Raw genomic sequence first — 57536 nt, 5'->3', positions numbered from 1 at the left:
ACCTTGCGGCGCTGGAACCTAAATCCAGTGCGTCTACCAATTTCGCCACGCCCCCGATGGCTGTGTATATTAGCGATAAGAACTTGCAGTGACAAGTGTTTTTTTTCTAAAAAAAACTGACCGTGTAATTTGTATACAGAAACTAGACCAATGATTTTTATCAGATTCAAACTGTTTTTAAGCAATTGATCGCTTCAGCAGCATTTGAGAATCGATTTTGCCGCTTTTTTTGCAATAAACCCGAAAGTAATGGATAAAAAATCATAAATTGTTTGGGTAATTGAATGGTTAAATTTTGGCAATGCAATACTGCCCACTCATAGTAACTCCATGCTTCTAAGCGAGTTTGAGTTAACCATTCATATAGAACAATACCAAATGCATATAAATCACTTTGTACATCCTTACACTCCCCTCTAAACAGCTCTGGAGCCATATATCGTGGTGTAGCATCCATTCTTGAATCTGAGCTCGATATAAGTCGGGCTTTCTCAAAATCAATTAAATAAGGATTTTGCTCAAACTTCCGAAAATGTTCTTTCTTAATATCTCCATGAATCCAACCAAATTCATAGAGTTCTGCGAGCTTATCTAGTACGGACCAAATCTTATGATATACATCAGTTAAATCCGCTTCATGAGACAATGAACCAAACCACAAATCAGTATTAGGTAAAACTAAAACCCTACCTAAAGAATGGTTTAATTGAGGAATAGCACCGATTTCGATTAAGTTATGAGGTAAAAGCCACGCGGGTTTATTATGAGTAATTTCTTCGTAAAACAATTGTTCATGAATGAAATCTTGCTCACTTTGAACATCTGTTTCAGGTAAATGATATTTTAACCAATAGTCTTTGTTATCTATGCTGCATGTCCATAGATACCGCCCTAAAGCGGCACTCGCAGGTTTTGTCACACTTTTTAAGTTTTGTATATGCGAAGCAAAATCATGCTTCAGCATAGTAAGACTCTGGCTGTTGCTGCTTTTCTTCAAAACGCAAAACTTCTAAACAATGTTGAATCGTCTTGCCAATACGAGCATGGGTCTCAATCGAAGAAATCTTTGGCCAAGTCGCACGTTCCCCTTCTCGCTGTAAGCGTTTAAACAAATGTGGACGTGGGTTTTGCAAAGTATAGGTATAGTGACTCAAGCCATATTTAGCAATGATATTCACATCACCATAATAACGCTGCCCCATTACCCCATAGCCATGATCAAGTAATCGTCTAATCGGAGAAATAGAACCAAGTCTTTGACGTGTAAAGTCCATAAGTCCCATGGATAACACTTTACCTTGACGTCTTAAAATCCGTTCAGGCCAACTTAAAACATCTTTACGAAAGCGGTCTGCATCATTTTGCATAAATGGAACAATATGTGGGTTCACCTGACTGGCAATGGTGTAATTCAAGTTATAAAGCCGCGCCATTCTTTCTTGCGGGAAATCATTTCTTACACTGCCATCTACCCATTTTGTGTTTGCCATGTAAGGCGTGTGTTCACCGTCATAACGTTTGCTGGTTAAACGCACGGGTGGAAATAACACAGGTACAGCACATGAAGCCAACACAGCACTCCACACTAAAACATTAGGAGTCATAATGGCATTCATGATTCGCGGGTTTTCTGTTGCATCATAGGGAGCAACTGCCACATTAATGTTTAAACCAGATTTTTTGAAAGCCTCTTCAAACGTAAGATCACCCAGATTTTCAACAAGAAACTTTTTCAAATAGTGCACATCGGCAATTCCACCATTTCCTTTAATGAGTTCACGAAGTTTTCTAAAATGAAAAGCATCACTAAAAAATTGTTCTCCATTTAATAAATTTTGAACATCTTCACTGGCAGAAGTTCCGAGCATACCCGTCATAATTGCCCCTGCACTTGAGCCAGACAACACTTTAGGCATTAAATCTTGTTCAATTAAAGCTTTACATACCCCAGTGTGAAAAAGGCCTAAAGTCGCTCCACCTGAGAACATAAGCGCTGGTTGTCCATATGCTTTTTCACAATTTTCAAAAAACTCAATTTTTTCTTTTCGTTGGAAAGTAATGCATTCACTTGAAGCAATATAGGCCAAGCTTTGGCTAACTTCTTCAATATAATCTTCAATTAACTTTTTTGTTCCCACATGTGTTGCAGCAAACAGCATAGGGTGACCAATATTTGCAATATCGTAAGTTAGACCTTCTTTGAGTAAATAAATAAGATCTAGCGTTCGATGTTGCTGACGATATCTTTTCAGTAAAGTGTATCTATAAGAAATGAGTTCGGCATCAAAGTAAGGCGAACTATTATCAAATTTCCACTCTTGCACCCCTGTTTCTTCATCTAGTTTTAATGCAAAAGACTTCCATTCTTCATAAGATTCAGCCATGTCTAACTGACGTTGTAATTTTTTGATACGGTAGGCCTGATGCGGATTCATATCACTGCGTATTTTTTCAAACATATTTCGTCCTCATCTTCACAGATGATTTTACTGAATAGACATAACAACACTATGCGCGGTCTGAAGATTTCAATCAATTGCAAAACCGATAAACTGTATAGACAATAACTTTTTTGTCAGCCTGTTAATTTCGGTGTTAGTATCCTAGTAAATTACTGTTTAACATGATTGACTTACCATGGCTACCATTGATTTACCAGATAATTTAGTTCAAACATTATCACTTGTATTAAATCAGTTACAGCAGGTCTTACCTGAACCTAAACAAGAAACAGATTTTAATGCCCCTGCTTTTAGATGGGAAAATCAGCAACTTAAAGCCATCTATACACCCAAAAATATTTATCTTGATGACCTAAAAGGCATTGAACGTCAAAAAGAGAAAATCATTCAAAATACTTTGCAGTTTTTAAATGGTCTACCCGCAAATGATGTGCTTTTAACTGGCTCGCGTGGTACAGGAAAGTCATCTATTGTGCGTGCTTTATTGACTGAGTATACCCCTCAAGGATTGCGTTTAATTGAAATTGAGCGTGATGACTTAGCAGATTTACCTAAAGTTCAGAAACTCATTCAAAACCGACCTGAAAAATACATCGTGTATTGTGACGACTTAGCTTTCAATGCTGAAGATGAAAATTACCGTAGTTTAAAAAGTGTATTGGATGGTTCATTGCAGTCTGGTTCAAGTAATTTTATTATTTATGCAACCAGTAACCGCCGTCATTTGTTACCAGAGTTCATGCATGAGAACACACCTGTAACCAAGGTCGATGTACCACAATATACTGAGTTACACCCACAAGAAGCGATTGAAGAAAAGATCTCTTTGTCAGATCGTTTTGGCTTGTGGTTATCTTTTTACCCAATGGACCAAAATTTATATTTAGAGATCGTGGAGCATTACATTCATAAAGCAAACATGGCTTTTAATGATGAAGTTCGTGCTGAAAGTTTGCGTTGGTGTCAAATGCGTGGTCAACGTTCAGGACGTGCTGCTTATCAGTTTTCTAAGCACTGGATTGGTTTAAATGGCTTAAAAGAGCTGTCTAACAATTAAATAAAATGTCCCGCAAAGCCTTAGCTTTGGCCTGAAAACCGCTTAGTTTTGATAGTTGTTTTTCATAACCTAAACAAAGATAGTCCTATCCTCATTTAGGTTTATATATGAAAAAACAATTGCCCAAAATTTCTATAGGCAGCAAAGTTTTAGGTCAAAGCTTATTGTTCGCGCAAAGTGTTATAGATAAAGCAGAAAAATACTCAACTCTTCCTTTCTCTCAGTCTCATATTATCCAGCCCAGAGTCGATGAAAAATATTATAGCTGGACTCATTACGGCATCTTTTTCCCACTTTTGCCAGAGCCGCATCGCTATTTAAATATTATGATTTTATTAGGCACACCTGGTGCGCTTGCATTTGATCATGATGACATAATTCATGGAAATCCTCGAAAAACAGCGACTTTCTTTTCAAGTACAGCCGCAGTAGAGAAAGCTTTGCTTAAGGCTTATATCATTCCTGAAGATACAAAAATTAATAAAGACGGAAGCTTAATCGAACTAGGTCAAGAAATCTCAATTCAAGGAAAATTCCCAAAAATTCATATTAATGGACACTACGAGGGTCTTGATTTCGACTTTGATATTGATGTTACCTCACATGTTTCGTGGTTTATAAAAACACCGATTTATGATCATTTTAGTTTGTTGGCAAAGTTTAAAGGTTTCTTAACCTACCAAGCAGAACGTATTGAAAGTGAGGGACTCTGTACTTATGAATATGCTCGAGCAGTTGGAGCTCATTCCATCGCAAATAAACTTATTCCTGAAGCCTATAAACTGCCGCTTGATTTTTTTACTTATCAAATTATTAATTTAAATGAGACCACTCAACTTCTTCTTACCAAAGCAGATATTGCAGGTCAGACAGCGGCTTATACTTTGCATATTAGGTATCTTGATCGACCCGCAGAAGTTTATACAGATGTCAGTTTTGATATTATTTCTCACCAAGTTGATGATTACATCTCACCGACTGGGCAAAAGATGCGACTTCCTAAATTCTTTTCGTGGATTGCTCGAAATGAAGCCAAACAAATTATTTTAAATATTCAGGCAGAAATTGACTGCCCACTCCGCTACGGTCATGGGCGAGGATATGCAAGTAGCTATATATTTACCGGTAATTATTTCGGTAATGAAGTTCAAGGCCGTGGTTATATCGAATATATAGATATTGAAAATCAACAAGCCTTTGAAGATGAATAGTTTTACTCAGGAATAGACAACTCAGTCATTGGCCAACGTGGTGTTGTGGTTACAGCTAAACCATCATGTTGGCCTGCTTTTAAGCGTTGATAACCTGCAAAAGCAATCATTGCCCCATTATCAGTACAAAGAGCAGGTTCTGCGTAATAAACTTGTGCCTTAATTTTAGCCAATGAAGTTTCCAACTGTTCACGTAATCGTAAATTAGCGCTTACTCCACCTGCAATAACTAGACGCTTAAGTCCAGTTTGCTTTAAGGCTTTTACTGATTTTTTTACCAAGGTATCTACAATTGCTTCTTGGAATGACGCAGCAATGTCAGCATCTCTGTTTTCACCATTCAATTTTTTCAATTGCACAGAAACAGCTGTTTTTAAACCACTAAAAGAAAAATCTAGACCTTGGTGAAGCATTGGTCGTGGAAATTCAAACGCTAATGGATTACCACTTAAAGCCAATTTCGCAATATTAGGACCACCCGGGTATGGTAAACTCATCATTTTTGCAACTTTATCAAAGGCTTCGCCAGCTGCATCATCAATAGATTCACCCAAAAGTTCATATTGACCAATACCGTGAGCTGCCATTAATTGTGTATGCCCACCTGAAACCAATAAAGCAACAAATGGAAATTCAGGCGGTTGACTTGAGAGTAAAGGCGCCAACATATGCCCTTCCATATGGTGAACACCAATGGCAGGTTTATTTAAAGAAAAAGCTAAAGTTCTTCCAAATAAAGCCCCTGTCATTAAGGCTCCCATTAACCCAGGACCACGTGTATAAGCAACAGCATCAATCTCTTGTTTTGTTACACCACTTTGCTCAAGCAATTGATTCATTAAAGGAATTAATTTTCGAACATGGTCTCGAGAAGCAAGTTCAGGTACTACTCCACCATATTCGGCATGAAGTTTAATTTGGCTATAAAGAACCTGTCCCCGCAAGCCGAGTTCGCTATCATAAAGTGCCAACCCTGTTTCATCACAAGAAGTTTCCAAGCCTAAAACAATCATCAAAACTGCCTTTTATATGAGTCAAAATATTGCAATCGCTATTATAGACTTGTGATATGAGTTGTAAATGAGTAAAATACTGACCTTCACTTGTGATCCGGCACAATAGTGTGCTTGATCTTATCCATAATCTAGAGGATTTTACATGCCACAAGTTAAGTTGAAAGAAGGCGAACCAGTTGACGTAGCTATCCGTCGTTTCAAACGTTCATGCGAAAAAGCTGGTGTTTTAGCTGACGTTCGTAAACGTGAATTCTACGAAAAACCAACTCAAGAACGTAAGCGCAAAAAAGCTGCTGCAGTTAAACGCTACCAAAAGAAATTGGCTCGCGAATCTGTACGTACTACTCGCCTTTACTAATTAATTTGTGATTGACTGCTGAATTATGACTACTTTAAAAAACCAAATTACTGATGCATTAAAAACTTCTATGCGTGCCAAAGATATGGCAACAGTGACGGTTTTGCGTAGTCTACAAGCAGCAATTAAGCAAATCGAAGTCGATGAGCGCATAGAGCTTGGCGACGCTCAGGTTCTTGCGGTCATTGAAAAGCAAATTAAACAACGTAAAGAATCGATCAAAGCCTTTGAAGGTGCTGGTCGTGATGATTTAGCTAGTAAAGAACAAGCCGAAGCTGAGATTTTATCTCAGTTTCTACCAGAAGCTATGACTGAGGAAGAGCTTGATTCTCTCATTGAGCAAACGATTTCTGCTCAAGAAGCAACTAGCATGAAAGATATGGGTAAGGTGATGAATTCTCTACGTCCGATCATAGCCGGGCGTGCCGATCCTTCTGTAGTTTCAGCAAAAATTAAAGCTAAATTAGCTTAATCTCTTCTTTTAAATTCTATATTCCCTCAAACCAAAGTTCCTTTTAGTTTGGGCGTGTTTATATATTTGAAGTTTTTGAAAGATATATTTTCAAATTTTCATTCTTCGCTCATCTTGCATTTGTTTCAATCTACTGTCTATTCTAGCCGACATTGCTTGATTCTCTTTTGCTAATCGTTGCGCATGCAACATCGATTTAATCGCATTCTCTTCACTCCCCGACCAATATTCAGCTTCTGCTCGATAGCGTAAAACATTGACTGCTCTCAATGGTCCTGTCTTGTCCAAATTAGCAGCCTGCTGCAAAAATTGCCAACCTTGGATATCTCTTGGGTTTTTATTGATAAAACGTTGAACAAGAGTTTGAACCTGTGCAAATTTACCTTGGCGTAGCAACACTTCAGCCAACTTATAACTAAAAGCCCTATTTTCAGGCATAGTCATCTGTGTAGAAGCAATTGAAGTATAAGCTTGATCCAACTTGTTTTGCCCCAGATAAATATCAGTCTGCAAGAGTGTAACAAGAGGTTTTCCACTAGATTTGACTTGATCTAAAGTAGATTGCGCCTGCGTATAATCACCTTGTTTTACATAAAAAGCTGCTAAAGCAATAAGACCCGCAAGATTTTTTTGTGAGGCTAAACTCTGTAGTTGGTTTTCGGTAGCCTGATTTGAAACTACCATTGTGTACCATTTTAAAATTTCAAAATCAGCATCATATATGCGATTTTTGACTTTAGGCATCTGGTTCGCACGAAGACGAGCTTCACTCATGCGCTCAGTCGTTAATGGATGGGTCAGCCAGAAATCTGGTAAAAAACTTACCCGACTAGTCGCGCGATGCATTGTCTCAAAATAGTCGGCCATACTTTGAGGGTTATAACCCGCTGCATACATATATTGCATGCCAATACGGTCCGCTTCACGCTCCTGATTTCGACTATATGTTAACTGGCTATCCATTAGTGCAGCCTGTGTTCCCAACATCACTGCTGCTCCCGCATCTCCACCACCCTGTGCAGCTATGGCAACACCTGCTAAAAGCCCAGCTAAACTTAATAACGTTTGACCCTTAAAGGCTTCCTCTGAACGACTAAAATGTCTTTGGGATACGTGTGCAATTTCATGCGCCATTACCCCAGCAATTTCGTCAATATTGCGAGCTGAAGCAATAAGTCCTGTATTGAGCGCGAATAGGCCACCCGGAACAGCAAATGCATTGATTTGTGGATCTTTAATAACAACTAGACCAATAGGCTGACCCAGTTGAGTCTCACTCAAAATACTTGAAAATACTTGAAAAAATTGATCTTCGAGCCAGATATCTTGGATAACAGGCATTTGTTTATGAACTTCACGGAAAACTTTTTCACCAATAAATTTTTCTTTTTGTTGATCAAGCAAACCTATTCCACTTCCAATATTCGGAATTTCCACCTGATTCGCAGATGGCTGTGGGTCGAAAGACTGTGCATACGAAGCATTTGCTATAAAAGTCGCACTTAAAATAACTGGCAAAAATCTCAAAAGTTTTTCTCTATTAAAATTAAACCATAAAAAAAGCCTATTGATGTAAACCACAAAAATTGGTTTTCAATCAATAGACTTTTACTATATCACTCGAAATCGACTAGTTTTGCAATGAAGTGTTATTAATCACTTATATAAAGTTTTGGTTTACCAAATATCTAGGTGTTTTATCTTCTAAAGCTTCAACCAAATTTCTATAGGCAAGATTTGCCATTTTTTTACGGGTTTCAGCAGTAGCCGATCCCACATGAGGCAAAGTCACTACATTCGGTAATTTAAAAAGTCCCGAATCTTGTAAAGGTTCTTTTTCATACACATCTAAGCCAGCAGCAAAGATCTGATTTTGCTGTAAAGCTTCAATTAAAGCTTGCTCATCAACTACTGAACCACGGGCAATATTAATAAAAATAGCGTGCTTTTGCATAAGCTCAAACTGCGCTTTGCCCATTAAGGCTTTCGATTCATTATTTAAATCAACTGCAGTTACTACAAAATCAGACTGCTGTAGCAATTGATCCAGACCAAGATATTCTGCATTTAATGGCTCAGCCAATTCAGGCTTTTCACGACGATTATGGTAAACAATATTCATGTTAAATCCATAAAAACCACGACGTGCAATTGCAGCACCAATATTACCAAGTCCAATAATACCTAATGTCTTTCCAAAAACATCTAAACCAAACTGCTGAGGCCCTACTGTTCTTTTCCATTCACCTTGTTTAGTCCAATGATCCAGAAAAGGTACTTTTCTAGCAGCACTTAGTAATAATGTAAAAGCAAGATCAGCTGTCGTTTCAGTTAAAACATGAGGTGTATTTGCTAACCAGATTTTTCTTTGGTTTAAATAAGCCACATCATAATTGTCATAGCCCACTGTTACAGATGAAATAATTTTTAGTTTTTGGGCAGGCGCAAGGTTCTTTTCATTCAGTACTCGTCCCGCACCAATCATCCCATCGGCATCGACAACGTGCTGTCTTATTTGTTCATTAATATCACCCAGTTTTGGGTTAAGAACTACAACATGATAATCCTGTTGTAATCGAGACAAAATTTCTTCATCAATTTGGCTAAAAACTACAACTTTTTTCATGTAAATCCCTACTACTCGTTGTTATCTTGCATTAATTTCCATAACCTTTTTTTAAGGAGTGGTTTCTCCAGCATTTCTTTTAAACTTGCCAAATGGATAATATTGGCATGTTGAATATAAGAACACTCACCAAGACATAAGATCTTTTTATCTGCAGCAACAGCATCCAAGAAGCCTTGTATATATGAACCAGCTCCCCGCTGATCTTGATACACAGCTAAAGGAAAAGGCCATTTTAGTTCAGCATACTGCCCTATTTTCGCTTTTTGTATGTTATTCCAAAGCTGTTTTTCTTCTTCAGTTAAATTTGTAACATCTAAAAAAATAACACATTTTTCAAGAGAAAAAGCCTGCAACTCAAATGATGCAATCTTAATGACAGGTGCTTGCACTTCATTACGAGGTTCTATAACGGGTTGAGCCTGTATTGAAACAGGCGCCACAATTTCAGGTTCAACTTTTGGAATATCGTTAATTTGTGGCTTTTTAGGCTGCTCAAGAACTATGGGCTCTACAGAGGGCAATATAATCGGTTCTGGTTCTTCTACAACATGATCTCGCCAAAGGCTTTGAGCATTATTTTTTTGGCACGCCTGTGTCTTAGGAATCCATACATCAATTCCTAAAGTCGCCAATATATTTCTTTGCTGCCCAATCATGTTTGAATCAATACCTCTGCTTAAGCTACATTCTAACGGGCTTGAGTTTTTTTTTCAGTTTTTTATTTCGTTCAGCTGTTTTTATAATCGTAGATGTCTTTTAAATAATCATAACACTATTTCTTTTTTGCATTTGCTCAACAATTTCTTCTGTCTCAAAGCCAAATCGCCAATAAAGCAATTCAAGTACATCTAGTTCGTCTTGTGTGATAATACGATCACTCCACAAACACATTTCTGCAATCGCAAGAATACTAAGACGGTCACGCAATAATAAACCTGCAATGTCATTTAAAATTTCAGCCAAATCTAAAGGCTCATCTGAAATCTCATCATAGACATACATTTCATCGGGATTAAGCAACGAACGTAAAATACGTTCACGTACTTCTAACTGATTTGGACTATTAATTTGCTGGACATGAAGCAAGGCATCAATTAAACGAACAATTTGAGGTTTTACTTCTTCAAATGCTGTTGGCAAATGTAACGGCATTAAATTCAATTCATATTTAACCCGCTCCAGCAAAAGTGCATCTAGCAGACCAATCTCGCCATCTTCTTGAATAATAAGCGCTAGTTTTGTTAGAAATTGCCGCGCAATACTTGCCGGCATATGCCCAATGTTTTTACAAGCATCATGAAATATCTGAATATGGATACGCCCATCAAGATTTAATAAGGCATCAATAATGGCATGGCTAACTGGTGCATCTTTAGGGATGAATTCTCGATATTGGCGAATCATCAAAATAGCAACCATTACCTCACGTGAACCCGTAGCAGTTTGTAGTGCACGCTGAATGAGCTCAGGACGCTTTTTATTACGACGTACATCACTACTAAGAGGCTTAATGGCATCATTTAATGCAAAACTAATGGGTGACAACCTTAATAAAGGCAAAGGCTGTGGAGATGACCATGGAACATAAATTTCTTTTTCAGACTCTTCTAAAAAATGAAATAAACTAAATAACGGACGATTGCGAAGCTTTTTTAAATTTTCTAATTGTAAATCTTGTAGCAAAGTCGGATTTAACTCATAAATACGTTCACGAATACTTGGGTGAATATTCATCCAACTTTGCGGACTCAGTGAGTTAGCAAAACACATATGCGCGATTGATTCAGAATAGGCACTATGGATTTGTGAGCCAGAATGGTGAACATAAATACGCAACAAAGTCTGAGTATTAGCACTATTTTTTAATAATCGTACCGTTTTTTGATCATTACGAAATGTGCGTCCACTCAAAGTTAAATATTTAATGAATCGGGTAATTAGTACACCTAAGCTTCCAGCTAGCCAAATGACACCACCCACTGCAACAAATACAGTTTCAAATTTATGTTTATAACCTGGGCTGTAGCGTTTAAAGCCTTGTTTTGCTAATTTACTGCCCCACTGACTAAATGTCGTTAATCCACTATATAAAATCTTTAATTTAGTATTCTCAACAGCTTCACCTGATAAAATCTGATTAAACTCATGACCCAACAAACCATATAGTTCAAGTTTATCCAGATTTTGCAAAGCTCCCCATGTCAAAATAATCACAATATCTTTAGGGTGAAAACCTGCCGTAAGCGCATTTACGCCTACTTCATCAGGTAAAACATATAAGGTTGGAACTTTAAGTGAAAAATTTTGCGCCAAATATTCAGTAATTTTTAACGCTTCAAGCTCTTCGGGTGTACTTTCTTCTTTTACTAAACGACGCGCTTTCAATTGTTTTGCTAAAGAATGTCCACCTTTACGCAAGATATAAAGTTCAGTAACTACCGACCAAACCATAATAAAAAGCAATAGCGCGACGAAATAAGGACTTAAGGTGTGCCACCAGATGGGCTGACTATAATCAAAAAAATGGACGAGTAAACCTAAAATTAAATTTAAGATAAAAATAGTAAGCAGCACAGCAACCAAACACATAGTGATGGACCATGCCATATTCTTATTTTCGATTAGATAGTGGCTTACTTCTTTCAATGTAAATATTCCCAATTACATTGTTAGTTTTCATCATAAAAGAAAAAAGCGGGAAACACCCGCTTTTTTCAGCTATTTCTATTCTTCTTTAATACCTGTTAAATCTACAGAAGCAGCGTCAACATTCACATCAATGTAGCCATCTTTTTTCTTTTTAGCAGAATCATTACGCTTCTGCTCCAAATTATTTAGATAAGCACCATCAATATCGCCTGTTACATAAACGCCATCAAACACAGAGCAATCAAACTCAGTTAGATCAGGTACCTTGCTAGTACGTACAGCATTTTTCAAGTCTTCCAATTCTTGGAAAACTAAACGATCAGCCCCAATAATTTCTTGGATTTCTTCTACACTGCGTTCTGAAGCAATAAGCTCAGCTTTAGCAGGCATATCAATACCATAAACGTTTGGATACATCACTTTTGGTGCTGCTGACGCAAAGTATACTTTTTTTGCACCAGAATCACGTGCCATCTGGATAATTTCGTTACAGGTTGTACCGCGTACAATTGAGTCATCAACCAGTAAAACATTCTTACCTTTAAACTCAAGTTCTACAGGGTTTAATTTCTGGCGTACTGATTTTTTTCGTTGTTGCTGACCTGGCATAATGAAGGTACGACCGATATAACGGTTTTTCATAAAACCTTCACGGAACTTCACACCTAGAATATTTGCTAGCTCTAATGCTGAAGTACGACTCGTATCCGGAATTGGAATAACCACATCAATATCATGGTCCTCACCCCAGTCACGTAAAATTTTATGGGCAAGTTTTTCACCCATTTTTAAACGAGCTTTATAAACTGAAATTCCGTCAATAATGGCATCAGGACGTGCAAAATAAACATATTCAAAAATACATGGACGGTATTTTGGATTAGCTGCACATTGTCTTGAGAACAATTCACCATCTGAATTGATGAAAATTGCTTCACCCGGTTCAATATCACGCTCAATTTTGAAACCAAGTGCTGTAATAGCAACTGATTCAGAAGCGATGATGTATTCCATCTCGCCTTTTTCAGTCATACGTGAACCATAAATCAGTGGGCGAATACCGTTTGGATCACGGAAACCAACCAAACCATGACCAGTAATCATTGCCACTACGCCATATGCACCTAGACAGCGCTCGTGTACACGAGAAACGGTGTGAAAAATATCATCTGGTGTAGGATTCAAAGTACCGTTCTTTTGCAACTCATGCGCGAATACGTTCAAAAGAACTTCTGAGTCAGAGTCGGTATTCATATGACGTAAATCTGTTTTAAACAGGTCATCATGAATATCTTCGGCATTGGTTAAGTTACCATTATGTGCAAGCGTAATACCGTAAGGTGAGTTCACATAAAATGGTTGTGCTTCAGCACTGCTAGCAGAACCAGCAGTTGGGTAACGTACATGGCCAATACCATAATTACCAAGTAATGCTCTCATATGACGAGTATGAAAAACATCACGCACCATACCGTTATCCTTACGAAGGAAAAGACGGCCTTCATGGCAGGTTACTATTCCAGCTGCATCTTGCCCACGATGTTGCAACATCGTTAAAGCATCAAACAACATTTGGTTCACTGGCGATTTACCGGCTATACCAACAACTCCACACATAGCAACCTCGCAGACAAGCTAGGAATTAATAAAAAGGATTCTTTGTCGAATGGTCGGATCGGTTTTCTAACTCTTCCGATTCGTCCATTGTTTTTGAAGGGGTGCTTGATGCACTACCTCCAGATGTTATTTGATGAAATGCCTCACTTGCAGCATCTTTAGACAATTCAGTTGCTAAAGGTGCATAAGGCAGTAAAAATTGTATAAGTACGGACTGTTTCCAATTTGGTGAACTTTCAACCCAAGGCCCAACGCCTTGCATTGTAATCAACACAACCAACAAGCCCTTTAAGGAACCAAAAGCACCACCTGCTAAACGATTTAATGGCCCCAATTTCAGACTTTTCAAGAGGCCATTTAAAAATGCAGTGACGATCCATGTTAAAACAATGATCATCAGTGCTATAAATGCAAAAGCTGCAATTTTTTGAACAACCGGATCATGACTCAAACCAGACATGGACGGCGCAAGAAGGACAGCATATTTTGCACCCATAATTAATGCAATGATCCATCCTACCAAGTTCGCAAAGGCTTTGATAAATCCTTGTCGCAAACCGTTTAGCCCCCCAATGAGCAAAAGTATCAGAATAATGATATCAATTGTGTTCATATTCACTTAAGTCATGGCTGCAACACATTGTTTTACTAATATAGGACCGGTGTAAATCAATCCGCTATAGATTTGTACTAATGTTGCTCCAGCTTGCTGTTTGACTGCTGCTTGTTCACCCGACAAAATTCCACCCACGCCAATCAACGGGATTTGTCCTTTTAACGTTTGGGCAAACAAACGTAAGCATTCGGTACTTTTTTCAAAAACAGGCGCACCTGATAATCCACCCGATTCGTTACCATTAGGAAGGTTTTCTACACCATCTCTAGATAAAGTCGTATTGGTAACGATTAAACCATCAATCTTAAATTGCAATAATTGTGCTGCAATAAACTCAACATCTTCAACTGTTAAATCAGGTGCAACTTTTAAAACTAAAGGAACATAATGGTTATATTGCTCGGCAAGCTCAAGTTGTCTTTCTTTTAATGTTTGCAATAATTCAGTTAATGCATCGCCACTTTGTAAACTTCTTAAGTTCTTAGTATTTGGAGATGAGATATTAACAGTAACATAAGAAGCGTAGTTATAAACTTTCTCAAGACAAATCAGGTAATCATCAACAGCCTTTTCTACAGGCGTATCTGCATTCTTACCAATGTTAATGCCTAGAATTCCTTTAAATTTTGAAGCTTTAACGTTCTCAACAAGCTTATCAACACCATCATTATTAAAACCCATGCGGTTAATAATGGCTTTAGCTTCAGGAATACGGAACAATCGCGGTTGTGGATTACCCGACTGAGGTCGAGGTGTAATTGTTCCAATTTCAATAAAACCGAAACCCAGTCCGGCTAAAGAATCAATATGTGCACCATTCTTATCAAGTCCAGCCGCCAAACCTACCGGATTTGGAAATTCAATTCCCATACAGGTTGTTGGTTTTGATTCTACGCTTTGACGTAGTAGGCCTAACTTATGTGCTTTATCAAGCATAGATAATGTTAATTCATGGGCACGCTCTGGTGCTAAACTAAACAACATCGGGCGAGCAAGTGAATATAACATACCAATCACAGTCTACTGATTTTAGGTAGGCATATTATAGGCACAGGCAGCACAAAACACCATGCTTAAGAACACCATATTTTAATATGTTATTGAACCGTCGCTGTTAATTTAATCTGTCCGTCACTTGAAACCATTTCCATTTTTTGAATACTTAAGCCCATTTGTGCAAGTTGGGTTAAAAAGTTCGCTAAAATTGCATAATTCTGATGAGTAACAATAATTTGTAACTGCTCACCATTTTGTTGAGAAGTGACCGTTAAGCCTTGCTGCTGAGCTACACGTTGTATTTTTTCCGATTGACCCAACTCAAGTTCATTTGCGGGTTTCATGGTAACCGCATTGCTCTGCATCCATACCATCAAATCTTTTAAATCATTTAATCGTTGCTGTTGCTGCTCTGCCAAAGAATGCATTTTCCAAAGTGATGCTCCTACAATAGCCACGACGACAAAGATTGTAGTAAAGACCACCATAATACGTTCACGTACAGTTAAGCGATCCAAATATTGAACGATCTGTTCAACCCACTGATCAAAGCGGTTTTGCAATTGAGTTATCATTTTCATTATTGTATTTTCACCACCCCGATTGCCCCACCACCATCGGCTTGAACATTACCGAGCTCTGCTTTGAATCCCTGCTGGTTAAGTTGCTGAGTTAAAGCTTGCAAATCATCTGCCGACTTTGCTTTTAATGCCATTGTTAATATTGATGCATCATAATTTAACTGCTGAGCTAAAATTTGTCTTTGCATTAAAATAGGCCCAACACGACTCAATAAAGAAAGTGCTTGTGTATCACCTTGCTTACTCATGCGTAAATGACTTTCAAATTGACTTTTTATATTCTGCTCATTCACACGACTAGAAGAACCAAACCAATATTTATATTGCTCTATTGTCTGCTCAGCGGTTTGATTAGCCACACTTTTTAACTTTACCCAGCGCAACAAATCATAGCTAAACTGAACCACTATAATTGCTAAAATAACAGCAGCACATGCTTTCCAATACCCTGAAACCGTTTGCTCTTGCCCTTTAGCTTTAGGTAAAACATTAAAAGGATGTTGTTTAGGTTTATCTAAAGCCTGAAATTGATAAATAAATTCTGAACGCTGCTCAGCACTTGATGCTGCCATCAAGCTTTCTAATTGCTCTGATGTCAAACCACTATATTGATAATGTGTTTCAACCGGCTGGAACTCTAAAAACAATCCCAGATCATCTAGTGAATTACCCACCCATTTACTTTCACGCACAAGTAATTTTTGGTCAATATTACATAAGACCACTTGCTGCTCTTGAGGTTCCGGTAAAATTAGAAAGTCTGGCAATAAAGCAACGAGTTTAATAGGTAGCAAAGCCATTGCATGCTGCCACGTTTCTACTGTTGTTTTTGCAACCCCCAATACAGTTAATTGATCAGCATAAAAATGATGAACCACTTTCATATGATCAATCGGCAAAGTCACAAATTCTTCAAGCAAATATTTAACACCATCTGCCCCTAGTTGCTTGTAATGAGACTTTGCCATGTGCTGTTGGAATACCTGAGCATGGCGACTAGGGAAAAAGATGACAGCTTCTTTTCCTTGATGTAATTGCAGGTCTTGTATTAATTGATCAAGACTTGCTGCCTGCGACCAATTTTCTCCGTTAGACCAATGCCATATTCCATTGGTTTCAGGCATCCATAAATACAGCATAATGGGCTAAATGACCTTTTTAATTATATTGTGGGTACAAAACTATTTTTTTGTGTTGATAAACCAGTAGCAATCACAGCCTGATCATAAATTCGAGCTTCGGCAAGTGCAAATGGATTAAAGTTTTCATGTGTCAATAGTTCAGCCATATGCCCTACTACATTCATATGACACACGACTACAATTGACTCATACGGAACCTGAGACAACCACTCAACCGCTTCTTTCGCATTATCGTCGGGTTTAATTTTATCGCACAACAACACGGGAACATCTTTAAAATAAGTTTGAATATGCGCTAATGTTTCTTGAGCACGCAATAATGGACTCACTACAAAAATATCTGGCTTAACAATATCTTTTAAAAATGTTGCTGTCTGTTCAGCTTGAGCATGCCCACGAGCAGTAAGTGGACGTTTAGTATCATTACCATTTACTGGAGGAGCAGCTTCCCCATGACGAACTAATGTCAGTTGCATAAATATTCCTTGTTAATAATTCTTGCATTATAACCGTAATTTATGACATTTCTTCTTCAGACTTCATGATGAGGTAAAACAAACTCAACATCACTACGGTGTCCATTTTTCATGAGAGATAAGGCAATATTCAAAGGAGGTGCCCCTTCAAAGATAACCTCATATAAAGCATTGGTAATAGGCATATATACGTCTAGCTCTTCTGCTTTACCACGCACCTGAACAATCGTGTTAATCCCTTCAGCGGTTTGCCCCAACTCTTTACTCGCCTGATCAAGTGTTTTGCCTGAACCCAAAGCATAACCTATTTGATAATTACGGCTTAATGGACTATTACAGGTTGCAAATAAATCACCAACGCCAGATAAACCTAAGAACGTTAATGGATTTGCCCCTTGTTTGACTGCAAAACGACTCATTTCGGCCAAAGCACGCGTTAAAATCATACTCTTGGTGTTTTCGCCAATTTTGTAGGCAGCGCCAATTCCCATTGCAACGGCATAAATATTTTTAAGCGCCCCACCCAGTTCAACGCCATGCACATCATCACTACCAAAAACTCGGAATAAAGCACTATGAAGAGCATGCTGTACAGCATAACGAACGAGTTCAGAATCACTGGCAATAACAGTACCAGATGGCATGCCCGCCATAATCTCCTTAGCGAGATTTGGACCAGACAACACCCCATAAGGAACTTCTGGCAATTCTTCACGAATAATATCGCTCATGAAGCTAAAAGTTTTAGCCTCGACACCCTTGGTTAGAGAGACAATCGCTTGTGCAGTAATAAAAGGAGCAATTTGTTTTAAGACATCACGAAATGAATGGCTAGGAATGGCCACTAAAATAATATCTCGATCACATACTGCTTGTTCAAGGTCAGACACAGCACGCAATGAGGACTCTAAAACAAAGTCTGGCAAATAACGTTTATTAATATGGGTTTTATTGATTTCTTCAGCTGTATCAGCATCACGAATCCAGATCATGGTATCGCAGCCATTACGTGCAGCTAAATTCGCCATAGCCGTACCAAAACTGCCTCCACCTAAAACAGTAATACGTAATGCTGTTTTTTTATCGACCGCAACAGGTTCCACTAAATCTGTAAACTTAAATTCAGTCATGCTTTATTATCCTATTTCTTACTTCTACAGACTTTCATGCCTGCCAAACTTTTACGAATTCTTTACTTTCAATATCTGCACGCGGCGCAATCGCTTTAGCTGCCGTACCCACATAAATAATACCTGAGATTAAATCGTGTGGTTGCAATCCTAAATGTTGTTTTAACCAGTTTGATTCGACAACAGCGCCACTACGCCACATGGTAGAAAAACCTTGAACTTGTAAAGACAATAAAAGGTTTTGTATGGCAGCCCCAGTACTTAAAATCTGTTCAAAATGTGGAACTTTAGGATGATCTTGAAGTTGCGTAAGCGCTAAAATGAGTAAAGGTGCGCGGAAAGGATGTTGCTTCACTCGCTCAAGCTGTGCTGAGTCGGTTTCACCTAAATCAGCCAAAGCTTTTGCTAAAACTTCACCAAAGGCACCACGTTGCTCAGCCTCGATAACGACAAAACGTGTTGGTTTAAGTCTATGGTGGTCAGGAGCAGTTAACGCAGCTTGAAAAGCCAACTCTAATTGATCTGCATTTGGAGCAGGCTCAATCAATTGACCAATAGATTGACGTTGGTGAATATTCTGATGAATTATCTGTATTGCTGAATCCGTCATTAATATTGATCTAACTCAAAAAATTCAAAATAGATTAGCATAATCTACAGATAATCCACCATTGTATCTAGAACATAAAAATAACGAGTTTGTGCTTTGACATTTTTTTAAGACAAAACATCAAAACTTATACAACGTCTTCAAAATCAATTAGAAAACTTGTGTTCAAATAGTGAGATCTTTTGACGATTAGCGATATTAGGTGAAACATGAAAAAAATAATTTTAGCGAGTGCGTTGAGTAGTGTTGTTTTATTACTAGGTGCTTGTGCCACTACGCCTAAGAACACTCTGGCAGTTCAAAAAGAAAATAATCAATTTGAAGTCACAGGTATTGGTAAAACGAATCTAATTGCAAAAAATAATGCGATTACTGCCGCTCAAAAAACTTGTTCAAAAAGCACGAGTCCTGTTGTAGTAGATGAAAAAACAACATACAACGGTGTATTAAAAGATGTTGTAAGCGAAAAAACTGGCCAAATGGTTGAAGCTGCGGCTGGTGTAATTGGCACCTTAACTGGTAAAAATGCATCACTTGCAAAAGATGATGATTATCAAACAACCCTTACCTTCTATTGTAAAATTAATTAATCAAAAAAAATCCCAATCAACTGATTGGGATTTTTTTATTAGCAATAACCGTCTAGACGGGTTAATGGCAATTTCTTACCAATTGCTTTTTCAATTTCCGGCAAGTAAAAAGCATCATCTTCAGATAAGAAACTAATACTTACACCTTGTGAGCCAGCACGACCTGTACGTCCAATGCGATGTACATAATCATCTGATTGCTCAGGTAAAGTATAGTTGATCACATGAGATACGCCATCAACATGAATACCACGGCCTGCAACATCAGTTGCGATCATGACGTTATTTTTACCTTGCTTAAACTGCTCTAACATTTTTAAACGTTTATCTTGAGCAATTTCACCTGAAAGCATACCGACCCGATATCCATCTCTCTTTAAATGATCATAAAGACGGCGTACTTGATCACGTCGATTCGCAAAAATCATAACTTTATCGATAGGCTCTTCACGCAAAATATCTTGTAGCAAACGATATTTATCTTGTTTAGCGACGACATAAACGCGCTGCTCAACATCGTTGTTAGTTTTTTGCTCAGGCTCAATCTCAACAGTGATTGGTTCAAACAACCATTGTCTTGCCAAATTAAGCACATCATAACTAAAAGTAGCAGAGAACATGAGCGTTTGACGTTGTTCCTTACGTGGGGAATAACGCACAATACGTTTTACAGAAGGAATAAAACCCATGTCCAATAAGCGGTCAGCTTCATCGATGACTAAAAATTCAATTTGATCGAGCCAAACTTCTTTTTGTTCTACAAAATCAATTAGACGCCCAGGAGTGGCAACGATGATGTCGACAAAATTAGCATCTAACTGTTTCTTTTGCTTATCGAAATCTACGCCACCCAACAGTGTCACGATGTGTAAATCTGAAAATTTTGTGAGTAACTTTGCATCGCTTTCGATTTGCAGTGCCAATTCACGAGTAGGCGCCAAAATCAAGGCACGTGGCTCACCACGAAAACGCTGCTCTTGAATCGGGTTATGTAACAAGTCATTAATTACACTAATAAGGAAAGCAGCAGTTTTACCTGTTCCTGTTTGCGCTCTACCAATCGCATCATGCCCGCCCAACGTATATTTTAAAACCTTTTGCTGAATCGGGGTCATTTGCTTAAACCCTAAAGCATCAATCGCCTTTTTAAGTTGCGGATGTAAATTCAAGGTTTCAAAACCAGATGTCATAAATACGTGCTCTAACAAACAATCTCTCTAATGAGAAGATCATTATAAACAAAAACGCCCCAATTCAAAAATTGGAGCGTCCATGATTCATCAAAAAGATGAATTAGTCTAAAGGCTGAACGTTTTCAGCTTGAAAACCTTTTTGACCTTGTACTACACTAAATTCTACGCGTTGGCCGTCACGTAAAGAACGGTGACCGTCACCAACGATTGCGCGGAAATGAACAAATACGTCATCACCACCGTTACGTTGAATAAAGCCAAAACCTTTAGTGTCGTTAAACCACTTTACTACGCCTTGTTCGCGAGCTGTCATAAGTCAATCCTCAGATGTTGAAAAAAGGACCTTCCGGTGTTGCAAACAGCAGAGCAAACAAGTGTTTAAAATATTTATAATCTTAAAGCTTGTAATCATTCTGTAAAACTATCAACAATTTCCGGTTACATCCATTTGTTATAAGATTTTTAAACCAATTTAAGTGTGTGGTAAATCTTAAAACGGTTCGAGCTTACCACGGGTTTATGACAATTAATAGAATTTTTTTCAATTATTCCCCGTATTTTTAGTCGTTTTTTTAAACAGCTTATTACAATATTTTTTATAGGTAATTGCTTGTTTCTTCTTTTATAAAATGTGCGGCATTTATAAAAAAATTTGTTAGAATAATTTTTTTAGTTGTTTTGATGATGAATGACCAACACTTCTTCTACTACAGCACCCATTGAAATTAATGCTTTGGGCCAACCCTGTCCGATGCCTTTATTAATGCTAAAACGCGAACTCAAAAAAGTATCGGGTAAACAGCTATTCTTATTAAAATCTTCTGACCCTCATAGTGAAATAGATGTAACTCGTTACTGTGGTTTACATCATTTTATGTGTCAGACAACATATATATCTGAAAGAGAATTTCACTATTTAATTGAAACTCAATGATTCTTTGATAAACTAAAAGATTAGAAATTGCATAAAATTTTACATTTCTCTACCCAATTTTCCTTAATTATGAAGCTGATTCAAATTAAGATGAATTTATTGGTTATCCCATCCGATCCTACAAGGAGAAATCATGAGTGACAGCAGCAATCAATTGATGCCCCTGTCATTGTCTGCGCCCGGTGTAAACCTTGGTGCATATATCAGTACTGTCAATCAGATTCCTATTTTAACGGCCGAGCAAGAAAAAGAACTTGCTGAACGTTATTATTATGACCAAGATCTTGATGCCGCAAAAATGCTGGTAATGTCGCATTTACGTTTCGTCGTTCACATTGCGCGCAGCTATGCAGGTTATGGCCTACCACAAGGCGACCTTATTCAAGAAGGTAATTTAGGCTTAATGAAAGCCGTGAAGCGTTTCGACCCAAATATGGGCGTGCGTCTTGTCTCTTTTGCCGTCCACTGGATTAAAGCAGAAATTCACGAATACGTTATTCGTAACTGGCGTATTGTGAAAATTGCAACGACCAAAGCACAACGTAAATTATTTTTCAATTTACGTAGTTTAAAAAAATCGAGTAAAAAATTAACGCTCGAAGAAGCTCAATCGATTGCGAATGACTTAAATGTTACTGCAGAACAAGTTCTGGAGATGGAAGGTCGTTTAACCGCTTATGATGCTGCTTTCGAAGCTCAAGGCGACGACGACGATGACACCCCGCATACTGCACCTGCATTGTATCTTGAAGATAATCGCTATGATCCAGCTCGTTTAGTTGAAAATGAAGACTGGGAAGAGCAAAGTACATCTGCTTTACATGATGCAATGGATCAGTTAGATGATCGTTCGCGTAATATTTTACAACGTCGTTGGTTAGATGATGACAAGTCTACTCTCCACGAGTTAGCAGCCGAATATAATGTATCAGCAGAACGTATTCGCCAGCTTGAAAAGAATGCAATGGAAAAAATTAAAATTGCTATGTCTGCAAGCTAAAGAATAAGTTTAAAAATAAAAGGGCGTTTAGCCCTTTTGTTTTATCTGGCTATGTTTAGCCAACCCAATCTATGATAACGTTGCCTTTCATTATTCATTTGCGTTTTTTGTTATGTGGATTGCCATTTCAGCCCTTAATCTTGCCTTTGCAGTCATGTTGGGTGCTTTTGGAGCACATGGTCTTAAAGCTCACGCGAGTCCTGAGCAACTTGTTTGGTGGCATACTGCAACCGACTACTTTTTCTACCATGCTTTAGGCTTACTAGCACTTGGTATTTTAAGCAAAGTCATCCTGACGTTCCCCATTAAATTGCCATTCATATTGATTCAGATTGGTATTTTATTTTTCTGTGGCTCACTCTATATCATGGCACTTGGATTACCGAGAATTTTAGGGGCAATTACCCCAATTGGTGGAGTATTTATGATAGCTGGATGGCTCGTTTTGGCTTGGAACGCCCTCAAATACGCAAAATAATTGGAATGTGATCATGCAAATTTATTTAAATGGCGAATTAACGGACACGCCTTGTCAAAACCTGTTGCAACTTATTCAGGAAATGGCACTTGAAGGAAAACGCTTTGCTGTCGAACACAATCAGCAAATCGTTTCTAAAAGCAAATTAGAGCAAATCACTATTGCTCAACATGACCGTATCGAAATTATTCACGCTGTTGGCGGCGGCTAAGTCGGAGTTATCCATGCAAGACACCCCTCTCATTATTGGTTCACGTTCTTTTCAATCTCGTTTATTGGTAGGAACTGGCAAATATAAAGACTTAAATGAAACGGATTTAGCTATTCAAGCCAGTGGTGCAGAAATCGTAACTGTCGCAATCCGCCGTGTGAATATTGGACAAAATCCAGATCAACCAAATTTACTGTCTGTCATTCCACCAGAAAAATATACAATTTTGCCAAATACCGCAGGTTGTTTTGATGCTGATAGCGCAGTGCGTACTTGTATGCTAGCGCGTGAGTTACTCGATGGTCATAACCTAGTAAAACTTGAAGTTCTAGGCGATGAAAAGACGTTATATCCAAATGTAACCGAAACTTTAAAAGCAGCTCGAACTTTGATTGATGACGGTTTTGAGATTATGGTCTATACCTCTGATGACCCGATCATTGCGCAAGAACTTGAAAGTATGGGCTGTGTTGCGATTATGCCTTTAGGTAGTCTAATTGGTTCAGGTTTAGGTATTTTAAATCCTCACACTATCTCAATTATTAAAGAAAATGCAAAAGTACCAGTTTTGGTAGATGCGGGCGTTGGTACAGCAAGTGATGCAGCTATTGCTATGGAACTAGGTTGTGACGGCGTGCTGATGAATACAGCAATTGCAGCTGCTCAAAACCCTATTTTGATGGCTTCTGCAATGAAAAAAGCTGTTGAAGCTGGACGTGAAGCATTTTTAGCAGGTCGTATGCCACGTAAGCGTATGGCAAATGCAAGCTCACCAGAAACAGGCTATTTCTTTAAGTAATCTATTTCTTGCAAGAACACAGCCTTTAATTACCGTTGTAACTTTAGTGCAACTTGTATAGGCATTTTACTTTTCAAAGATGAAAAGTAACAAAAATCTTTTGTTTCGCTGATATTACATCCATGTAATACAGCGAAACGGTGGCATCCATGCCACCTCACGATAGTTACCGCTTTAGTAAGGCTAAGCTACTTGCTCATCTCGCTTAAACACCAACTCTTTTGCTGATGAATTCTCAGCATCAAAGTAGTATCCATCAGTATTAAACGCTTTGATGTCTTCCGCTTTATTTAATTGATTTTCAATCATAAAACGAGCCATTAAACCGCGTGCTTTTTTCGCATAGAAACTAATAACTTTATATTTGCCATTTTTCTGGTCAAGAAAAACTGGCTTCACAATTTCAGCCTTAATTTTCTTTTCATTGACAGATTTGTAATATTCATCTGAAGCTAGATTTACCAACAATTCAGATTTAATTGCAGCCAAATCTTCATTAATCTGGTTTGTGATAATTTCACCCCAGAACTCATACAAATTATGACCACGCGTATTTTTTAATTTAGTGCCCATCTCAAGGCGATAAGGCATCATTAAATCTAAAGGACGTAATAAACCATATAGACCAGAGAGCATACGCAAATGCTGCTGTGCAAAATCAATATCTTTATCTTTTAAATGGTACGCATCTAAACCCGTATATACGTCACCTTTAAATGCATAAATTGCCTGACGAGCATTTGAAAAATCAAATTCGGGCTTCCAATCTCTAAATCGGTCTGCATTCAATGTGGCAATTTTTTCACTAACACTCATTAAACTCGCAATTTCCAAAGCAGAAAGTTTACGGCTAACATCAATTAATTGTTCTGAATATTCTAACAAGCGAGGCTGAGTAAACTCATCTGTAGGTAACGCTGTTTCATAATCCAAAGTTTTTGCAGGAGAAATTAAAGCAAGCATACATAACCTGAAAAAATTATTCTTAATACCAACTATAACAGTAGATATTTTTTAATGCTAACTCGTGTTTTCAATGACGACTATCGGTAAAATAGCATCACGTATTGTTATTTAGCGGTTCTTATATGTCTGAGCAAACTTTCATCCAGGGTCCAGTAGGTAAAATTGAACTTTTCGTTGACCGCCCTGAAGGTGAAATCAAAGGCTTTGCGGTTGTTTGTCATCCGCACCCATTGCAAGGTGGAACCCCTCAACATAAAGTCCCTGCCCTTTTAACCCAAATCTTTAATGAATATGGTTGCATTGTTTACCGCCCGAGCTTCCGCGGCCTAGGCGGTAGTGAAGGTATTCATGATGAAGGCCATGGTGAAACTGAAGATATCTTAGCTGTCATTGAACATGTTCGTAAGCTTCATGAAGGCCTACCATTTTATGCAGGTGGTTTCAGCTTCGGCTCACATGTTCTGGCAAAATGCTTTGCACAGCTTAATCCTGAATTACGACCTATACAGTTAATATTATGCGGTTTACCAACGGCTACTGTAGTAGGTTTACGCCACTATAAAACTCCTGAAATTCAAGGTGATATTCTACTCATCCATGGTGAGCAAGATGACATTACCTTACTTTCAGATGCAATTGCATGGGCAAAACCCCAAAAGCATCCAATTACGATTTTACCGGGCGCTAATCACTTCTTTACAGGCTATTTAAAACAGCTTCGTCAAATCATTACACGCTTTATTATCATGAAATAAAGTGTATTTGATGGACATAGATCGAGTCTATGTCCATCATTTCATAAGCACTATAACTACTAAAAATTATTCCAACCTAATCCAAAACGGGCCAAATATTTTTTTACTCGGTCGCTATCATTTGTTGTATTACGTTGTTGACGAGATACTGAAAAGAGTTGTCTTCCAGCTTCTGCCATTGATTTTGAATTTTCACAGACTTTGAGCACACCTCGTAATTGAATCTGATCAAATTCATCTATTTGTTCTATTTGTTCAGAAGCCAAATAGTTCAAAAGAATATCTTCATCTTTATCATTGTAAGATTCATCCTGAGTAAGCCAAAGTTGCTTTAGACGTTGAATTTCTTTTTCTACAGCTTCACGACGAATTAACTCACCGTGAGATAAAGTTGCTAAACGAGTTACGCTCGCTGCTAAATCTCTAAAATTTCCTTGCCATGATGCATCTACTGATTTAGCAAACTTTAAATATGTTTCTAAGGCATCACGTTGAAAACGTAATTGTCTTTGATGAATGGCAGCAAAACGCTGTAGCTCAAAATCAATATTGGGTGCAATATCTTCTACACGGTCTTTTAAATTGGGTAAAAAGAACGTCCACGTATTCAAACGAGCCCATAAATCTTCACGAAAACGGCCAGCTTGAACCTCATTACGCAAATCACGGTTAGTACCAGCTATTAGTTGAAAATCAGCCTGAATTTCCTTATCACTCCCAACAGGAAAAAAGCTTTTATCCTCTAGTGCTTTCAGCAACATTGCTTGTTCATCAAGCCCCAATTCACCGATTTCATCTAAAAATAAAATGCCTTGGTCAGCACTTTTTAATAAACCAGCACGAGATGCAGCTGCTCCTGTAAATGCACCTTTTATGTGACCAAATAAGGTCGACATAGCACTATCACCACGTAAGGTTGCACAGTTAACATCGATAAAACGACCGCTTAATTGAAATTTATCTTTCTTTAATTGAAAAATCTGCTTTGCCAAATGAGACTTACCAACACCTGTTGCACCCATAATTAAAATAGGCGCGCTAGAGCGAGTTGCAACTAACTCAACTTCCTCAATAAGCTGATTAAACGCTTTATTATGAGTAGAAATATTTGCTTTAAGTTGTTGCCAATTTTGCTTTTGCTCATCATCGAAGCGCTGTTTTAAAACATCGTATCGAGACAAGTCCAGATCAATAATTCTATATTCACCTTCTGGGGTCTTTGGTTGATTAGGTGAGCTTTGGATAAGCTGAGCAGGTAAATAATGTGCATCTACCAATAAGTACCAACAAATTTGGGCAACATGTGTTCCCGTTGTGATATGCAATAAATAGTTATTTTTTTCGACATCAAACGGATAGGTTTTTACAAAATCATAAAGTGCCCCATAAACTTCAGCAAAATCCCAAGGGTCTCTAATACTCACCTTGTGTCCAGAAACCTGAGTTTGTGGAGAAATTTCTTTCGCGTCTGCTGCTATAGATTTAACTAAATTATGATGTTGTCGATCATGTAACAGTACCAATTCATCTATAAGCAAATCTTCATGCATTAATAAGCTAATTGTAGGACGCCAACGTTGCCATCGATCGGGCTTTCTCCCCTGATCAAGCGTAGAACCGACAAAGCCAATAACGACTGTTTTCTTTGCATCCGCCATAATTTCTATAAAATTTTATAAGTGTCTATAATATACAATACGCATTTGACCAAAAAATTCCAAGAATATGCTTCATTTTACTTTTTTAGGCACATCTTCAGGTGTACCCACTCTGACACGTAATGTTTCAGGATTAGCAGTTCGTAATAACAAGAATAAAGACTGGATTTTAATTGATGCGGGCGAAGGAACACAGCACCGCATTCAGCAAGCTAGACTTTCTCTACAGAACTTAGTTGCCATTTGTATTACACACGTTCACGGCGACCATTGTTATGGTCTAGTTGGTTTACTAGCAAGTGCAGGCATGAATGCTCGTACTAAACAATTAATTGTGATTGCGCCAAAAGAAATTCAACAATGGTTTGAAATCAGCGCCCAACTTACAGACTTACACTTACCCTATTCACTGCAATTTATTGATGTGAATGAAGCAATGCAGCCACAACAGATCACTGATGAATTCATTATTCAAGCACATCCACTAAGCCATCGTGTTCCAAGTTTTGCTTTTAGCATTTATATCAAATCTATTCAAAAGAAGTTAGATACCCAAGCTCTAACTCAGCTTGGCATACCTCAAGGTGATATGTGGGGCCATTTAAAACGTGGCTATAATGTTGAATTTAAGGGACAAACTTTAAAAGCTCAAGACTTTGTCAAAATTCAAAATCAGCAAATTCATGCAGTTATAGGTGGCGATAATGACCAACCTGAACTATTAGCTGATGCGTGCAAAGATGCTCAACTTCTTATTCACGAATCGACTTACTTGCAAACGGTTTTAGATAAAGTCGGCAAAGGTCCAATGCATAGCTCAGCAAAAATGGTGGCTGAATTTGCAGAACAGCAATCTTTAAGTAATTTAATTCTGACGCATTTTAGCCCTAGACATCAGGATAAAGCTGGGCAGCAAGCTATTACCGAAGAAGTTCGCCAGTTTTATAAAGGTCATTTTTATTTAGCAAATGATTTTGATGAATTTACTTTAAATGAAGCTGGACAGCTTTTAAAAGTCAATAAAACCGTAAAACCAATTAATTAAATATATCCAAAAAGATATTTAAATATATTTTTAGATATATTTTTAATATTAAAAACCGCCAAGAAAATTCATCTGATATTAGATAAAATTATTTTTATTTATTATTTACAATATCTTATATTTCAATTAAATGCTTTTTTAAAAAGTTGGCACACTCAGTGCAATAGTACAAAGCACACAACATCATTGGGATGTTATGAATAACACCTGCCTGCAAACGCTTGGCAGGCAGGCTTTGAAAGGAAAAGAAAATGTCTGTCATTGAAGAAATTAACCAACAAGCTCAGTTTGAACAAAAGCAGCAACAACGTTCTTATCAAGTTCTGCAAAATGAAAAAAGTATGCCAGTCAAAATGTGGACTAAAGGCGTGCTTGTTGATGACAACTCAAAACAACAATTATTGCAAACTGCTCAAATGCCTTTTATTTATAAATGGATGGCTGTAATGCCAGATGTACACTTCGGTTTAGGAGCAACTATTGGTAGCGTGATTCCAACTAAAGGGGCAATTATTCCTGCTGCTGTGGGTGTAGATATTGGTTGTGGAATGATGGCAACCCGTACAAGCTTAACTGCTTCAGATTTACCAGATAACTTACATGCTCTACGTACTGAACTTGAACGTTTAATCCCACATGGAATGACTAAGCGCGGACGTGATCGTGGGTCATGGGAAACTCCACCAGAAATGGTAGATCAAGCTTGGACCGATCTGGTTGCAGATTTTGAATACATTTGCGCAAAACATCCACGTTTAAAAAACACCAACAACCGCAAGCATTTGGGCACTTTAGGTACTGGAAACCACTTTGTCGAAATCTGTCTAGATGAGCATGATCATGTTTGGATTATGTTGCACTCAGGTTCTCGTGGTGTAGGAAATGCTATCGGTAATCATTTTATTGAACTTGCCCGTAAAGACATGCAGAAGCATTTTATTAACTTACCGAATAAAGATTTAGCATACTTGGTTGAAGGCACTGAACACTTTGATGATTATTGGTTTGCTGTAGGTTGGGCTCAACGCTTTGCGATGAAGAACCGCGAAATCATGATGCAATCTGCGATTAAAGCCTTAGCTACGATTGTACCAAAGCCTTTTCAAGCACGTTTGGAAGCAGTGAACTGTCACCATAACTATGTGGAAAAGGAAGAGCACTACGGTGAAGAAGTCATGGTCACTCGTAAAGGTGCAGTCCGTGCGCGTTTAGGTGAATACGGAATTATTCCAGGCTCAATGGGTGCGAAGTCATTTATTGTACGTGGACTTGGAAATCAGGAATCTTTCTGTTCATGTTCGCATGGCGCAGGCCGTGTTATGAGCCGTACTGAAGCAAAACGACGCTTTACTGTTGAAGATCAAATTGCACAAACTGAAGGTGTAGAATGCCGTAAAGATGCTGCTGTTATTGATGAAATTCCATCGGCATATAAACCGATTGAAGATGTAATGAAAGCACAAAGTGATTTGGTTGAAGTTGTGTATACCTTACGACAAGTGGTGTGTATTAAGGGTTAATTTATTAGTTTTATAGGAGTTCTCCAGTGAATATTCAAATACCTAACTCAGTAATTGGAGCCGTTGCCTCTGTGATTTCCAATTATTATTACAGTCATTCAAAATTAAATTCTCTTTTTATGGAAAGTGGCGCCCCCGGTGAGGCTCCATTAGGAAACTGTGAACAAAAATGTAGTGACTGGCTTAAACGTTGTAATGAACACTCAAACATCAATGCCTTAGACGTACTTGGAAAAGTGATTCAAGATTTCATGGATAAGGAAGAAACCACATCTATTTGGGGAACGGAAACACTCTCACAAGAAATTATTGATGGTAAAAAAAGAATCTACGATGCTTTAGCAAAAAATCAGTTAAGCTACAACATGAATGGTTACATTGTTCAAGCCGGTTCTACTCCTATTACAAGAACATTAGAAGATTATCTAAAATCTGGTGACTTTTCTTCCATCGAAAAAGAGTTTAAAAGAGCTTTAGAAAACATTCAAACAGACCCGCATGCTGCTATAACAGCAGCTTGTTCAATAATCGAAGCTACGTTAAAAAACTATATAGAAAATTTTTCTTTAACCATGCCCAATAAACTTAGTGTTAAGCCTTTGTGGGATGTTGTTAAACCTAATTTAGAACTAAATAGAGATAATACATTAGCTTCAGATCAACAAAAAATCTTGCAAGGAATTTCATCTATAATTGATGGAGTTGGTTCTTTTAGATCACATATAGGATCAGCCCACGGACGTGGTTCCAATCCTCCGAATATCGTCATAGCAGAAGCACGGTTAGCTGTTAACGCTGCACATACTTTAGTTATCTTTATCATGGAAATTATCTTTAAAACTAAATTTAATTAATTAGTTTTAAAAATCAGGATTAAAAAATGAAACTCGCAGAAGCACTTTTACTGCGAAGCGATCAACAAAAAAAGCTCGCTTCGTTAAAACAACGAATCAATGCCAATGTATTGGTACAAGACGGTGATGAACCTAGTGAAGATCCAAATGAACTGATCAAACAGGTGTTTGCTTTAACCCAAGAAAGCAATCAGTTGATTTGTCGTATTCATCTAACCAATGCGCAAGCAAAGTTAGAAGATGGAAAAACGTTATTATCACTACTGAGCTTAAGAGATAGTTATGCTGAACAGCATAAGATCTTAATGGATGCGATTACCAATACACATCGTGAATCTGATCGTTATAGCTCACGTGAAATTAAGTGGAAGAAAGTCATTCCTGTTTCTAGCTTACAAAAGCAGACTGATGATATCAGTGCGAAACTCCGTGACTTAAACATCAAAATTCAAGCTGCCAACTGGCAAATTGATTTAATCGAATAAACAATAGATTTTGTGGAATCATTTTCACAATCAAAGTTTGGACATACTGGGCGAGTACAAGATCCTGCGTTACTCCGATCTGAGGGATTGAAAATAATTCAGGCGGCTATGGCAGCATGTGAGTCGTGCATCGATATTCACTTATCAGACTCAGCACTATGTACCTAGTAAACCTTTGTCGAAAACAAAGTCAAACGTTACTTCGCATTACCATGTACTGACAGTATGTTCATTAAATTAGAAAATAAGGAAAACAGAAGTGAATAAAGCTTTGGCAAATATGCCCAAAACCATCCAAATTGATGGTTCACAAGGTGAAGGTGGTGGACAGATTTTAAGAACTGCTCTTGCCCTTTCAATGATTACAGGTCAGGCATTTGAATTAATTAATATACGTGCAGGACGTAAAAAACCAGGGTTAATGCGTCAACATTTGGTTTGTGTACAAGCATCTCAACAAATTAGCCAAGCTTATGTAGAGGGTGCTGAATTACATAGCCAACGTTTATATTTCGCACCTCAGCATGTTCAAAGTGGTAAATATCAATTTCAAATCGGTTCAGCGGGTAGTACAACACTGGTTTTACAAACGCTTCTACCTGTTTTGTTATTACAAAATGAAGCTACCGAACTCACCATTTCAGGGGGTACACATAACCCACTTGCACCAACAGCAGATTTTATTGAATACTGCTTTTTACCTGCTCTAGCGAAGATTGGAATTAACGTCGATTTTAGATTAAATAAAGCAGGCTTTTTTCCAATTGGTGCAGGTGAAATTCAGATTACCGTTCAGCCATGGCAAGATCGAAACAGCTTAAATTTATTAGATCGTGGCGCTTTGCAATCCACAGAGGCTTTTGCCGCCACTCTAAACCTTTCAGAGGAAGCACAAATTGCTCAACGTGAATTAACCACATTAAGTAAAAAGCTAAACTTAAGCTCTCAGCAGCAATTTCATTTAAATGGAATTAGCCAAGGCAATACAGTCTATGTGAAAGTTACTCATCAATATCACACTCAACTGTTTACAGCTTTAGGTGAGATGCGCAAAAGTGCAGAGCAAATAGCTGATCATTTAGCAAAAGATGTAAATCTATATTTATCTTCGCAGGCTGTTGTAGATGAGTATTTGGCAGATCAATTGCTTCTACCTTTAGCTTTAGGTCAAGGTGGTGAGTTCACCGCACAATGTATTAGCGAACACACTCGTACTCAAGCAGCCATGATTGAAAAGTTTATGGATTGTGAAATCGAGTTTGCCGAGTTAAATCCAGATCATTTTCATGTAAAGGTCACAGTTTAAGAAGCTCATAACTGAGCTTCTTATTTTAAAATAATTACTCTACAGATGCCAAAGCTGTCACCAACAACTTCCAGCATTTCTCTACAGTATCTACTTTGACTCGTTCGCCTGGTGCATGTGCCCCTTGAATATCCGGTCCAAATGAAACCATCTGTAAATCTGGATAATGCTCGGCAATAATTCCACACTCCAAGCCTGCATGAATCACTTTAAGATTTGGTTCAATGTTAAACGCCTTTTTATAGGCTTGCTGTAAGCACTTTAGAGCAGCCGAGTCAGGATTTGGTGTCCAACCCGAAACTAACGGTGTGAGTGCTGAGGCTATATTAAATTGACTAAAATGTGCCTGAATTTTTTCTGCAAAATCTTGAGCTTCTTGGTTCACCATTGAGCGGACCATTAAAACAGCTTTTCCGCCTTCTCTGTTTAGTCTCACCACTCCAATATTATTTGAGGTTTCAACTACGTCTGGTAAAGCTTGACTCATACTTGCAACACCATATGGACTTGTTGCTAAAGCTTGCAACCACTCGTTTTGCTGCTGTTGAGCAATCGCTCCCGCCACTTTAGCGCTATTGGCCTGAATAGTTAATTGCAGATTGTCATCAATACCTTGTAGCTGTTGCTTCCACTCTTCCTGATATTCAGCGATTAATTTTTCTAGTTCAGGTAATTGGTTAGGCGAAATTACAATGGTTGCCACTGCTTCTCGAGGTAAAGCATTACGAGCTGTACCACCTGTAAATTCAACAAGGTGTCCACCAAGCTTTGCTAAATACTCATTTAAAAAGCGGGCCAGAATAACGTTGGCATTACCACGTCTTAAATGAATATCTACACCAGAGTGACCACCTTTAAGGCTAGCCACCTGAATATTTACAACCGTCAAATTTTCAGAAATTGTCTCATACGTGAGTGGCTGTTCTACTTCAACATCAATACTGCCAGCACATCCGAGATATAACTCACCCCACTCTTCTGTATCAATATTAAATAGCCATTTCCCTTTTAGTACACCTGCCTGTAAAAGCCGTGCACCACTCATGCCTGCTTCTTCATCAACAGTTAAAAGAACTTCAATTGGTCCATGAGCAATATCATTTGAGTCTAAAACTGCCAAGGCTAAAGCTACCCCGATGCCATTGTCTGCACCTAAAGTAGTGTCTTTAGCAATTAACCAGCCATCTTCAAGGACTGGACGAATTGGGTCTTTAAAGAAATCATGTACTGTGCCAGTGTTGGCTTGTGTGACCATATCTAAATGGCCTTGCAGAATAACGCCAGACACATGTTCTTTACCCACAGTCGCATTCTTACGGATAATTAAATTACCGACTTCATCTATGTAAGTTTCTAAATTTCGACTTTCAGCCCAGTTTTGTAAAAACTCACGAAGCTGCTGTTCATGCTTTGATGGACGAGGAATAGTGCAAAGTGTTTGAAAATGCTGCCAAACCACTTGAGGAGATAATGCTGCAATATTGACTTGTGTCATGAAAACCACACTCTAATTATGTAAATATCTTAATAATTTCAATATACACAATGCATTAAAGATAGGTAGGAATTTCAGGAAAGATTTTGTATTTTTATCTTTAATCTAAAGAAATTGTACGACTTTTCTAAAAAGTCGCACTTCATGAATAACTCTTAACAGTCGCCTGCTTAGTTTTTCCATTCAAATGCTGAAAAGCTATGATCAGCTTTCAAACTATTTTCAACTGCCTGTGCAAGCTGACGAATGATGCTTTGTGTTTCAATTTTCTCAAACCAGTCTTGCTCTTCATCTGGATTAGCAGAGATTTCACACATCAAATGCCCTTCATGGTCTGTTTTCTGACAAGTAATCGACAAGGGTAAAAGATGATTATCGATACTGACTTCTACCTTTTCATGCTCATGCACAATGTGCTGTGCATCAAAACCATAATGCCCCAATTGTTTAAACAGTAAAGCCGCTACATATTCTTGAGTGATATGGCATTCATTTGGTGGATGATCAAGCACCCCATGTTGTGGGCAACTGGCAATAAATTGTAATTTTTTCATCCTTTGTCCTAACACTTTTATCATTATCTGCGCTTAGCATAAGCAATAAACAAACAGCAGCCAAGCCTTTAGCCCGCTGCTGCCGTTGCTATTGTGTTAGCAATTATAAAATGTGTTAGGTCAAAAGTTATTGGCTAACTTCGATTGTTAAGCCTGCACGATTCGCCAACTCAGTGAAAGTTGGGAAGCTTGTCGCCACAGTTTCAGTACCCTGAATTGTAATCGGACCAGAATTACGAAGACCTGCCATACTAAAACTCATAGCAATACGGTGGTCATGATGTGATTCGATTTCACCACCAGCAAAGATTGGTGACCAATCGCCAGATTTGCCTTTACCTTCGATAATGATGCCATCATCAGTTGGTGTGCAGTCAATACCCATAATTTTTAAGCCATCTGCCATAACCTGAATACGGTCAGATTCTTTCACACGAAGTTCTGCCGCACCGGTTAGTACCGTTTGGCCTTCGGCACAAGCTGCTGCAATAAATAAAGCTGGGAATTCATCAATTGCTAAAGGTACTTGGTCTTCTGGCATATGAATGCCTTTAAGCGTGCGTGAACCTTTAATATGAATATCAGCAATAGGTTCGCCACCAGCAATACGTTCATTTTCAACAGTTAGATCAGCACCCATCTGTTTTAAAATTTCAATTACGCCAGTACGTGTTGGGTTAATACCTACAGCTTCCAGAACAACATCGGAACCCTCAGTAATTGCAGCACCCACCATAAAGAAAGCAGCAGATGAAATATCTGATGGTACTTGAATGTCAGTACCTACTAATTTTCCGCCACCAACAAGAGAAATTTTGTTGCCTTCAGTTTTAACATCATAGCCAAATGCGCGAAGCATACGCTCTGTATGGTCACGAGTTGGCTCTGGTTCTGTAACAGAGATTTCACCTTCAGCCCATAGGCCCGCAAGTAAAATACCAGACTTCACTTGAGCAGATGCCATAGGTAAATCGTATTGAATCGCTTTTAACTGTTGACCACCAGTAATGCTTACAGGTGGTGTGCCTTTCTCACCCGTAGTCTGAATTTGCGCACCCATTAAACGTAATGGCTTAGCAATACGCTCCATTGGACGTTTAGAAAGTGAAGCATCACCAGTCATCACTGAATCAAACTTTTGTGCAGATAACATGCCTGAAAGCAAACGCATGCTTGTACCAGAATTACCCATATACAATGCACTTGCTGGCGCTTTTAAGCCATGCATGCCCACGCCATGAATGGTCACTTCACCATTTTTAGGGCCTTCAATGCTTACACCCATATCACGGAAAGCTTGTAAAGTTGCTAAAGCATCTTCACCTTCGAGGAAGCCAGTGACATGGGTAGTGCCTTCGGCAATAGCACCAAACATAATGGAGCGATGTGACACAGATTTGTCACCCGGTACGGTAAATTTACCTTTAAAAGTTTTATTTCCCGGTAAGATACTGAATTGCTGTGTCACCTTATTTTTCTCCATTAAAGGTTTTTTGGCTAGCATATGATTGAAATGTTGACGTGCTGCTTGAGCATGGCCGAGTAAACCCATTAATGCATGAGAATCTTCGTTTTCAATCAATTTTCTAAGTACGGTAAGTTGCTTTTCGAAGCCATCTACAGCATTTAATATCGCTGTTTTATTGGCAAAGAAAATGTCATGCCACATTTGAGGATCACTGGCCGCAATCCGCGAAAAATCACGAAAACCACCCGCTGCATAGCGAAAAATATCGAAATTATCTTCACGGTTTGCAAGTTGCTCGACCAGATTAAATGCCATTAAATGTGGTAAATGACTCGTATGTGCTAGCACTTCATCATGCTTGGCAACATCCATACAAATGACTTCAGCTTTAGCAGCTGACCAAAGTTGAATTAGTTTATCAACAGCCCATTCTGCACTTGTCGGTAACGGCGTTAAAATTACTTTGTGATTTGCAAATAGATCAACCTTACCTGCATGAACACCCGTGTGTTCACTACCCGCAATAGGGTGCCCCGGTACAAAACCTGCTGGTAAATTTTCACCAAATACAGCTTTTGCTGCATCTACGACATTACCTTTTGTACTTCCCACATCAGTTACAATTGTGGTTTCTGACAAATAAGGTTTAATTTGCTCAAGCACTTTTTGCGTAGCACGCACTGGCAAGGCTAAAACGACTAAATCTGCCCCTCTCACGGCTTCAACAGGATCAGAAAATCCTTCTTCTATTAAGCCAAGTGATTTTGCATCTTCTAAAGTTTTCTGTGAACGTGTAGATGCAACAACAGTTGTCGCCAACTTTTCTGCAACAATAACACGAGCTAAACTCGACCCGATGAGTCCTAAACCAATAAATGCAACTTTTTTAAATAGGGGTTGTGACATAACTTCAACTTTGCTTTTGCTCAAAGATATTTAAACCATTGAACAATTTGTTTTTAAGCATAATGACATGCTTATCTTGATGCATGTCATTATTCCAACATAAGTGATTACAGAACAGCGGCAGGATAAGAACCTAAAATACGAATCTCTTTCACCATTGGGCGAATATCATTAATCGCAGCAGCAACATTCTCTTGTTCGATATGACCTTCTAAATCGATAAAGAATACATATGCCCACTTTTCAGGTAATGCTGGACGAGTCTCAATACTTGTTAAGCTAATATTATGTTTTGCAAATGGTGCTAAAATTTCTAATAAAGCACCCGCACGGTCATGTGCTGAAATCAATAACGATGTTTTATCATTACCGCTTTGTGGAATTTTTTCACGTCCAATCACTAAGAAACGAGTGGTATTTTCCGGATTATCTTCAATATTACTATGTAAGATTTCAAGGTTATACATACCTGCTGCAATATCAGATGCAATCGCTGCCGAATGCCATTCGTTGCGAATACGGCGCGCAGCTTCTGCATTTGAGTTTAAAGCAACACGTTCAACACCAGGATAATGCGCATCTAACCATTGACGGCATTGTGCCAAAGTTTGCTGATGAGCATAAATCTGCTTAATACTGTCTTTACGTGTATTTTCAGAAACAAGAAATTGATGATGAATACGTAATTCAACTTCACCAATCACATTTAAATTCGATGTTTTAAAGCAATCTAAGGTATGGTTTACAACACCTTCAGATGAGTTCTCAACTGGAACTACACCGTAATGTGCACTACCTGCTTCCACTTCACGGAAGACTTCATCAATCGTTGGAAGTGGGCGTACAACTGCATCTTTACCAAAATGCTTAAGCACAGCAGATTGAGTAAAAGTACCTTCAGGCCCTAAAAATGCAATACTTTGCGGCGCTTCTAAAGCAAGGCAAGCAGACATAATTTCACGGAACAAACGCGCCATGGTTACATCAGACAAAGGACCTTGGTTACGCTCCATAACTTTACGTAACACCTGCGCTTCACGTTCAGGACGATAAAACAAAGGATTCTCTTCGGAAGCAAATTTAGCTTTCGCAACAGCTTCAGCAAGGCTTGCGCGTCGATTTAATAATTCTTGAATCTGTTGATCCACGCTATCAATATCTTCGCGAATTTGTTCTAAACTAAGAGAAGTCGTTTTGTTTTGATCATCGTTGATCATTAGAATGCAGCCTCAGTAAAATCATCTTTTAAACGAGAGTATAACAATAGTCTGCTTTGATTTGTTAGGCAATATGGCTGTAAGAGCTTTTTTCATTAACCTTTTTACGCACATTCCTTGAATTACTTTATTTGATAATGATTTTCATTTATCATTTGTGTAATAAATTTTATTATTCCCCATTATGCATAAATCATTTTTCTTTTTACCTTGCTGTTTCCTTTTAGGCTCATTAATAAGTAGCTCTGTTTTGGCTCAAACTTCTACACAAAATCAATCCAAAATCGTCTTTCAAAATAATCAGGCACAATTTCAAATTAAATCTAAAAATACAGGCCATGATTATCTTATTCAAATTTATAAACCACCCGTTGCCCCACCCCAACAGGGTTATCCAGTACTTTATATATTAGATGGCAATGCAACATTTCCAAGTGCTGCCAATATTGCCCAGTCAATTGGTGCAGGTTCTGCAAAATTAGGCCTAGACCCGCTCATGATCGTCGCGGTTGGCTATCCGCAGCAAAAAACTTTTGATGTGCAAAAACGTGCTTATGATTACACACCAAAACCTTCTGCTGAATTTCAGGCACAAGGTAAATATAAATATGGTGGTGCTGACAAATTCATCAATTTCTTAAATGATGAACTCAAACCAGAAATTGCAAAACAGTTTCCAGTTAATAGTCAACAACAGAGTCTATATGGACATTCTTTTGGAGGCTTGTTGGTTCTTTATCATTTTTTTCAAAAGCCAGATGCATTTCAGCGTTATTTTGCTGCAAGCCCTTCTCTTTGGTTTGATCAAGGCATGTTATTTAAAAAGTTAGATCATTGGCAAAGTCAAAAACAAAGCAACTCTCCGATGCTTTTGACCACAGTCGGTACACATGAGCAAGGCGGGCCTCGTACTCAACTTGATAATAAATTTAATGAAACAGATTTCTTTAAAGCTCTGGAAAATAAACGTTCAGATCAATTTACTTATTGGCATTTTTATAACCCAGCTGAACAACACATTACAAATTTGTATGCGAGTCTACCTAAAGCCCTTATGTTTGCTTCGTGCAAAGACCTAGAAAGCTGTAAATCTTTATTTGATGGGCCATTCCAGCAGCCAGCCAAGTAAAAAATTATATTTAAAGATGATTATTTCGTTGTTCTTAAAGATAATCCTCTTAATGCATAGATTGGTTATACTGACCCAATATGTCATAACAACAGTAAAATAGAATGAATAAAATTATTGTTTTAGGCTTACTGGGTCTTACAAGTTTTAGTTTAACGGCTTGTGGCGGTTGCCCCTTAATCGCAGGGTGTAATGGTACTGATAATTCTCCGTACTATATGACAACTGTCAGTAATCAAGTTCGTGGTATTCCAATCCCACCCCAAACCAAGCTGACTTATCAGTCCCAAAATTTCAGGCAGAAATTTGAGCAAACACATGCTTTAAAAGAGAAAAATTTATCAGGCATCTATTTACAAGAAGGTACAGCAATCATTTGGGGCGGTATGCCAGTAGACATGTTTATACAGTTTTCTAATCCCGAAATGAAAGGCTTCTCGGTCTATCCAGCACGAGGATTTAAAGCAGAATTATCAAATGAGTTTTTACGTTTATGGAAAAGCTGTGAAAGCGATTTAAACATTAACTTAAAGGACCCAAATGACTGGTCATTTAATCCTGAAAATATGAAAATAACTGGTTGTGGTGTCGTCTTTCAAGAACGTAGTGAATACACCGAAGATTCATTTCATCAAGATGAAGCCGATGAGTTTTTAAGAAAGATGAATCATGCATTACAGCAATTACCGAAACAACAAGACTATCCTGCCATTCAACAGAAGACCAAATAGTTAAAAACAAAACAGCCTGTTCTAAGACAGGCTGTTTTTTCTCTGCTTAATTAGGCTTTGCCAATTAATCCACGGGCTACGATTTCTTTCATAATTTCATTTGTACCACCGTAAATACGTTGGATACGGGCATCTACAAAGAAACGTGAAATTGGATATTCAGTCATGTAACCATAACCACCAAAAAGCTGGAGTAAGTTGTCTGCGACCTTCATTTGCATATCACTACTGAAACTTTTCAATGCCGCAGCTGTTTCTACATCTAGTTTGCCTTCTTGATATAAAGCAACATTTCTTTCATAAAAAGCTGCTGTAGCAAGCTCATCAATTTTTGCTTGTGCTAAAACAAAACGTGTATTTTGGAATTGTGAAATGGGTTGACCAAATGCTTGACGCTCTTTTACATAAGCTGTTGTCAAATCAATCGCACCGCGAATTGCACCAATTGCAGTAGATGCAATTGCAGTACGTTCACGAGGTAACTCTTGCATTAAATAAGCAAAACCTTGCCCAGCTTGACCAAGTAACTGGTTTTTAGGTACTTTCACATTATCAAAAAACAACTCAGATGTATCTTGAGAATGTAGGCCGATTTTGTCTAAATTTGTGCCTTTTTTAAAGCCTTCCAAATGTGTATCTGCCAATAACAATGACACACCTTTCGCCCGTGCTTGAGGATCAGTTTTTACTGCAAGCACAACAAGATCAGCATGCTGTCCATTTGAAATAAATGTTTTTGAACCATTTAATAAATAGTGATCGTCTTGCAAAATGGCACTGGTACGCATTGATTGTAAATCCGAACCTGCTCCTGGTTCAGTCATACCAATTGCACCAACAACTTCACCTGTTACCATTTTCGGTAACCAATATTGTTTTTGCTCTTCTGTCCCGATATGTAAAATATACGGTGCGGCAATTTCAGAGTGGCAAGAAATAGCTGTTGATAATGCACAAAAGCCAGCACGTGCAGATTCTTCAACCAGCATCAATGAATAGTAAGTTGGAACCCCATAACCACCATATTCTTCTGGAACATCCACACATAAATAGCCATTTTCACCCAGTTGATTCCAAACTGAACGAGGCATGATTCCTTCGCGTTCCCATTGGTCGTAGTGAGGCGCAATATGCTCACTCATAAAACGTTTAAAATTATCACGGAATAATTCTAAATCTGCATCGTATGCCAACATAATATTTTCCTTCAGCTTTATTGTTTTATCGAATCTCATTGCTGTGCATGCTAATCATTTTTTTAGCAACTGTCATGGCATACCTGCTCATTAAAACTGTACTTTTCAGTCAGCCAATAAAAAAGGAAGCTTTAGCTTCCTTTTTTATATAGATTTATTTGAATTAATCTAGACCTTCAGCGACTTGAGGACTTTTTGGTTCCATCATTTTTCTGTCGACTTCATCTGGATTATTTAAAGCATCATTAAGCTTATCTTTATCTAAAGCACCGACCCATTTAGCAACAACAATTGTCGCTAAAGAGTTACCAACAAGGTTAGTTAAAGCACGTGCTTCTGACATGAAACGGTCAATACCTAAAATCAATGCCAAACCTGCAACTGGAATATGTCCTACAGCAGACAAAGTTGCCGCCATAACAATAAAGCCAGAGCCAGTTACACCCGCCGCACCCTTAGATGAAATTAAGAGTACTAATAACAAAGTGATCTGATGTTGAATATCAAGCTGAGTATTCGTTGCCTGAGCAATAAAGATTGCTGCCATAGTCAAATAAATTGACGTTCCATCTAGGTTAAATGAATAACCTGTTGGAATAACCAAACCAACTACAGACTTTTCACAACCTGCAATTTCGAGTTTACGCAACATGCGAGGTAAAACAGATTCAGAAGAAGATGTACCAAGTACAATTAATAACTCTTCACGAATCATGCGAATCATTTTGAGGATACTGAATCCACTCATACGGCTGATTGTACCCAAAATCAAGAAGATAAAGAGTAAACACGTAACATAGAAGCAGAGAATTAATTGCCCTAATTGTACAAGTGAACCAACGCCATATTTACCAATGGTGAATGCCATTGCACCGAATGCACCAATCGGAGCCAGTTTCATAATCATGTTCACAATGTTAAAGAACACATGTGCAACTTGATCAATAAATTTTAAAACTGGACGTCCTGCATCACCTAACTTATGTAAAGCAAAACCAAAGAGAATTGCAAAAAGAAGGACTTGTAAGATTTCACCATTTGCAAATGCGCCAACAACCGTATCTGGAATGATGTGCATTAAGAAATCAATGGTAGATTGTGACTCACCAGAACTGACGTATTTTTGAATGCCCGAGGTGTCTAGAGTTGTAGGGTCAATATTCATCCCTACACCCGGTTTAGCAATGTTAATTACAACAAGGCCAATCAGAAGTGCAATTGTTGAAACAACTTCAAAGTATAACAACGCGACGCCGCCAGTTTTTCCGACTGACTTCATGCTTTCCATGCCAGCAATACCGCTGACCACGGTACAGAAAATAACTGGAGCGATGATCATCTTGATCAAACGAATAAAGGCATCACCTAATGGCTTGAGTTTCTCACCTAAACCTGGGATATGCTGTTCAACACCATTGACAATTTGCGTTGAGCTTGGGGAAAAATGCCCTACCAAAACACCCGCAATAATCGCAATAATCACCTGAAAATAAAGTGATTTATAAATCGGTTTTTTAGCCATAACTTTACTTCAATCTATATTTCCAAGTCCGTTGGAAATACCAAAATGAAACGTCTATTCTTTACGAATACACAGCCCTAACCTTTCACATGAACACCGCAAAAGGGAAACGGTTCTTTGTAAACAAAAAACCTTCCTACTACCTCAATGAAAACAAAAAAAGTTGTTTTCTAAAACAGGAGAATACCTGAAGTTTCTAACCACTTTGAGTAGTTAGAAATAACCTCTTACTTTTTCAATAAAAAGCTGAAGATATAGGAGAATCACAGAAAATTATGATATGAGTGCTCAAAAAAGCACGAGAAAGTGTACTCGAATTAAATAATGATTCGGTTAAATTTTTAGCTAATACGCGCAAAAAACACTCATGCAGCCTTAAGACTTTAGTATAAGAAACACTTTTGATATTTTTTCGACAGTTTTTTATGTCATATTGATTAAATACTTGTGGACATTTCATTCTGAGCTGCCTACATCCCATCATTTTTATTGTTTTTGAACCACCATGAATACTAAACGTAATATCTATAAAGATGCTGAACACCCATTCGCTCAATATGTCCGTATTTTAGGTAAGGGAAAAAGTGGTTCACGCTCTTTAAGCTATGAAGAAGCTTATCAAGCATTTAGCATGATTTTAAAAGGTGAAGTGCTTGATGTGCAGTTAGGTGCTTTTTTAATGCTACTTCGTGTTAAAGAAGAATCTATTGATGAACTCGCGGGATTTGTTCAAGCCACTAGAGATCAACTCAATTTTCAACCTTTAGACGTTGATTTAGACTGGTCATCTTATGCGGGTAAACGTAAACATTACCCATGGTTTTTGTTAGCAGCTCTCACACTTGCACAGCATGGCCATAAGATTGTTATGCATGGTGCATCAGGCCACACGCTTAACCGCGTCTATACCGAGCAAGTTTTAGAATATTTGGGTTATCAAATTTGTCATTCTGAACAAGAAGTGCGTACACAACTAGCAGAACAAAATTTTGCCTACTTATCATTAGATGTGATTTCACCAGTTTTAAGTGAACTAATTTCTTTAAGAAATGTAATGGGTTTACGCTCACCTATTCATACTTTAGCCCGTTTAATTAATCCTTTTAATGCTAAAGCTACCTTACAAGCTATCTTTCATCCAGCGTATAGGACCTCTCATCAGCATAGTGCGCTTCGCTTAGGCTATCAAAATAGTGCAGTCATTAAAGGTGAAGGCGGTGAATTTGAGCGAAACCCCGATGCTAAAACTCTCATTTGTGGTATTAAAAATGGTGAGCTCTATGAACATGAGTTGCCAAAGCTTACGCCTGAACGTAGCCCAATTGAAGAAGAATTAGATTTAGCTACTTTTAAGGCAGTATGGCTTGGTCAACAGCATCATGAATATGGTGAAATGGCAGTAACTGAAACAATGGGTATTGCGTTATATACGATGGGCGTTGTTGCTAGCTTTGAAGAAGCGATGCAAAAAGCAAAACTATTATGGGAAACAAGAAATTCAGGGCTAAAAGATAAAATTTAGTTCATACAGCCTTATACGCCATGTCTCTTCGATGTTGTTGCATAGGCAATACTTACTTTTCAAAGATGAAAAGTAACAAAAATCTTTCGTTGAGCAAACAGTACGTTCTTGTACTGTTGCTCAACAGGCGACATCCATGTCGCCGACGCGATAGCAAATGCTAATACGATTTATTCTTTTATTCTAAAATGCGGTTTTAAACAAAACGAATTGGTTTAAATTCTGGCTCATGTTTGTGATGATCATCTTCACAAACCTCACCCTCTTCTTTCGTACCACGGTCAATATAGCCACTACGCTGCTCTTCTGGTAAGTTCTTTAACTCCCAAGCAATTACAGCTTGCATACAAGTTTCACGCTGCTCTTTTGTTAAAACAACGCCATTTGGCCATTTACCAATTTCTACTGCTGTTTTTAAACGCTCTACAATCTCAGGGTTTAAAATAGATAGCATTTGTTCAATATTCATGATTCATCTCTTTGGAAAGATTCAAAATCTTGGTTCCAACCAAGTTTGGTACGGCAGGCCATATAAAAATCATAACCTGGTGGATGCAATAAACTTAGTTTAAATGGATGTTTGCGGATGTGTAAACTATCTCCAACATTGAGCGATATGCTATGTTGACCATCTGCACTCACCATCGGTAATACCCGATTTTCGCGAATAACAATCTTAATTTCGCTTTGTCCACCGACTACGATAGGACGTGATGACAATGTGTGGGGATGCATTGGAACTAATGCAATCGCATCCATACTTGGATGTAAAATTGGTCCACCACCTGACAACGCATAAGCCGTTGATCCAGTTGGAGTCGAAACAATTAAACCATCACTATGTTGGCGATAAACATATTGGCCATCAATGTTAAGTTCAAAGTCAATCATGTGGACCGACTTACCCGAATGCAAAACGACATCATTTAAAGCAATGGCATCATAAATGACTTCGCCATTTGTTCGCACTTCCATTTCAAGCAAGAAACGGCGATCAAGTTGAAAATGCCCTTGAAGCACTTGGTCAAGTTTAAAAATTGCTTCTGACGGTTTGATATCGGTTAGAAAACCTAATCGCCCACGGTTGATACCAATAACAGGTGTATTGTAACGAACTAAAGCTCTTGCTGCATGCAGTAAAGAACCGTCCCCGCCAACTACAATAACTAAATCAGCAACTTCACCTAATAAATGACGGCTTACTACCTGTGCATGATCATAAGGCACTAATTCAGCAGTTTCCTGATCAAAAATGGGGTTTAAACCTAGGTTCAATAAATGATCATGAATTAAACATAGTGTTTCTACAACTGATGATTTATCTGGTCGACCGATTAACCCGACGTTTCTGAAGGACTTATGTGAAATTTGCACGAATGAGTAAGCTCCGCTGCGATACTTGCCTATAATAACATTAACCTGATTAATTTAAAAAAACATAACTACAAGATGCTGTAAAATTCAATCTAAGTTTTCCAATTATTCACAGTTTTATCATTGCAAATTGATGACAAGCTATCGCATCATTACAGGCATTGTTAGGGTTTTATCTCATTTTTATGAAGTTTGAACGTGGTATCGGTTTCTTTGCACTAATCTTTTCCATTTTGGTCATTGGTGCTTTTATTGCTCTTAGTATCTATCTGATTCGTTTAGATAATATTATCCGTGAAAAATTTGAAGGACAACGGTGGGATATTCCTGCCAAAGTGTTTGCACGACCTCTGGAAATTTATAACAACGCGCCTATTTCCCAAGCAAATTTCACTCAAGAATTGAAGCTACTGGGTTACAAAACTTCAAGTAATTATGACAAGTCTGGAAGTTATGTTGCTCAAGGCAGCAACATGTATATTCACACACGTGGTTTTGACTACGGCGATAGTGTTGAACCTGAACAAGTCTTAGAGTTAAGTTTTGCAAATGATCAAGTTGTTGAAGTTCGAAGTACTAAACCCTCTTCAACTGGCGTTGCACGCTTAGAACCGTTACTCATTGGAGGAATTTATCCTCAACACAATGAAGACCGTGTACTCATTAAACTGAATAATGTCCCTAAACCACTCATTGAAGCTTTAATTTCTACAGAAGACCGCAATTTTTATCATCATCATGGTATTTCAATTCGCGGTACGGCTCGTGCACTAGTGAGTAATATCACAGGTGGAAAGCGTCAAGGTGGCTCAACCCTGACTCAACAATTAGTTAAAAACTTCTATCTCACACCTGAGCGTACATTAAAACGTAAAGTTAATGAGGCCTTAATGGCTTTGCTCATCGAGCTGCATTACAGTAAAGATGAAATTTTAGAAGCCTATTTAAATGAAGTGAATCTGGGCCAAAACGGTAGCTACTCAATTAATGGCTATGGTTTGGCTTCACAATTTTATTTTGGTTTACCATTACGTGAACTTAGCGTTGCACAACAAGCTTATTTAGTAGGTTTGGTACAAGGCCCTTCTTTATATAATCCTTGGAAAAACCCTGAAGGTGCAAAAAAACGCCGCGATACCGTATTAAACAACATGCGTGTGATGGGTTATTTAACTCAAGCCGAATATGAAGATGAAATTGCACGTCCTTTAAATGTATTAAGTAAACCAAGTTTAGGGCCTGCAAAATTCCCAGACTTTTTAGATATTGTACGTCGTCAATTACGCACAGAATATCAAGAAAGTGATTTAACCAATCAGGGCTTACGTATTTTTACGACCTTAGACCCAATTACTCAAACTCAAGTTCAAAATGCGTTTAAAGCTTCAGTAGACCGCTTAGCAAACAGCAACCCAGCACGTTTGAAAAATCTACAAGGTGCTGTACTAATTGCCCATCCTGAAAATGGTGAGCTTGTTGCAGCAGTTGGCTCTACACAAGACTTTACTGGTTTTAACCGTGCTTTAGATGCAAAACGCCAAGTCGGTTCTTTATTGAAACCTGTCATTTATTTAAGTGCGATTGAATCTGGACGTTATAACTGGGCAAGCCAAATTGAAGATGCACCAATCAGTGTTCCTGTAGATGGCGGTAAAAGCTGGACACCTAAAAACTATAGTGGTGGTGGACATGGTGTAGTAAGTCTGAGCGAAGCATTAGCAAACTCATACAACCTTTCTGCTGTACGTTTAGGTCAAGAGTTTGGTTTATCAACATTTACCAATAATCTAAGAAAGTTTGGTGTTGAATCAACGATTCCTGCCTACCCTTCTATTTTCCTTGGGGCAGTCAATATGTCACCAATGGAAGTACTCGGAATCTATGAGAACTTCGCTACAGGCGGCTTTAAATATCCAACTCGTGCAATTCGATCTGTGGTAGATGCGAATGGTCGTTTACTTGACCGTTATGGCCTCAATGTACAACAAACGATTGATCCAGCTGTTGGCTATATCATGAATTATGGTTTACAACAGGTCATGTCTTCGGGTACTGGTCGTTCAGCCTATAGCAGCTTATCTCCAGCTTTAAAATTGGCAGGTAAATCAGGTACAACTAACGATACACGTGACTCATGGTTTGCTGGTTATTCGGGTAACCATGTCGCTGTAGTATGGTTAGGTTTAGATGACAATAAAGTAACGGGTTTAACTGGTTCATCTGGTGCATTGCCAGTATGGACTAACGTGATGAAACAGTTACGTCAAACTCCTGTGAATATACGTCAACCAGACACTGTACAGTGGCAGTGGATTGATCGTGCAACGGGTGATTTATCTGCTCAGGCTTGTGATGGCGCTATGTATATTCCGATGCTAACACATACGGTTCCGCACCGTGCTACGCCATGTGGAGCACCTTATTATCAAGTTGATCCAACATATACGCCACAAAGTGATAACACAACGCCTGACTCTCAGGATGATAATACCGACAGTTATATTCGTGAAAGCGAAAGTCAGATGCAACAAGATCTGTCAAATAACTCACGTGTAATTTCAAGTGGTAGTTATAATAACTAAGTGTAAACAGGAAATTAGGATATGTTGAAGAAAGGTGTTTTTTATATTGGTGCTGTTCTTATGGTCGGCTGTACAACCTTGCCTGATCATTCTGACTCCAAAGAGAAAACACCTACTCCTCCAGTCAAAAAGACGGAAACTCCATCGGGTGTAAAAATTACACCTTATGATCATCCGGAAATTCAACGCAAAAATTTACAGGTGATCGTTCCTCAACAGAAAAATCCTCAACATTTTAGTGATGATGGCAGCCAGTTACCTGCATTTAAAGTTTTAATGCAAAAAACACAGCAGGCTTATAAAAACCAGCAATGGTCAGAAGCTGAACGCTATGCACTTCAGGCACAGCGTTTAGCACCGCAAGCAGCTGAGACTTATTTATTTCTTGCACTTACTGCAAATCATAAACAGCAATATTCTAATGCTGAGTCTTTAGCACGACGTGGTTTAAGCTTTGCTCAGAGCCCAGCAATGAAAAAACAGCTTTGGCTAACCATTTTAAAAGCTGGGCAACAACGTAATAATCAAAAAACTGTTCAAGAAGCACAACAAGCATTAAAAGCGCTCTAACTTTTAATGCTTTTATGTCTTATTAAAAATTACGAATCCCCGCCAAGCCATACGCACCGTGTTGCTGTGCTGTGACTAAATCATCAGGACTCATGCCTCCCAAAGCGAATACGGGAATCTGGCATTTCTCAATCAAGTCATTTAAACGATCCCACCCTAATGCGGTCGCATCTGGATGGGTCTCTGTTACTTTGACAGGACTTATAAAAACAGCATCACAGCCAATTTGCTGAGCATGCTGTAAAGAAACCGCATCGTGGCAAGCAGCAATAAAACGTACTCCCACTTCCAAGTCGCCTTTATGCAAACTCATTAATTGGGATTGCTTAAGATGTACTGTTTTTATATGAGTTTTTAACTCAGGTTTTAGCTTGTGCCAAACATCGACATTCACGATTAATTTTGAAAGTTGATCGGTATCTAAAAGAGCTAACTTTTCTAGATCTGCCTGATCAAAATTATCTTTTTCAAAACGCCAATACACTAAAATGTCATTATTTTCGACTGGTGTCAGCGTAGGACTAATTTTAATAAAATGCGGCCAATACAATCTTTTTATGATGTCTTTATTGGCTTTCGGAAAGTTTAAGTGAAGTAATTGTTCACGTGTGTACCATGCCCATGGTTGATGAATAAGATTTAATAGTTCTTCAGGCACATAACTATGGAATAAATGTAAATTGACAATAATGTCGTCATATTCATGATGAATATAATCAAATTGATGCCAATCTTTTAAACCAATACCCACTTCCTCATAGATTTCACGGCGACAAGCTTCTTCGGGTGTTTCACCTTGCTCAACCTTTCCCCCCGGAAACTCATGCTTTCCACCTTGATGCTGCTGCTCTTCGCGCCATCCAACTAGTATTTTTCCACGATGGATCAAGATTGCTATAGCGACATCGACGATTGGTTTGGGCATTTTTTTACTCTCTAAAACTTTTCTCAAGTGTAAGCAAATTTTATCATTTTATAAAATCTTAAAAATCTCATTGACAGATCTATTCGATAATGATTATCATTTAAATCGTTCAAGAACATACCACGGAGCACAACAAATGAACGCACCTTTTAGCTTATTTACTCGTAACAATGAAACAGCTCATGCCTTACCAATGTTACATTCTAACAACCTCTTTGCATTAGGCCGTGAAATCCGCATTATGCATGCTGGCGAGGAATATCGTTTACGCCTCACTCGCAATAATCGTCTAATTTTAACTAAATAAAAAATACACTCGCGTTTCAATAATATTCGTGGGAAAACAAAAAATGGATAGCATGGGTAACCATGCTATTTTTTTATAATGGAAGATTAACCTCTACCCTCAAACCACCCTGTTTAGCATGCATAAAACGCAATTCACCATTATGCAATTCAATAATTTTTCGTGTAATTGAAATTCCCAACCCTGAACCTTGCTGCTGAGTACCTAATACTCGAAAAAAACGCTGTCCTAAACGTTGCAATACCTCATCATCTACACCATTTCCTGTATCTTCTATAGCAACTTTAATTTGCTGTTCGTCCTGACTAATCTCGACATGAATAGAACCTAAATTCGGGCTATAACGAATGGCATTATCAAATAAATTTCTAAAAGCAATAAACAGTAATTCTTCATTTGCAAAAGTTTTAGTTTCTGTCGACAAGGTATTTGTCTCTATCAACATCTGTTTAGCATTCGCATCTAAAGTTACAGTTTCAATGACTCTAGCCAATAAATAATTTAAATCGATAACTGTTTTTGGAAGTTGTGGCTGCTCTGCTTCATTGGGTTCTAGGCGAGCCAGAAGCAGTAAGTTTTCAAGTACTTTTGTACTTCTTGAAACGTCTTCTTGTATGCGCTCAAAGTCCTGATGAAGTTCTGGAACATGTTGATATTTACGCTGTAAAACTTGAAGGCGCATTTGTATGGCAGACAACGGAGAACGTAGCTCATGGGAAGCATCTGCTGTAAAACGTTGCTCAGCCACTAATGCTCTTTGCAATCTTGCAAGTAATTGGTTTAAAGCATCAATCACAGGCTGAATTTCGGTAATGACATCTGGATCTTGAATTGGTTCTAAATTTGAAGCTGTTTTTTGGGCAATACGTATAGAAAGTAAGTTTAGCGCAGCCAATTGTTGCTCGGTACGCCAACTTACGATGACCCATTGCAGCAACCAGAACAACACCATAAGACCGCTATAGCCTGCAAGTGCTTTGAGTACTTCTTCAATGCGTGTATTCATTGGCTGAAAGACTTCAACTTCTAGTTGAGAGTCTTCTTGTTGTGCAGCCAGACTACGCCATAATTGACCATCAAACCAAAAATATGAAAAACCTTCAGATAACTTTCCTTGTTCAAAAAGTTCATGCTGATAACTATGAGAATGAGTAAGTAATTGCCCAGAGCTTAATAACTCATACTGAATATCAAATTCATCACTGAGCTGATCAAACTGTTTCATAGAATGTTTAGAAAGGTCAGAAACCAGCAAAGTATCTGAAATTTCATCCATGATTTCGTCTTGCACTGACATGTTGTGATAAACAGAAAATATGGTAAGTAAGCTTAAAGCTACCAAGCCCACCACCACACTACTCCACATGGTGGTTTTAACCAGTTGCGACTGCAAGGATGAGCGATTCGATTTCATTTTAAATCTCCCATACGGTAGCCTAGTCCCCGTATGGTTTTAATGCAGCTACTTCCGATTTTTTTTCGAAGCTGATAAATAAATACTTCGATGGCGTTACTTTCAATTTCCTCACCCCATGCATAGAGTGCTTCTTCTAATTGATCACGGGTAATAATATGTTCTGGATGAACCATCAGCTTACGCAATATTTGGAATTCTTTTGCCGTTAAATCAATAGACTTGCCAGCACTTAATACAACTTTCGCTTGTGTATCAAGTTGCAAATCACCCCACGTTAAAATCGATTGCTGACTTAACGTTTGTTTACGCAATTGAGCGCGAATTCTGGCAGAGAGCTCTTCTAAACTAAAAGGCTTAACCAAATAGTCATTTGCACCTAAATCTAGTCCTTCTACGCGATCATGAATGCTGTCACGTGCGGTAATAAAAATAACAGGAACATTTTTTTGTTTATAACGGATCGTTGTTAGAACTTTCTCACCCGCTAATTGCGGCAGTCCCCGATCAAGTAAAATACAGTCATAGTCATGCTGTTCGATTGCCGTAAGCGCATAATCACCCCTTTCCACCCAATCGACCTGATAACCATCTAACTCTAACCATGATTGAATACTTTCAGCTTGAGAGCGATCATCTTCTGCAAGCAAAATTCTCATCTATTTTTCCTGTTATATGCTGTTTTAATCTTGCCAAGCCTTTATAAAAAAAGCAAAGCCGCATCATTTAAATGCGGCTAAAAGTAGTAGATTCAGAGATCAATGAATTAAAACTGAACTTGATCGACCTCAATTTCTACACGTTTTAAAGGTTTATAGTCGATGTCTACTTCACCAATTAGAGTGACATTTGTATTTGCTGAAATAGGACGACCCTGCCAAAGCTCATCATCTACATCCACTGTAATGCTACCCGTCTTGTCACGAAATTGATATTTTTCATCGCCTAAAGATTTTACAACCTGCCCATGTAATTTGACTGGTGTATTATCTTTTGCCGTTAATGCATGCTTAACAGTTGTCAGAGTTGCTGGTACAATTGCTGCCTGATTCACAGGTATATTTGCCATAGCTACACCAGTAACAGTTAGACCCGTAGTCATTAGTATCGCTTTAAGCATTTTCATAAGATCACCTTTTTAACCACCTCTTCGAATAGCGTAAGTACAACAGGCATAGATGAGGTGAATCTTAAGAAAAAGTTAATTTAATGGCACAACCCGCAATACCTCTTCTAATGTTGTAAGACCATCAATCACTTTACGAGCGCCCGCAATTCTTAAGGGTTCTATACCTTCTTTTTTAGTTTGCGTTCTCAAATCATTTAAGGTCATATGGCTACTAATAAGATGCTTAAGCTCAAGACTGACTGGCATAAATTCATAAATACCGACTCGCCCTTTATAGCCTGTATGACGACATTGTTCACACCCAACTGCCTGATAAACTTTTTCTGGCATTTCCATAATGTAGTCGAATGTTAAATGTTGCCATTCATCCTCATTAATATGAGTTTGCTGTTTGCAGTGTGGACAAAGTTGTCGCACTAAACGCTGTGCCAATACACCTAAAATAGTTGCTGCCGTTAAAAATGGCTGCACACCTAAATCATGCAAGCGAGTCAAACTGGACGGCGCATCATTGGTGTGTAAAGTTGATAATACCAAATGACCTGTAAGTGCCGCCTGAATGGCCATATTTGCTGTATCTTGATCGCGAATTTCCCCAATCATAATAATATCTGGATCTTGTCGCATAAGTGCACGAACACCATCTGCAAAACCTAATTCAATTGCATTATTGACCTGCATTTGGTTAAAACTAGGCTCTAACATTTCAATCGGATCTTCAATGGTACAGACATTGACCTGATCAGTTGCAAGCTGCTTTAAAGATGAATATAACGTTGTGGTTTTACCTGAACCTGTGGGGCCAGTGACTAAAATAATCCCATGGCTATTTTTTGTTAATTGCTGCCACTGTTGTAATAAACTCTCTTCAAAACCAAGCTGATGAAAAGAACGTACCAACACATCTGGATCAAAAATACGCATGACCAGTTTCTCACCAAACGCTGTTGGTAAGGTTGATAAACGGAGTTCAGTTTCTTGACCTTTAGGTGTACGTGTTTTTAATCGACCATCTTGCGGTTTACGTTTTTCCGCTACATTTAAACGCCCTAAAATTTTAATTCGGGAAATTACGGCAGTCAGCGTATTTGATGGCATGTTATAAATGGTGTGCAACACACCATCAATACGAAACCTGACTTTACCATTGTCTTTACGCGGTTCCATGTGAATATCACTGGCACTCTGCTCAAATGCAAATTGTAAAATCCAGTCAACCAATTTCACAATATGCTGATCATTCGCATCTGGGTTCTGACTATCGCCAAGCTGCAAAAGCGCTTCAACATTTTTAGTGTCACGTTCATGAGCTGCATCTTTTTGAGCGGAGTTTACCGCACGACTGACCTGATAATATTCACGCAAATAGCGTTGCAACTGTTCAGGGTTAAGTAATACCCGCTCAATTTTTTTAGGCGCGAGACTTCGCTCTAAATTGTTTAGCCAATCTGTTTGAAATGGTTGATCTGTTCCAATCACAATTCGGTCAGCATGAATTTCAACAGCTAAAATATGATTGCGAATAGCAAACTCTTGTGACATTACCTGCGTTAAAGCACTAACATCTGCCTTTAAAGGATCAATCACAAATAAAGGGAGCTGAACCAGATCTGCAAACCATAAACACAAGCGGTTTAAACTTAAATGAGCGTGTGTGTGCTGCTGATCTTTTAAATTAAAATGTGCAATCCACTGTAATGGATGCCACTTTAACTGGTCTTTTTGGCGGTGGCTTGACTGTACCAGTAATTTATCTCGTTCTGTAATCCGGCCTTCTTGTAATAGTTGTTCTAGACACCAATACGTATCTATTTGTACATGTGCATTCATGCGTTATCCCCAATATATTTTTATAATATAGCAGAGATATTTTTGATTTAACTCACCAGAAAATTGCTAAACCCTAATTTTAAATATTCTTTAACTTCAAATAATTAAACCAATTCTCAACTTAATATTTTTTTGCGTCATAGTTCATATTTATAAAAATACTGTGTATGTGGTTTTGTCTAAAAAAGACACTATGCTCACTATAATAAAAAGCATAAACTGAACGTGAATATATGATTTTTAAAACGATTCAAATCTACTTATAACAATAAACCAAAGAGGAAGTAATATGGAGCTTCCAATGACAATGTCATTACAAACAACTTCATTTGAAGAATTCATTACCGTCATTGCTGCGGCGCTCGGTTGTGGCTTATTAATTGGTTTAGAACGTGAGCGAAGTAAGCTTAAACATGAATACAAAACGTTTGCTGGATTTCGTTCTTTTGCAATTAGTTCATTATTAGGCGCCATCTGTTTTTTATTCGGCACTGAAATTGGAATTGTAGGTGCCCTTCTCATTGGGGCAATTAGTATTGTATCTCTCAAAAATCAGCCTAATGACCCCGGTGTGACTACCGAACTTGCCTTTATTATGACTTACTTTATTGGGGCACTTTGTATTTGGAATATCTCATTGGCCGCTGGACTCGCCGTAATCATGACCATTATTTTATTGGCAAAACAGTCTATGCATGGCATTGCCAGTCAGTGGATTACTGAATCAGAATTGCGTGATGGTATTTTTCTACTTGCCTTACTGTTAATAGCGCTGCCTTTAGTACCCAATAAACCCTTTTGGGGTCCAGTTTTAAATCCGCATGTGATTTTAAAATTACTCACTTTGATCTTATTTGTACAAGCACTCGCCCATATTGCGAAACGGTTACTCTCATCTAAAAACGCTTTATTACTCTCTTCTTTAGCTTCTGGATTTGTTTCCAGTACAGCGACCATTGCCAGTTTAGGTTTAGAAGTACGCTCTGGCAGAGCCAATGCAACTACAAATGCAGGCGCTGCATTAATGTCATGTGTTTCAACACTCATTCAAACTTTAATTATTGTGATTGGGATTAGCTTTGCTTGGTTTAAGCTGATTATATTTCCTACCCTTATTGCATTGGCAGTTTTAGCAATCTGGGCTTTCATTTTATTACGTAAAGCAGAGCCCAGTACAACTTCGCCCGAACTCGATTCAAGAATGTTTAGCTTAAAAGAAGCCCTTATTATTGTAGGCACACTCACCCTCATTCAGGCTGGTGTTTATGGCTTAAGTATCTCTTTAGGCGATGCTGGGTTAATCGCAGGTACTCTGCTCGCATCTTTATTTGAAATACATGCAGCTATTGCGGCAGTCATTGTGCAAGGTGAACCTGATAGCAGCCATATGACACCTTTATTAATTGCATTTTTAGGAGGCTTTGCAGTTCATGCTCTTGCCAAAAGTGTGAACTCTGCAATTTCGGGCGGGCTACGCTATGCCCTTGCTTTCGTTCCCGCCCAACTCATTCATATGGCTATCTTTATTAGTTTACTTTGGCTCAACATCCATTGGTTTTAAAGATTTCTACTGTGCAAGCTAAGAAGTCTTCACCACATCAATCACAGTAACTACAAATTGATCGACTTTGAAATGAATATCAAAGTCTGAAAATTTCATTTTATAGATTCGTTCAGCATCTTCTTGATAGGCAGGCCGAGGATCTAAAGCTAAAACTTGCTCAAGCTCATCAATGTATTGAGCATCTATTTCATTATTTTGCAGAAAATATTTTTGCGCTGTTAACGCAGCTTCTGACCAAACGACTGACTTACGTTCAGGTTCTGCATGTGCATAACCACTTTCTGCATCAATAATTGCATCAGAATATTGAATATAAGGTTTGATATCTAAAATTGGAGTACCATTTAATAAATCACTTCCTGTGATATAGACTCGAACAGACTTACCGACTTTTTCCACTTTATTCAGTTTTACAACTGAAAGCCCGATTGGAGAGGGTCGATACATGCTACGTGTAGCAAACACCCCAATTTTTTCATTCCCCCCTAAACGTGGCGGACGAACCTGTGGACGGAATTTATCGGCACTCCCCTGATTTTTGTTGTCATGAAACTGCCAAACTAGCCAGAGATGACTGAACTGCTCAATTCCCTCAAATGCCAATAAGTCATTATAAGGTTCTACCATATCAATATAAGACTCAATATTTACCAAATTAGGCTGGCGTGGAATACCAAATTTTTCACGATATGGGGAACACATGTGGCCAATTATGGGGAAGGTGACAGAATTGTTCATCACTTTTTCTTATAAACACAATTAAATATATTCAGTTTATCGGGAATGAAATTAGATTAGAATAGCTATCTGTTTTCTTTTAATCGTGATCGAGACCTTTAATGGCTGCTTTTAACGTCGAACGCATTACTCATGTTCACCACTGGAATGACACACTTTTCAGTTTTAAAACTACACGCGATACTAGCTTACGTTTTAAAAATGGTCAGTTCGTAATGATCGGACTAGAAGTGAATGGCAAACCGTTAATGCGTGCGTATTCGATTGCAAGTGCAAACTACGAAGAAGAGTTAGAATTTTTCTCAATTAAAGTACAAGATGGTCCTTTAACTTCAATTTTGCAAAAAGTACAAGTTGGCGATGAAATCTTAATTTCTAAAAAACCGACAGGTACTTTGGTTCATGATGACCTTTTACCGGGTAAAAACTTGTACCTTTTATCTTCTGGTACTGGCCTTGCACCATTCTTATCAATTATTCGTGACCCAGAAACTTACGAACGTTTTGAAAAAGTAATCGTTGTTCATGGTACACGCTATATTTCTGA

The 57536-nt window shown here is 38.2% G+C and carries 57 protein-coding genes (1 of these 57 only partly in view); 24 read left to right on the top strand and 33 right to left on the bottom strand.

The annotated features are described in order from the left end of the window. Positions 1-166: 166 nt before the first annotated feature. Both ODQ17_RS04205 and ODQ17_RS04200 read right to left on the bottom strand, forming a co-directional pair. Positions 167-964, bottom strand: coding sequence for a protein kinase domain-containing protein (locus tag ODQ17_RS04205; RefSeq protein WP_322901882.1), 798 nt, complete (start codon positions 962-964; stop codon positions 167-169). Then, positions 951-2459, bottom strand: coding sequence for a DUF3336 domain-containing protein (locus tag ODQ17_RS04200; RefSeq protein WP_005306944.1), 1509 nt, complete (start codon positions 2457-2459; stop codon positions 951-953). Before ODQ17_RS04200 ends, ODQ17_RS04205 begins: the two co-directional genes overlap by 14 nt. Positions 2460-2637: 178 nt before the next feature. Between ODQ17_RS04200 and ODQ17_RS04195 the strand changes: the two genes are divergently transcribed. Next, the gene (locus ODQ17_RS04195) at positions 2638-3519 is read left to right on the top strand and encodes an ATP-binding protein (RefSeq protein ID WP_322901880.1); all 882 of its coding nucleotides are present in this window, start codon (positions 2638-2640) and stop codon (positions 3517-3519) included. Between the two features lie 107 nt (positions 3520-3626). Then, entirely contained in the window at positions 3627-4730 is a 1104-nt protein-coding gene (locus ODQ17_RS04190) for a DUF6670 family protein (protein WP_322901878.1), read from the top strand. 2 nt (positions 4731-4732) lie between these two features. Here ODQ17_RS04190 and tsaD read toward each other — a convergent pair whose 3' ends face one another. Then, on the bottom strand, positions 4733-5743 hold the full coding sequence (gene tsaD, locus ODQ17_RS04185) for a tRNA (adenosine(37)-N6)-threonylcarbamoyltransferase complex transferase subunit TsaD (RefSeq protein WP_005306952.1): 1011 nt from the start codon (positions 5741-5743) through the stop codon (positions 4733-4735). Positions 5744-5888: 145 nt separating this feature from the next. Here tsaD and rpsU point away from each other — a divergent pair, with 145 nt between their 5' ends. Then, positions 5889-6104, top strand: coding sequence for a 30S ribosomal protein S21 (rpsU, locus tag ODQ17_RS04180; RefSeq protein WP_001136722.1), 216 nt, complete (start codon positions 5889-5891; stop codon positions 6102-6104). Positions 6105-6129: 25 nt separating this feature from the next. Continuing rightward, on the top strand, positions 6130-6576 hold the full coding sequence (locus ODQ17_RS04175) for a GatB/YqeY domain-containing protein (protein WP_004791284.1): 447 nt from the start codon (positions 6130-6132) through the stop codon (positions 6574-6576). A 90-nt stretch (positions 6577-6666) separates the two neighbouring features. On the opposite strand, the gene ODQ17_RS04170 is transcribed toward ODQ17_RS04175, so the two are convergent. The 12 genes from ODQ17_RS04170 to ODQ17_RS04115 form a co-directional block, all read right to left on the bottom strand. Next, complete coding sequence (locus ODQ17_RS04170; protein ID WP_322902113.1) at positions 6667-8094, bottom strand: M48 family metalloprotease; 1428 nt, start codon at positions 8092-8094, stop codon at positions 6667-6669. A 142-nt stretch (positions 8095-8236) separates the two neighbouring features. After that, positions 8237-9202, bottom strand: a complete 966-nt coding sequence (locus ODQ17_RS04165; protein WP_005306958.1) for a 2-hydroxyacid dehydrogenase — start codon at positions 9200-9202, stop codon at positions 8237-8239. 11 nt (positions 9203-9213) lie between these two features. Further along, positions 9214-9861, bottom strand: a complete 648-nt coding sequence (locus ODQ17_RS04160; RefSeq protein WP_322901875.1) for a hypothetical protein — start codon at positions 9859-9861, stop codon at positions 9214-9216. Between the two features lie 100 nt (positions 9862-9961). Next, positions 9962-11851 (bottom strand): M48 family metalloprotease, encoded by a 1890-nt coding sequence (locus ODQ17_RS04155; RefSeq protein WP_005306963.1) that lies wholly within the window; start codon positions 11849-11851, stop codon positions 9962-9964. Positions 11852-11929: 78 nt separating this feature from the next. Further along, positions 11930-13471, bottom strand: a complete 1542-nt coding sequence (purF, locus tag ODQ17_RS04150; RefSeq protein ID WP_005306965.1) for an amidophosphoribosyltransferase — start codon at positions 13469-13471, stop codon at positions 11930-11932. A 25-nt stretch (positions 13472-13496) separates the two neighbouring features. After that, positions 13497-14084, bottom strand: coding sequence for a CvpA family protein (locus ODQ17_RS04145; RefSeq protein ID WP_322902111.1), 588 nt, complete (start codon positions 14082-14084; stop codon positions 13497-13499). 6 nt (positions 14085-14090) lie between these two features. Next, a complete protein-coding gene (locus ODQ17_RS04140) occupies positions 14091-15095 on the bottom strand; it encodes a quinone-dependent dihydroorotate dehydrogenase (protein WP_322901872.1) in 1005 nt (334 codons plus the stop codon). Between the two features lie 89 nt (positions 15096-15184). Continuing rightward, a complete protein-coding gene (gene gspM / locus ODQ17_RS04135; RefSeq protein WP_013197251.1) occupies positions 15185-15664 on the bottom strand; it encodes a type II secretion system protein GspM in 480 nt (159 codons plus the stop codon). Next, a complete protein-coding gene (gene gspL / locus ODQ17_RS04130) occupies positions 15664-16803 on the bottom strand; it encodes a type II secretion system protein GspL (RefSeq protein WP_322901869.1) in 1140 nt (379 codons plus the stop codon). Before gspL ends, gspM begins: the two co-directional genes overlap by 1 nt. A 23-nt stretch (positions 16804-16826) precedes the next feature. Beyond that, positions 16827-17282 (bottom strand): SixA phosphatase family protein, encoded by a 456-nt coding sequence (locus ODQ17_RS04125; RefSeq protein WP_252612517.1) that lies wholly within the window; start codon positions 17280-17282, stop codon positions 16827-16829. Positions 17283-17338: 56 nt separating this feature from the next. Further along, positions 17339-18412, bottom strand: coding sequence for an NAD(P)H-dependent glycerol-3-phosphate dehydrogenase (locus ODQ17_RS04120; RefSeq protein WP_005306983.1), 1074 nt, complete (start codon positions 18410-18412; stop codon positions 17339-17341). A gap of 34 nt (positions 18413-18446) precedes the next feature. Then, positions 18447-19022, bottom strand: a complete 576-nt coding sequence (locus tag ODQ17_RS04115) for a nitroreductase family protein (RefSeq protein WP_013197248.1) — start codon at positions 19020-19022, stop codon at positions 18447-18449. Between the two features lie 209 nt (positions 19023-19231). Here ODQ17_RS04115 and ODQ17_RS04110 point away from each other — a divergent pair, with 209 nt between their 5' ends. Next, on the top strand, positions 19232-19612 hold the full coding sequence (locus ODQ17_RS04110) for a hypothetical protein (RefSeq protein WP_003650739.1): 381 nt from the start codon (positions 19232-19234) through the stop codon (positions 19610-19612). A 38-nt stretch (positions 19613-19650) separates the two neighbouring features. On the opposite strand, the gene rhlB is transcribed toward ODQ17_RS04110, so the two are convergent. Together rhlB and ODQ17_RS04100 are read right to left on the bottom strand one after the other, a co-directional pair. Continuing rightward, positions 19651-20802, bottom strand: a complete 1152-nt coding sequence (gene rhlB, locus ODQ17_RS04105) for an ATP-dependent RNA helicase RhlB (protein ID WP_004791258.1) — start codon at positions 20800-20802, stop codon at positions 19651-19653. Between the two features lie 103 nt (positions 20803-20905). After that, positions 20906-21118 (bottom strand): cold-shock protein, encoded by a 213-nt coding sequence (locus tag ODQ17_RS04100; protein WP_000126912.1) that lies wholly within the window; start codon positions 21116-21118, stop codon positions 20906-20908. Between the two features lie 375 nt (positions 21119-21493). Here ODQ17_RS04100 and ODQ17_RS04090 point away from each other — a divergent pair, with 375 nt between their 5' ends. The 5 genes from ODQ17_RS04090 to ODQ17_RS04070 all read left to right on the top strand — a co-directional run bounded on the left by ODQ17_RS04090 (position 21494) and on the right by ODQ17_RS04070 (position 24227). Further along, positions 21494-21739 carry a sulfurtransferase TusA family protein gene (locus tag ODQ17_RS04090; RefSeq protein WP_336624778.1) on the top strand — a complete coding sequence of 82 codons (246 nt, stop codon included), beginning with the start codon at positions 21494-21496 and terminating at the stop codon, positions 21737-21739. A 133-nt stretch (positions 21740-21872) separates the two neighbouring features. Then, the gene (rpoH, locus tag ODQ17_RS04085) at positions 21873-22739 is read left to right on the top strand and encodes an RNA polymerase sigma factor RpoH (protein WP_004791254.1); all 867 of its coding nucleotides are present in this window, start codon (positions 21873-21875) and stop codon (positions 22737-22739) included. A 112-nt stretch (positions 22740-22851) separates the two neighbouring features. Next, positions 22852-23217, top strand: coding sequence for a DUF423 domain-containing protein (locus ODQ17_RS04080; RefSeq protein ID WP_322901863.1), 366 nt, complete (start codon positions 22852-22854; stop codon positions 23215-23217). Positions 23218-23230: 13 nt separating this feature from the next. Beyond that, positions 23231-23428, top strand: a complete 198-nt coding sequence (gene thiS / locus ODQ17_RS04075; RefSeq protein ID WP_004791249.1) for a sulfur carrier protein ThiS — start codon at positions 23231-23233, stop codon at positions 23426-23428. Between the two features lie 13 nt (positions 23429-23441). After that, the gene (locus ODQ17_RS04070; protein WP_001154366.1) at positions 23442-24227 is read left to right on the top strand and encodes a thiazole synthase; all 786 of its coding nucleotides are present in this window, start codon (positions 23442-23444) and stop codon (positions 24225-24227) included. Positions 24228-24410: 183 nt separating this feature from the next. Here ODQ17_RS04070 and yaaA read toward each other — a convergent pair whose 3' ends face one another. Further along, the gene (gene yaaA / locus ODQ17_RS04065) at positions 24411-25190 is read right to left on the bottom strand and encodes a peroxide stress protein YaaA (RefSeq protein WP_322901861.1); all 780 of its coding nucleotides are present in this window, start codon (positions 25188-25190) and stop codon (positions 24411-24413) included. A gap of 125 nt (positions 25191-25315) precedes the next feature. On the opposite strand from yaaA, the gene ODQ17_RS04060 reads away from it, so the two are divergent. Beyond that, entirely contained in the window at positions 25316-25948 is a 633-nt protein-coding gene (locus ODQ17_RS04060; RefSeq protein WP_049837088.1) for an alpha/beta hydrolase, read from the top strand. A 59-nt stretch (positions 25949-26007) separates the two neighbouring features. Here the strand turns inward: ODQ17_RS04060 and rtcR are convergent, their stop codons facing one another. Continuing rightward, positions 26008-27606 (bottom strand): RNA repair transcriptional activator RtcR, encoded by a 1599-nt coding sequence (gene rtcR, locus ODQ17_RS04055; protein WP_322901858.1) that lies wholly within the window; start codon positions 27604-27606, stop codon positions 26008-26010. 67 nt (positions 27607-27673) lie between these two features. On the opposite strand from rtcR, the gene ODQ17_RS04050 reads away from it, so the two are divergent. The 5 genes from ODQ17_RS04050 (at position 27674) to rtcA (ending at position 32816) form a co-directional block, all read left to right on the top strand. Next, positions 27674-28651, top strand: a complete 978-nt coding sequence (locus ODQ17_RS04050) for a ribonuclease Z (RefSeq protein WP_322901857.1) — start codon at positions 27674-27676, stop codon at positions 28649-28651. A gap of 251 nt (positions 28652-28902) precedes the next feature. Then, on the top strand, positions 28903-30171 hold the full coding sequence (locus ODQ17_RS04045) for an RtcB family protein (protein WP_322901855.1): 1269 nt from the start codon (positions 28903-28905) through the stop codon (positions 30169-30171). A gap of 26 nt (positions 30172-30197) precedes the next feature. After that, a complete protein-coding gene (locus tag ODQ17_RS04040; RefSeq protein WP_322901853.1) occupies positions 30198-31025 on the top strand; it encodes an abortive infection family protein in 828 nt (275 codons plus the stop codon). Positions 31026-31051: 26 nt separating this feature from the next. After that, a complete protein-coding gene (locus ODQ17_RS04035; protein ID WP_322901850.1) occupies positions 31052-31510 on the top strand; it encodes a DIP1984 family protein in 459 nt (152 codons plus the stop codon). A gap of 259 nt (positions 31511-31769) precedes the next feature. Next, complete coding sequence (gene rtcA, locus ODQ17_RS04030) at positions 31770-32816, top strand: RNA 3'-terminal phosphate cyclase (RefSeq protein ID WP_322901848.1); 1047 nt, start codon at positions 31770-31772, stop codon at positions 32814-32816. Positions 32817-32850: 34 nt separating this feature from the next. On the opposite strand, the gene ODQ17_RS04025 is transcribed toward rtcA, so the two are convergent. The 4 genes from ODQ17_RS04025 to pheA all read right to left on the bottom strand — a co-directional run bounded on the left by ODQ17_RS04025 (position 32851) and on the right by pheA (position 38456). After that, the gene (locus ODQ17_RS04025) at positions 32851-34311 is read right to left on the bottom strand and encodes an aminoacyl-histidine dipeptidase (RefSeq protein ID WP_322901846.1); all 1461 of its coding nucleotides are present in this window, start codon (positions 34309-34311) and stop codon (positions 32851-32853) included. A 170-nt stretch (positions 34312-34481) separates the two neighbouring features. Continuing rightward, complete coding sequence (locus tag ODQ17_RS04020) at positions 34482-34865, bottom strand: hypothetical protein (protein WP_005068294.1); 384 nt, start codon at positions 34863-34865, stop codon at positions 34482-34484. Positions 34866-34992: 127 nt separating this feature from the next. Then, positions 34993-37239, bottom strand: a complete 2247-nt coding sequence (locus ODQ17_RS04015) for a bifunctional prephenate dehydrogenase/3-phosphoshikimate 1-carboxyvinyltransferase (RefSeq protein ID WP_322901845.1) — start codon at positions 37237-37239, stop codon at positions 34993-34995. Between the two features lie 107 nt (positions 37240-37346). Next, entirely contained in the window at positions 37347-38456 is a 1110-nt protein-coding gene (gene pheA / locus ODQ17_RS04010; RefSeq protein ID WP_003650703.1) for a prephenate dehydratase, read from the bottom strand. A 184-nt stretch (positions 38457-38640) separates the two neighbouring features. Between pheA and ODQ17_RS04005 the strand changes: the two genes are divergently transcribed. Together ODQ17_RS04005 and ODQ17_RS04000 are read left to right on the top strand one after the other, a co-directional pair. Further along, positions 38641-39585: an alpha/beta hydrolase gene (locus ODQ17_RS04005; protein ID WP_322901842.1), complete on the top strand. Its 945-nt coding sequence runs from the start codon at positions 38641-38643 to the stop codon at positions 39583-39585. Between the two features lie 104 nt (positions 39586-39689). Then, positions 39690-40316, top strand: a complete 627-nt coding sequence (locus ODQ17_RS04000) for a hypothetical protein (RefSeq protein ID WP_322901840.1) — start codon at positions 39690-39692, stop codon at positions 40314-40316. 50 nt (positions 40317-40366) lie between these two features. Here ODQ17_RS04000 and ODQ17_RS03995 read toward each other — a convergent pair whose 3' ends face one another. Then, positions 40367-41512, bottom strand: coding sequence for an acyl-CoA dehydrogenase family protein (locus tag ODQ17_RS03995; protein ID WP_174728694.1), 1146 nt, complete (start codon positions 41510-41512; stop codon positions 40367-40369). A gap of 163 nt (positions 41513-41675) precedes the next feature. Then, positions 41676-43034, bottom strand: a complete 1359-nt coding sequence (locus ODQ17_RS03990; RefSeq protein WP_005307027.1) for a dicarboxylate/amino acid:cation symporter — start codon at positions 43032-43034, stop codon at positions 41676-41678. 505 nt (positions 43035-43539) lie between these two features. On the opposite strand from ODQ17_RS03990, the gene ODQ17_RS03985 reads away from it, so the two are divergent. After that, positions 43540-44556: a glycosyl transferase family protein gene (locus ODQ17_RS03985; RefSeq protein ID WP_322901836.1), complete on the top strand. Its 1017-nt coding sequence runs from the start codon at positions 43540-43542 to the stop codon at positions 44554-44556. A gap of 196 nt (positions 44557-44752) precedes the next feature. Here the strand turns inward: ODQ17_RS03985 and ODQ17_RS03980 are convergent, their stop codons facing one another. Together ODQ17_RS03980 and ODQ17_RS03975 are read right to left on the bottom strand one after the other, a co-directional pair. Further along, complete coding sequence (locus ODQ17_RS03980; RefSeq protein WP_004791223.1) at positions 44753-45025, bottom strand: YeaC family protein; 273 nt, start codon at positions 45023-45025, stop codon at positions 44753-44755. After that, positions 45022-45930 (bottom strand): NAD(+) kinase, encoded by a 909-nt coding sequence (locus tag ODQ17_RS03975; protein ID WP_004791221.1) that lies wholly within the window; start codon positions 45928-45930, stop codon positions 45022-45024. The genes ODQ17_RS03980 and ODQ17_RS03975 overlap by 4 nt, the downstream gene beginning before the upstream one ends. A gap of 185 nt (positions 45931-46115) precedes the next feature. Here ODQ17_RS03975 and mrcB point away from each other — a divergent pair, with 185 nt between their 5' ends. Both mrcB and ODQ17_RS03965 read left to right on the top strand, forming a co-directional pair. Then, complete coding sequence (mrcB, locus tag ODQ17_RS03970) at positions 46116-48512, top strand: penicillin-binding protein 1B (protein ID WP_005307032.1); 2397 nt, start codon at positions 46116-46118, stop codon at positions 48510-48512. Positions 48513-48533: 21 nt separating this feature from the next. After that, complete coding sequence (locus ODQ17_RS03965) at positions 48534-49082, top strand: tetratricopeptide repeat protein (RefSeq protein ID WP_322901833.1); 549 nt, start codon at positions 48534-48536, stop codon at positions 49080-49082. Positions 49083-49104: 22 nt separating this feature from the next. On the opposite strand, the gene ODQ17_RS03960 is transcribed toward ODQ17_RS03965, so the two are convergent. Next, complete coding sequence (locus ODQ17_RS03960; RefSeq protein ID WP_322901831.1) at positions 49105-50007, bottom strand: NUDIX domain-containing protein; 903 nt, start codon at positions 50005-50007, stop codon at positions 49105-49107. A gap of 136 nt (positions 50008-50143) precedes the next feature. Between ODQ17_RS03960 and hemP the strand changes: the two genes are divergently transcribed. Then, entirely contained in the window at positions 50144-50314 is a 171-nt protein-coding gene (gene hemP, locus ODQ17_RS03955; protein ID WP_004643472.1) for a hemin uptake protein HemP, read from the top strand. A 73-nt stretch (positions 50315-50387) separates the two neighbouring features. Here hemP and ODQ17_RS03950 read toward each other — a convergent pair whose 3' ends face one another. The 4 genes from ODQ17_RS03950 to ODQ17_RS03935 all read right to left on the bottom strand — a co-directional run bounded on the left by ODQ17_RS03950 (position 50388) and on the right by ODQ17_RS03935 (position 54687). After that, a complete protein-coding gene (locus tag ODQ17_RS03950; RefSeq protein WP_322901830.1) occupies positions 50388-51728 on the bottom strand; it encodes a sensor histidine kinase in 1341 nt (446 codons plus the stop codon). After that, a complete protein-coding gene (locus tag ODQ17_RS03945; protein WP_005307039.1) occupies positions 51725-52387 on the bottom strand; it encodes a response regulator transcription factor in 663 nt (220 codons plus the stop codon). Before ODQ17_RS03945 ends, ODQ17_RS03950 begins: the two co-directional genes overlap by 4 nt. A 107-nt stretch (positions 52388-52494) precedes the next feature. Beyond that, on the bottom strand, positions 52495-52854 hold the full coding sequence (locus ODQ17_RS03940; RefSeq protein ID WP_322901829.1) for a NirD/YgiW/YdeI family stress tolerance protein: 360 nt from the start codon (positions 52852-52854) through the stop codon (positions 52495-52497). A gap of 75 nt (positions 52855-52929) precedes the next feature. After that, positions 52930-54687 carry a GspE/PulE family protein gene (locus tag ODQ17_RS03935; protein ID WP_322901828.1) on the bottom strand — a complete coding sequence of 586 codons (1758 nt, stop codon included), beginning with the start codon at positions 54685-54687 and terminating at the stop codon, positions 52930-52932. 289 nt (positions 54688-54976) lie between these two features. On the opposite strand from ODQ17_RS03935, the gene ODQ17_RS03930 reads away from it, so the two are divergent. After that, positions 54977-56248, top strand: a complete 1272-nt coding sequence (locus ODQ17_RS03930) for an MgtC/SapB family protein (protein ID WP_250375385.1) — start codon at positions 54977-54979, stop codon at positions 56246-56248. Between the two features lie 18 nt (positions 56249-56266). On the opposite strand, the gene tsaA is transcribed toward ODQ17_RS03930, so the two are convergent. Continuing rightward, positions 56267-56989: a tRNA (N6-threonylcarbamoyladenosine(37)-N6)-methyltransferase TrmO gene (gene tsaA / locus ODQ17_RS03925; protein WP_322901827.1), complete on the bottom strand. Its 723-nt coding sequence runs from the start codon at positions 56987-56989 to the stop codon at positions 56267-56269. A gap of 101 nt (positions 56990-57090) precedes the next feature. Between tsaA and ODQ17_RS03920 the strand changes: the two genes are divergently transcribed. Continuing rightward, a protein-coding gene (locus ODQ17_RS03920; protein WP_005307052.1) for a ferredoxin--NADP reductase crosses the window boundary here: on the top strand, positions 57091-57536 show its 5' portion. It continues 334 nt past the right edge of the window; 446 of the gene's 780 nt are visible here — the first part of the coding sequence; the start codon lies at positions 57091-57093; its stop codon lies beyond the right edge, outside the window.

It is taken from the genome of Acinetobacter sp. IRS14 (assembly GCF_034650275.1).
GTDB lineage: Bacteria > Pseudomonadota > Gammaproteobacteria > Pseudomonadales > Moraxellaceae > Acinetobacter > Acinetobacter oleivorans.
The sequence above is the reverse complement of the archived record's forward strand: the minus strand, read 5'-3'. Positions and strand labels throughout refer to the sequence as shown.

Bases quoted from the DNA above. Each gene is read 5' to 3' on its own strand.
- ODQ17_RS04205 (WP_322901882.1), bottom strand. From the start codon at position 964: ATGCTGAAGCATGATTTTGCTTCGCATATACAAAACTTAAAAAGTGTG.
- ODQ17_RS04200 (WP_005306944.1), bottom strand. From the start codon at position 2,459: ATGTTTGAAAAAATACGCAGTGATATGAATCCGCATCAGGCCTACCGT.
- ODQ17_RS04195 (WP_322901880.1), top strand. From the start codon at position 2,638: ATGGCTACCATTGATTTACCAGATAATTTAGTTCAAACATTATCACTT.
- ODQ17_RS04190 (WP_322901878.1), top strand. From the start codon at position 3,627: ATGAAAAAACAATTGCCCAAAATTTCTATAGGCAGCAAAGTTTTAGGT.
- tsaD (WP_005306952.1), bottom strand. From the start codon at position 5,743: ATGATTGTTTTAGGCTTGGAAACTTCTTGTGATGAAACAGGGTTGGCA.
- rpsU (WP_001136722.1), top strand. From the start codon at position 5,889: ATGCCACAAGTTAAGTTGAAAGAAGGCGAACCAGTTGACGTAGCTATC.
- ODQ17_RS04175 (WP_004791284.1), top strand. From the start codon at position 6,130: ATGACTACTTTAAAAAACCAAATTACTGATGCATTAAAAACTTCTATG.
- ODQ17_RS04165 (WP_005306958.1), bottom strand. From the start codon at position 9,202: ATGAAAAAAGTTGTAGTTTTTAGCCAAATTGATGAAGAAATTTTGTCT.
- ODQ17_RS04160 (WP_322901875.1), bottom strand. From the start codon at position 9,861: ATGATTGGGCAGCAAAGAAATATATTGGCGACTTTAGGAATTGATGTA.
- purF (WP_005306965.1), bottom strand. From the start codon at position 13,471: ATGTGTGGAGTTGTTGGTATAGCCGGTAAATCGCCAGTGAACCAAATG.
- ODQ17_RS04145 (WP_322902111.1), bottom strand. From the start codon at position 14,084: ATGAACACAATTGATATCATTATTCTGATACTTTTGCTCATTGGGGGG.
- ODQ17_RS04140 (WP_322901872.1), bottom strand. From the start codon at position 15,095: ATGTTATATTCACTTGCTCGCCCGATGTTGTTTAGTTTAGCACCAGAG.
- gspM (WP_013197251.1), bottom strand. From the start codon at position 15,664: ATGAAAATGATAACTCAATTGCAAAACCGCTTTGATCAGTGGGTTGAA.
- gspL (WP_322901869.1), bottom strand. From the start codon at position 16,803: ATGCTGTATTTATGGATGCCTGAAACCAATGGAATATGGCATTGGTCT.
- ODQ17_RS04125 (WP_252612517.1), bottom strand. From the start codon at position 17,282: ATGCAACTGACATTAGTTCGTCATGGGGAAGCTGCTCCTCCAGTAAAT.
- ODQ17_RS04120 (WP_005306983.1), bottom strand. From the start codon at position 18,412: ATGACTGAATTTAAGTTTACAGATTTAGTGGAACCTGTTGCGGTCGAT.
- ODQ17_RS04115 (WP_013197248.1), bottom strand. From the start codon at position 19,022: ATGACGGATTCAGCAATACAGATAATTCATCAGAATATTCACCAACGT.
- ODQ17_RS04110 (WP_003650739.1), top strand. From the start codon at position 19,232: ATGAAAAAAATAATTTTAGCGAGTGCGTTGAGTAGTGTTGTTTTATTA.
- rhlB (WP_004791258.1), bottom strand. From the start codon at position 20,802: ATGACATCTGGTTTTGAAACCTTGAATTTACATCCGCAACTTAAAAAG.
- ODQ17_RS04100 (WP_000126912.1), bottom strand. From the start codon at position 21,118: ATGACAGCTCGCGAACAAGGCGTAGTAAAGTGGTTTAACGACACTAAA.
- ODQ17_RS04090 (WP_336624778.1), top strand. From the start codon at position 21,494: ATGACCAACACTTCTTCTACTACAGCACCCATTGAAATTAATGCTTTG.
- rpoH (WP_004791254.1), top strand. From the start codon at position 21,873: ATGAGTGACAGCAGCAATCAATTGATGCCCCTGTCATTGTCTGCGCCC.
- ODQ17_RS04080 (WP_322901863.1), top strand. From the start codon at position 22,852: ATGTGGATTGCCATTTCAGCCCTTAATCTTGCCTTTGCAGTCATGTTG.
- thiS (WP_004791249.1), top strand. From the start codon at position 23,231: ATGCAAATTTATTTAAATGGCGAATTAACGGACACGCCTTGTCAAAAC.
- ODQ17_RS04070 (WP_001154366.1), top strand. From the start codon at position 23,442: ATGCAAGACACCCCTCTCATTATTGGTTCACGTTCTTTTCAATCTCGT.
- yaaA (WP_322901861.1), bottom strand. From the start codon at position 25,190: ATGCTTGCTTTAATTTCTCCTGCAAAAACTTTGGATTATGAAACAGCG.
- ODQ17_RS04060 (WP_049837088.1), top strand. From the start codon at position 25,316: ATGTCTGAGCAAACTTTCATCCAGGGTCCAGTAGGTAAAATTGAACTT.
- rtcR (WP_322901858.1), bottom strand. From the start codon at position 27,606: ATGGCGGATGCAAAGAAAACAGTCGTTATTGGCTTTGTCGGTTCTACG.
- ODQ17_RS04050 (WP_322901857.1), top strand. From the start codon at position 27,674: ATGCTTCATTTTACTTTTTTAGGCACATCTTCAGGTGTACCCACTCTG.
- ODQ17_RS04045 (WP_322901855.1), top strand. From the start codon at position 28,903: ATGTCTGTCATTGAAGAAATTAACCAACAAGCTCAGTTTGAACAAAAG.
- ODQ17_RS04035 (WP_322901850.1), top strand. From the start codon at position 31,052: ATGAAACTCGCAGAAGCACTTTTACTGCGAAGCGATCAACAAAAAAAG.
- ODQ17_RS04025 (WP_322901846.1), bottom strand. From the start codon at position 34,311: ATGACACAAGTCAATATTGCAGCATTATCTCCTCAAGTGGTTTGGCAG.
- ODQ17_RS04020 (WP_005068294.1), bottom strand. From the start codon at position 34,865: ATGAAAAAATTACAATTTATTGCCAGTTGCCCACAACATGGGGTGCTT.
- ODQ17_RS04015 (WP_322901845.1), bottom strand. From the start codon at position 37,239: ATGTCACAACCCCTATTTAAAAAAGTTGCATTTATTGGTTTAGGACTC.
- pheA (WP_003650703.1), bottom strand. From the start codon at position 38,456: ATGATCAACGATGATCAAAACAAAACGACTTCTCTTAGTTTAGAACAA.
- ODQ17_RS04005 (WP_322901842.1), top strand. From the start codon at position 38,641: ATGCATAAATCATTTTTCTTTTTACCTTGCTGTTTCCTTTTAGGCTCA.
- ODQ17_RS04000 (WP_322901840.1), top strand. From the start codon at position 39,690: ATGAATAAAATTATTGTTTTAGGCTTACTGGGTCTTACAAGTTTTAGT.
- ODQ17_RS03995 (WP_174728694.1), bottom strand. From the start codon at position 41,512: ATGTTGGCATACGATGCAGATTTAGAATTATTCCGTGATAATTTTAAA.
- ODQ17_RS03990 (WP_005307027.1), bottom strand. From the start codon at position 43,034: ATGGCTAAAAAACCGATTTATAAATCACTTTATTTTCAGGTGATTATT.
- ODQ17_RS03985 (WP_322901836.1), top strand. From the start codon at position 43,540: ATGAATACTAAACGTAATATCTATAAAGATGCTGAACACCCATTCGCT.
- ODQ17_RS03980 (WP_004791223.1), bottom strand. From the start codon at position 45,025: ATGAATATTGAACAAATGCTATCTATTTTAAACCCTGAGATTGTAGAG.
- mrcB (WP_005307032.1), top strand. From the start codon at position 46,116: ATGAAGTTTGAACGTGGTATCGGTTTCTTTGCACTAATCTTTTCCATT.
- ODQ17_RS03965 (WP_322901833.1), top strand. From the start codon at position 48,534: ATGTTGAAGAAAGGTGTTTTTTATATTGGTGCTGTTCTTATGGTCGGC.
- ODQ17_RS03960 (WP_322901831.1), bottom strand. From the start codon at position 50,007: ATGCCCAAACCAATCGTCGATGTCGCTATAGCAATCTTGATCCATCGT.
- hemP (WP_004643472.1), top strand. From the start codon at position 50,144: ATGAACGCACCTTTTAGCTTATTTACTCGTAACAATGAAACAGCTCAT.
- ODQ17_RS03950 (WP_322901830.1), bottom strand. From the start codon at position 51,728: ATGAAATCGAATCGCTCATCCTTGCAGTCGCAACTGGTTAAAACCACC.
- ODQ17_RS03945 (WP_005307039.1), bottom strand. From the start codon at position 52,387: ATGAGAATTTTGCTTGCAGAAGATGATCGCTCTCAAGCTGAAAGTATT.
- ODQ17_RS03940 (WP_322901829.1), bottom strand. From the start codon at position 52,854: ATGAAAATGCTTAAAGCGATACTAATGACTACGGGTCTAACTGTTACT.
- ODQ17_RS03935 (WP_322901828.1), bottom strand. From the start codon at position 54,687: ATGAATGCACATGTACAAATAGATACGTATTGGTGTCTAGAACAACTA.
- ODQ17_RS03930 (WP_250375385.1), top strand. From the start codon at position 54,977: ATGGAGCTTCCAATGACAATGTCATTACAAACAACTTCATTTGAAGAA.
- tsaA (WP_322901827.1), bottom strand. From the start codon at position 56,989: ATGAACAATTCTGTCACCTTCCCCATAATTGGCCACATGTGTTCCCCA.